The sequence below is a fragment of the Gracilimonas qinghaiensis genome (genome assembly GCF_046602855.1).
In the GTDB taxonomy this organism is placed as follows: Bacteria; Bacteroidota; Rhodothermia; order Balneolales; family Balneolaceae; genus Gracilimonas.
In genome coordinates, this window is sequence record NZ_JBKINJ010000002.1 from 576,717 (window position 1) to 634,387 (window position 57,671).

The 57,671-nt window shown below is 42.9% G+C and carries 49 protein-coding genes and 1 tRNA gene (2 of these 50 cut by a window edge); 28 read left to right on the forward strand and 22 right to left on the reverse strand.

From position 1 onward, the window contains the following. Positions 1–2,500, forward strand: the 3' portion of a protein-coding gene (locus tag ACKGJO_RS12435) for a M14 family metallopeptidase (RefSeq protein ID WP_411323764.1). 83 nt of this gene lie to the left of the window's left edge; only the last 2,500 of its 2,583 coding nucleotides appear in the window; its start codon lies beyond the left edge, outside the window; the stop codon is at positions 2,498–2,500. A 124-nt stretch (positions 2,501–2,624) separates the two neighbouring features. Here the strand turns inward: ACKGJO_RS12435 and ACKGJO_RS12440 are convergent, their stop codons facing one another. The 3 genes from ACKGJO_RS12440 to ACKGJO_RS12450 all read right to left on the reverse strand — a co-directional run bounded on the left by ACKGJO_RS12440 (position 2,625) and on the right by ACKGJO_RS12450 (position 5,624). Next, positions 2,625–2,945, reverse strand: a complete 321-nt coding sequence (locus ACKGJO_RS12440) for a nuclear transport factor 2 family protein (RefSeq protein ID WP_411324089.1) — start codon at positions 2,943–2,945, stop codon at positions 2,625–2,627. 172 nt (positions 2,946–3,117) lie between these two features. Beyond that, on the reverse strand, positions 3,118–4,308 hold the full coding sequence (locus tag ACKGJO_RS12445; protein ID WP_411323765.1) for an amidohydrolase family protein: 1,191 nt from the start codon (positions 4,306–4,308) through the stop codon (positions 3,118–3,120). Then, positions 4,305–5,624, reverse strand: a complete 1,320-nt coding sequence (locus ACKGJO_RS12450) for an amidohydrolase family protein (RefSeq protein ID WP_411323766.1) — start codon at positions 5,622–5,624, stop codon at positions 4,305–4,307. The genes ACKGJO_RS12445 and ACKGJO_RS12450 overlap by 4 nt, the downstream gene beginning before the upstream one ends. Before the next feature lie 143 nt (positions 5,625–5,767). Between ACKGJO_RS12450 and ACKGJO_RS12455 the strand changes: the two genes are divergently transcribed. Beyond that, the gene (locus tag ACKGJO_RS12455; RefSeq protein ID WP_411323767.1) at positions 5,768–6,439 is read left to right on the forward strand and encodes a DUF748 domain-containing protein; all 672 of its coding nucleotides are present in this window, start codon (positions 5,768–5,770) and stop codon (positions 6,437–6,439) included. Positions 6,440–6,474: 35 nt separating this feature from the next. Here the strand turns inward: ACKGJO_RS12455 and ACKGJO_RS12460 are convergent, their stop codons facing one another. The 4 genes from ACKGJO_RS12460 to ruvB form a co-directional block, all read right to left on the reverse strand. Further along, positions 6,475–7,689 carry an amidohydrolase family protein gene (locus tag ACKGJO_RS12460; protein WP_411323768.1) on the reverse strand — a complete coding sequence of 405 codons (1,215 nt, stop codon included), beginning with the start codon at positions 7,687–7,689 and terminating at the stop codon, positions 6,475–6,477. A gap of 173 nt (positions 7,690–7,862) precedes the next feature. Next, a complete protein-coding gene (locus ACKGJO_RS12465) occupies positions 7,863–8,645 on the reverse strand; it encodes a DUF6962 family protein (protein WP_411323769.1) in 783 nt (260 codons plus the stop codon). A 225-nt stretch (positions 8,646–8,870) separates the two neighbouring features. Then, entirely contained in the window at positions 8,871–9,995 is a 1,125-nt protein-coding gene (gene metK, locus ACKGJO_RS12470) for a methionine adenosyltransferase (protein ID WP_411323770.1), read from the reverse strand. 105 nt (positions 9,996–10,100) lie between these two features. After that, positions 10,101–11,117, reverse strand: a complete 1,017-nt coding sequence (gene ruvB / locus ACKGJO_RS12475) for a Holliday junction branch migration DNA helicase RuvB (RefSeq protein ID WP_411323771.1) — start codon at positions 11,115–11,117, stop codon at positions 10,101–10,103. 87 nt (positions 11,118–11,204) lie between these two features. Here ruvB and ppk1 point away from each other — a divergent pair, with 87 nt between their 5' ends. Next, positions 11,205–13,448, forward strand: coding sequence for a polyphosphate kinase 1 (ppk1, locus tag ACKGJO_RS12480; RefSeq protein WP_411323772.1), 2,244 nt, complete (start codon positions 11,205–11,207; stop codon positions 13,446–13,448). 15 nt (positions 13,449–13,463) lie between these two features. On the opposite strand, the gene ACKGJO_RS12485 is transcribed toward ppk1, so the two are convergent. After that, positions 13,464–14,264, reverse strand: a complete 801-nt coding sequence (locus ACKGJO_RS12485; RefSeq protein WP_411323773.1) for a tetratricopeptide repeat protein — start codon at positions 14,262–14,264, stop codon at positions 13,464–13,466. A 90-nt stretch (positions 14,265–14,354) separates the two neighbouring features. Beyond that, entirely contained in the window at positions 14,355–14,900 is a 546-nt protein-coding gene (locus ACKGJO_RS12490) for an RNA polymerase sigma factor (protein WP_411323774.1), read from the reverse strand. 96 nt (positions 14,901–14,996) lie between these two features. Here ACKGJO_RS12490 and ACKGJO_RS12495 point away from each other — a divergent pair, with 96 nt between their 5' ends. Together ACKGJO_RS12495 and ACKGJO_RS12500 are read left to right on the forward strand one after the other, a co-directional pair. Continuing rightward, positions 14,997–15,740 carry a segregation and condensation protein A gene (locus ACKGJO_RS12495; protein ID WP_411323775.1) on the forward strand — a complete coding sequence of 248 codons (744 nt, stop codon included), beginning with the start codon at positions 14,997–14,999 and terminating at the stop codon, positions 15,738–15,740. A 77-nt stretch (positions 15,741–15,817) separates the two neighbouring features. Then, the gene (locus ACKGJO_RS12500) at positions 15,818–17,395 is read left to right on the forward strand and encodes a M28 family peptidase (protein ID WP_411323776.1); all 1,578 of its coding nucleotides are present in this window, start codon (positions 15,818–15,820) and stop codon (positions 17,393–17,395) included. A 53-nt stretch (positions 17,396–17,448) separates the two neighbouring features. Here the strand turns inward: ACKGJO_RS12500 and ACKGJO_RS12505 are convergent, their stop codons facing one another. From ACKGJO_RS12505 to ACKGJO_RS12515, 3 genes are all read right to left on the reverse strand, one after another. After that, complete coding sequence (locus tag ACKGJO_RS12505; protein ID WP_411323777.1) at positions 17,449–20,316, reverse strand: CHAT domain-containing protein; 2,868 nt, start codon at positions 20,314–20,316, stop codon at positions 17,449–17,451. 440 nt (positions 20,317–20,756) lie between these two features. Then, positions 20,757–21,710: a signal recognition particle-docking protein FtsY gene (ftsY, locus tag ACKGJO_RS12510; protein ID WP_411323778.1), complete on the reverse strand. Its 954-nt coding sequence runs from the start codon at positions 21,708–21,710 to the stop codon at positions 20,757–20,759. Between the two features lie 8 nt (positions 21,711–21,718). Continuing rightward, positions 21,719–22,312: a CDP-alcohol phosphatidyltransferase family protein gene (locus tag ACKGJO_RS12515; protein ID WP_411323779.1), complete on the reverse strand. Its 594-nt coding sequence runs from the start codon at positions 22,310–22,312 to the stop codon at positions 21,719–21,721. Positions 22,313–22,374: 62 nt separating this feature from the next. Here ACKGJO_RS12515 and ACKGJO_RS12520 point away from each other — a divergent pair, with 62 nt between their 5' ends. Continuing rightward, a complete protein-coding gene (locus ACKGJO_RS12520) occupies positions 22,375–22,944 on the forward strand; it encodes an NUDIX domain-containing protein (RefSeq protein ID WP_411323780.1) in 570 nt (189 codons plus the stop codon). Here ACKGJO_RS12520 and ACKGJO_RS12525 read toward each other — a convergent pair. From ACKGJO_RS12525 to ACKGJO_RS12565, 9 genes are all read right to left on the reverse strand, one after another. Beyond that, on the reverse strand, positions 22,941–23,402 hold the full coding sequence (locus ACKGJO_RS12525; protein ID WP_411323781.1) for a DUF2231 domain-containing protein: 462 nt from the start codon (positions 23,400–23,402) through the stop codon (positions 22,941–22,943). The two genes, ACKGJO_RS12520 and ACKGJO_RS12525, sit on opposite strands and share 4 nt — an antisense overlap. 16 nt (positions 23,403–23,418) lie before the next feature. After that, positions 23,419–26,508 carry an efflux RND transporter permease subunit gene (locus tag ACKGJO_RS12530; protein ID WP_411323782.1) on the reverse strand — a complete coding sequence of 1,030 codons (3,090 nt, stop codon included), beginning with the start codon at positions 26,506–26,508 and terminating at the stop codon, positions 23,419–23,421. A gap of 18 nt (positions 26,509–26,526) precedes the next feature. Next, the gene (locus ACKGJO_RS12535) at positions 26,527–27,756 is read right to left on the reverse strand and encodes an efflux RND transporter periplasmic adaptor subunit (RefSeq protein WP_411323783.1); all 1,230 of its coding nucleotides are present in this window, start codon (positions 27,754–27,756) and stop codon (positions 26,527–26,529) included. Positions 27,757–27,771: 15 nt separating this feature from the next. Beyond that, positions 27,772–29,016, reverse strand: a complete 1,245-nt coding sequence (locus ACKGJO_RS12540; RefSeq protein WP_411323784.1) for a TolC family protein — start codon at positions 29,014–29,016, stop codon at positions 27,772–27,774. Between the two features lie 206 nt (positions 29,017–29,222). Next, a complete protein-coding gene (locus tag ACKGJO_RS12545) occupies positions 29,223–30,542 on the reverse strand; it encodes a sensor histidine kinase (protein WP_411323785.1) in 1,320 nt (439 codons plus the stop codon). After that, positions 30,532–31,224 (reverse strand): response regulator transcription factor, encoded by a 693-nt coding sequence (locus ACKGJO_RS12550; protein WP_411323786.1) that lies wholly within the window; start codon positions 31,222–31,224, stop codon positions 30,532–30,534. Before ACKGJO_RS12550 ends, ACKGJO_RS12545 begins: the two co-directional genes overlap by 11 nt. A gap of 64 nt (positions 31,225–31,288) precedes the next feature. Continuing rightward, positions 31,289–31,573 carry a hypothetical protein gene (locus ACKGJO_RS12555; protein WP_411323787.1) on the reverse strand — a complete coding sequence of 95 codons (285 nt, stop codon included), beginning with the start codon at positions 31,571–31,573 and terminating at the stop codon, positions 31,289–31,291. Beyond that, a complete protein-coding gene (locus ACKGJO_RS12560; RefSeq protein ID WP_411323788.1) occupies positions 31,560–31,979 on the reverse strand; it encodes a helix-turn-helix domain-containing protein in 420 nt (139 codons plus the stop codon). The genes ACKGJO_RS12555 and ACKGJO_RS12560 overlap by 14 nt, the downstream gene beginning before the upstream one ends. Positions 31,980–32,493: 514 nt before the next feature. Next, positions 32,494–32,706: a hypothetical protein gene (locus ACKGJO_RS12565; protein WP_411323789.1), complete on the reverse strand. Its 213-nt coding sequence runs from the start codon at positions 32,704–32,706 to the stop codon at positions 32,494–32,496. A 141-nt stretch (positions 32,707–32,847) separates the two neighbouring features. Between ACKGJO_RS12565 and ACKGJO_RS12570 the strand changes: the two genes are divergently transcribed. From ACKGJO_RS12570 to ACKGJO_RS12640, 15 genes are all read left to right on the forward strand, one after another. Continuing rightward, positions 32,848–33,306 (forward strand): thioredoxin family protein, encoded by a 459-nt coding sequence (locus ACKGJO_RS12570; protein WP_411323790.1) that lies wholly within the window; start codon positions 32,848–32,850, stop codon positions 33,304–33,306. Positions 33,307–33,328: 22 nt separating this feature from the next. Beyond that, a complete protein-coding gene (locus ACKGJO_RS12575; RefSeq protein ID WP_411323791.1) occupies positions 33,329–34,486 on the forward strand; it encodes a PQQ-dependent sugar dehydrogenase in 1,158 nt (385 codons plus the stop codon). Positions 34,487–34,540: 54 nt separating this feature from the next. Next, the gene (locus ACKGJO_RS12580) at positions 34,541–36,946 is read left to right on the forward strand and encodes a DNA internalization-related competence protein ComEC/Rec2 (RefSeq protein WP_411323792.1); all 2,406 of its coding nucleotides are present in this window, start codon (positions 34,541–34,543) and stop codon (positions 36,944–36,946) included. 91 nt (positions 36,947–37,037) lie between these two features. Beyond that, a complete protein-coding gene (locus ACKGJO_RS12585; RefSeq protein WP_411323793.1) occupies positions 37,038–38,279 on the forward strand; it encodes an amidohydrolase family protein in 1,242 nt (413 codons plus the stop codon). Between the two features lie 129 nt (positions 38,280–38,408). Continuing rightward, on the forward strand, positions 38,409–38,612 hold the full coding sequence (gene xseB, locus ACKGJO_RS12590; protein WP_411323794.1) for an exodeoxyribonuclease VII small subunit: 204 nt from the start codon (positions 38,409–38,411) through the stop codon (positions 38,610–38,612). A 16-nt stretch (positions 38,613–38,628) separates the two neighbouring features. Further along, the gene (gene dxs / locus ACKGJO_RS12595) at positions 38,629–40,557 is read left to right on the forward strand and encodes a 1-deoxy-D-xylulose-5-phosphate synthase (protein ID WP_411323795.1); all 1,929 of its coding nucleotides are present in this window, start codon (positions 38,629–38,631) and stop codon (positions 40,555–40,557) included. Next, positions 40,554–41,213, forward strand: a complete 660-nt coding sequence (locus ACKGJO_RS12600; protein WP_411323796.1) for a hypothetical protein — start codon at positions 40,554–40,556, stop codon at positions 41,211–41,213. Before dxs ends, ACKGJO_RS12600 begins: the two co-directional genes overlap by 4 nt. A 15-nt stretch (positions 41,214–41,228) precedes the next feature. Then, positions 41,229–42,230: a tRNA preQ1(34) S-adenosylmethionine ribosyltransferase-isomerase QueA gene (gene queA, locus ACKGJO_RS12605; protein ID WP_411323797.1), complete on the forward strand. Its 1,002-nt coding sequence runs from the start codon at positions 41,229–41,231 to the stop codon at positions 42,228–42,230. Positions 42,231–42,476: 246 nt separating this feature from the next. After that, positions 42,477–43,838 carry a Na(+)-translocating NADH-quinone reductase subunit A gene (locus tag ACKGJO_RS12610; RefSeq protein WP_411323798.1) on the forward strand — a complete coding sequence of 454 codons (1,362 nt, stop codon included), beginning with the start codon at positions 42,477–42,479 and terminating at the stop codon, positions 43,836–43,838. A gap of 35 nt (positions 43,839–43,873) precedes the next feature. Further along, positions 43,874–45,067 carry an NADH:ubiquinone reductase (Na(+)-transporting) subunit B gene (locus ACKGJO_RS12615; protein WP_411323799.1) on the forward strand — a complete coding sequence of 398 codons (1,194 nt, stop codon included), beginning with the start codon at positions 43,874–43,876 and terminating at the stop codon, positions 45,065–45,067. A gap of 5 nt (positions 45,068–45,072) precedes the next feature. Next, on the forward strand, positions 45,073–45,807 hold the full coding sequence (gene nqrC / locus ACKGJO_RS12620) for an NADH:ubiquinone reductase (Na(+)-transporting) subunit C (protein ID WP_411323800.1): 735 nt from the start codon (positions 45,073–45,075) through the stop codon (positions 45,805–45,807). Positions 45,808–45,855: 48 nt separating this feature from the next. Beyond that, complete coding sequence (locus ACKGJO_RS12625; protein ID WP_411323801.1) at positions 45,856–46,566, forward strand: NADH:ubiquinone reductase (Na(+)-transporting) subunit D; 711 nt, start codon at positions 45,856–45,858, stop codon at positions 46,564–46,566. A 4-nt stretch (positions 46,567–46,570) separates the two neighbouring features. Beyond that, a complete protein-coding gene (gene nqrE, locus ACKGJO_RS12630) occupies positions 46,571–47,188 on the forward strand; it encodes an NADH:ubiquinone reductase (Na(+)-transporting) subunit E (protein WP_411323802.1) in 618 nt (205 codons plus the stop codon). Positions 47,189–47,214: 26 nt separating this feature from the next. Continuing rightward, entirely contained in the window at positions 47,215–48,534 is a 1,320-nt protein-coding gene (gene nqrF / locus ACKGJO_RS12635) for an NADH:ubiquinone reductase (Na(+)-transporting) subunit F (RefSeq protein ID WP_411323803.1), read from the forward strand. Positions 48,535–48,610: 76 nt separating this feature from the next. Next, on the forward strand, positions 48,611–49,618 hold the full coding sequence (locus tag ACKGJO_RS12640; protein WP_411323804.1) for an FAD:protein FMN transferase: 1,008 nt from the start codon (positions 48,611–48,613) through the stop codon (positions 49,616–49,618). Positions 49,619–49,637: 19 nt separating this feature from the next. Here the strand turns inward: ACKGJO_RS12640 and ACKGJO_RS12645 are convergent, their stop codons facing one another. Then, positions 49,638–49,871 carry a membrane or secreted protein gene (locus ACKGJO_RS12645; RefSeq protein ID WP_411323805.1) on the reverse strand — a complete coding sequence of 78 codons (234 nt, stop codon included), beginning with the start codon at positions 49,869–49,871 and terminating at the stop codon, positions 49,638–49,640. Positions 49,872–50,029: 158 nt separating this feature from the next. On the opposite strand from ACKGJO_RS12645, the gene ACKGJO_RS12650 reads away from it, so the two are divergent. The 7 genes from ACKGJO_RS12650 to ACKGJO_RS12680 form a co-directional block, all read left to right on the forward strand. Continuing rightward, positions 50,030–50,103 (forward strand) — tRNA-Arg (locus tag ACKGJO_RS12650). Between the two features lie 152 nt (positions 50,104–50,255). Continuing rightward, the gene (locus tag ACKGJO_RS12655; protein WP_411323806.1) at positions 50,256–50,495 is read left to right on the forward strand and encodes a hypothetical protein; all 240 of its coding nucleotides are present in this window, start codon (positions 50,256–50,258) and stop codon (positions 50,493–50,495) included. A gap of 382 nt (positions 50,496–50,877) precedes the next feature. Next, positions 50,878–52,125: a hypothetical protein gene (locus ACKGJO_RS12660; RefSeq protein WP_411323807.1), complete on the forward strand. Its 1,248-nt coding sequence runs from the start codon at positions 50,878–50,880 to the stop codon at positions 52,123–52,125. Positions 52,126–52,199: 74 nt separating this feature from the next. Next, positions 52,200–53,417: a hypothetical protein gene (locus tag ACKGJO_RS12665; RefSeq protein WP_411323808.1), complete on the forward strand. Its 1,218-nt coding sequence runs from the start codon at positions 52,200–52,202 to the stop codon at positions 53,415–53,417. Between the two features lie 142 nt (positions 53,418–53,559). Then, the gene (locus ACKGJO_RS12670) at positions 53,560–54,660 is read left to right on the forward strand and encodes a hypothetical protein (protein WP_411323809.1); all 1,101 of its coding nucleotides are present in this window, start codon (positions 53,560–53,562) and stop codon (positions 54,658–54,660) included. Beyond that, a complete protein-coding gene (locus ACKGJO_RS12675; protein WP_411323810.1) occupies positions 54,647–56,146 on the forward strand; it encodes an amidohydrolase family protein in 1,500 nt (499 codons plus the stop codon). Before ACKGJO_RS12670 ends, ACKGJO_RS12675 begins: the two co-directional genes overlap by 14 nt. A gap of 72 nt (positions 56,147–56,218) precedes the next feature. Then, positions 56,219–57,671, forward strand: the 5' portion of a protein-coding gene (locus ACKGJO_RS12680; protein WP_411323811.1) for a S9 family peptidase. The gene runs 845 nt beyond the window's last position; only the first 1,453 of its 2,298 coding nucleotides appear in the window; its start codon is at positions 56,219–56,221; its stop codon lies off the right edge, out of view.

Genomic DNA, 57,671 nt, shown 5'->3' on the forward strand with positions numbered 1-57,671 from the left:
GCTCGACTATTATTTACCCGATGATGTTACATATGACCAAAGTATTCCAAAGCCTGCCGAAATATTAGATGCTGAGCTGGGAGAGTGGCACGTTCGTCATGATCAGCTCGTGAATTACATGTATGCAGTGGCGGAAGCTTCTGACCGTGTAAAGATCACAGAGTATGCAAGGACCTACGAAAATCGTCCGCTCCTAATGCTTACCATCACTTCGCCGCAAAATCATCAAAATATTGATCAGATCAAGGAAGACCATCTGAAACTGACCGATGCTTCCGTGTCTGATGATCTGGATCTCTCTCAGATGCCGGCCGTAGTGACCATGAGTTATAGCGTTCATGGTAACGAGCCAAGTGGCTCCAATTCCTCTTTGGCGGTTGTTTATTACCTGGCCGCTGCACAGGGATCTAAGATCAATAACATGCTGGATAATACTATCATCAATGTAGATCCAAGTATTAATCCTGATGGTTTAGATCGTTTTGCTCACTGGGCGAACACTAACAAGAGCAAGAATGTGCTGGTAACCGATCCGCAAAGCCGTGAGTTTGATGAAACCTGGCCGGGGGGGCGTACTAATCACTATTGGTTTGATCTGAATAGAGATTGGATGCCTATGATCCATCCGGAATCACAGGGTAGAGTTGCTAAATTTCATGAGTGGGTGCCACAGATCCTGACCGACCATCACGAAATGGGAACCAACTCCACCTTTTTCTTTCAGCCCGGCATACCTTCCCGAACGCATCCTTTGACACCACAGCGTAATCAAGCACTGACAGGAGCTATTGCTGAATATCATGCTGAAGCTCTCGATGATATCCAATCTTTATATTACTCTGAAGAAAGCTTTGATGATTTCTATTACGGAAAAGGATCAACCTACCCTGATGTAAACGGCTCGATCGGCATTCTGTTTGAGCAGGGTAGTTCACGCGGTCATGCACAGGAAAGCATTCACGGAATTCTGGAGTTTCCATTCACTATCCGAAATCAATTTGTGACCTCACTTTCCACCCTTGAAGCTGCTCAGGGATTAAGAGAAGAATTGCTTGCAAATACGAGAGAATTCTATCAGGAGTCGGCTGAGGAAGCAGAAAATGCACCAATCAAGGCCTATATATTTGGAGAGGAAGCAGACCAGGCACGCAGTATGCACCTGGCAGAGATGCTGGAAAGAAATCAGATCGATGTGTATGAATTGAGTCGCGATTATGGAGATTTTAAAGCAGGAGAGGCTTACATAGCGCCAACAAATCAAAAACAATACAAGTTGATGACGGCGATGTTCGAACGCCGGATCGAGTTCACTGATAGCCTGTTTTATGACGTCTCTACATGGACCATGCCATATGCTTTCAATCTGCCATTTGCTGAATTGGATCGTGATTACGATTCTAATATGCTTGGTACAGATTTTACTTTAGAGGATGTTGAACTGAAAGGAGAGTTGATCGGCAATAAAGCTGAGTATGCTTATGCTTTTGAGTGGGATGAATACTACGCCCCAAGAGCTGTTTACAGATTACTGGCAAACGGTGCCCGGGTTAAGGTAGCTTCAAGACCATTTCAGTCAGTGATCACCAACGGAGCAAAACAATTTGATTATGGAACCATCATGGTTTCCATGGGTATCCAGAATGATCCTGACAAGGTACATGATATCATCAATACCATCGTAGAAGAGGATGGAATAACAGTATATCAATTGCCGACAGGTTTGACCCCATCAGGTATTGATTTGGGTAGCCGAAACTTTGAGATGCTACAGGAGCCAAAGGTAGCAATGATTGGAGGCGAGGGAACCAGTTCCAGTGAAGTGGGCGAAGCCTGGCATCTGCTTGACCAGCGGTATCACATGCCAATGACTATCCTTAAGAACGAGAATCTGAATCGTATGGATCTGAGTCGTTATAATGTGATCATTGCAAGTTCCTACAGTATTTCTGATGGTGCGGCTGAGAATTTGAAAACATGGGTTCGTCAGGGTGGCACTTTACTCGTGTTCAAAAATGCGATTCGCTGGGCTAAATCGCATGGACTGGCTAACGTTGAATACGTTGACCGTGGTGAGGATGAAGATTCAACGGTGACAGTACGTCCATATATCAAATCCGGTCAAGACCGGGGAGCTGATGTAATAGGTGGCAGTATCTTTAATGCAAAACTTGATCTGACACACCCATTGGGTTATGGATTCAATAGTGAAGACCTGACTGTCTTTAAAAATAATACCCTATTTATTCAGAAAGGAGAAAACCCTTATTCCACACCATTGTACTATGCTGAAGAAGATCCGCTTGCAAGTGGATACAGTAACGATGAAAATCTGGATCTGATCAAAGGTTCCGGTGCGGTTGTGGTAAGTGGATTTGGCCGTGGTAACGTCATTGCCATGACAGACAATCCAAACTTCCGTGCATTCTGGTATGGAACCAACAAGTTGTTTGCCAACGCTATTTTCTTTGGAAACAATATTAGCGGAAGTACTACGAACTGATATTTTTAATGAATAGGATAGATAGAAAGCCCCGGTGTTTATATTTACATCGGGGCTTTTTTATGTTTGTAAGGATTAATGGCTCAGCTAGCCGGTGTACATAATATGCAGAGTCGAAGACTCTTTAAGCCTGCCTATCACGATAATTAACCGATCTCAAATTACTTTTATCATCTTTCAAATTGGTCTCAGCGCCTGGAATCATATCTGTGTTATGGGTAGATTCGCAAAGCCATTTGTCGTCTTCTTTTTTGACTACAAAGCTGAAAAAATTATGTCTGAGAGACGGAGCCTCGTTTTCTTTTATAGGGGTTTGATCCTTTAGCCTCATGCGGGTATGAACAACAGCAATTTCATCAGATAGAAATTTTACAGAGGTTTTCAGAAACTTGAGATCTGAATTTTCAAATATATTCTCAAACCCATAAGCATGTGCTTTCCTGATGTCATCTTTGGTATGTCACCATAGTCCGACAACGTTTACAAATTCCGCATACTGTGTAAACAGGGACGCCAGGAACTCAGCATCTTTTTGCATCCGGCTTTAACAAAAAGAGCCGGAATTTCTGCCGGCTCTTTTAGTTGCTTTAAATGATGTATTCATATATGTTTACAGGTCATTTTACTTTTTCGCCGTTGATGATCACACCTGTTATGTTAGTAACGTATTCAAGCGGATCGCCGTTGAACATTACCACGTCCGCATCCTTTCCTTTTTCCAAAGAACCAACGCGTTCATCGATTCCCAAAAGTTTAGCAGCATCAATGGTTAATATATTAAGAGCGTTTTCTTTTCCCAATCCGTTGGCTGCTGCTACTCCAGCTTCATAGTGAACGACCCGGGTTTTGGGTACATATCCTTCATATCCACTTTGGAAGGCGAACGGGATACCGGCATCGTGAAGCTTGGAGGCTGTTTCCATGGATGCATTCTTGGCATCACCACCGGGTCGGATCATAGATGGGTGAATGATGACAGAATAACCGCCGGCCTTGATCTCGTCCATGACCATATAGGCTTCAGCTACTCCATCCAGTATCATCGGAAAGCCAAATTCTTCCTGTAGGCGAATGGCCGACATGATATCATTGGCTTTATGAACTGTGACGAGGGCTGTTTTCTTACCTTCAAGTAAGTCGGCTAAAGCTTCCATACCCAAATCTTTACTGTGTTCTTCCTCACCACTTCTCTTCTCGAGATAAGCCTGAGCTTTGACAAGCTCCTGTCTCAACATGGCAATTCCTTTGGCTCGTGTTCCGGGCTTACTAAAAGCACGGCTCAGATTATTACCCAAAGTAAATGCAAGCATTTTTGATGGCTCAATCAAGTTATCGTTAACCGTTTCGCCGGTGGTTTTGACGATCATGGTTTGGCCACTGATTAGAGCTCCGGGTCCATGTCCTGTGTGAACGGTTGTTACTCCATGATCACGCAAAAATCCAACCAAAGCTTCCTGAGCATTATAGGCATCAATGGCTCGTAATTCAGGTTGAATCGGATTGGATGTTTCAAGCTGATCCTGATCATCGTCTACATTTAAGTGGCCGGCAAGGCCAACCACTGAGTGAGCATCGATGAAGCCCGGAGTGACAACTTTGGCTTCATATACTTCGTAGTTTGAAGGAATATTGATGCCAGAACCTACGCGTTCAATTTTCCCATCTTTGATTAGAACCACGCCATTTAAAATAGGCTGGCCAGCCATGGTATAAACGGTTTCACCTTTAACAGCGATCTGTGCCTCGGTGTTGAAGCTGAATGTAAGTAAAAGTGCCGGCAGCAATATTAATTGTTTAAATAATCTCATTTCAAACCTCCTTCTCCGTGATGTGTATGAATAGTACCGGGATAGATCTGATATCCACCGGTGGCATATTTTTTATCCTCTTCGTTGCTGCGGTCCCAGACTTTTTGTCCCTCGATCCAGGTTTCCTGTATGTGTGTGTAAACACTAAAGGGATCTCCATCAAGAATGATAAAATCAGCATCTTTTCCATTTTCAAGAGTACCTACTCTCTCATCTATGTCCATCATAATAGCATTTGCTACAGTGACAGCCTTTAAAGCTTCATCACGGCTCATGCCTTCACGGATACCGAGGGCAGCATGGCGTAAAAACATTCTGGAGTCAGTAACGCCGTCATCGGTATGAAAACCAACAAGAGCTCCGGCTTCTTCCAGATGCTTACCATTGGAGTTTCTGATCTCAGCTGCCTCTACTTTACCGCCAAATGAATCCAGAGTGATGATGGAGGCACCGATGACGTGATCAGCATCAGCAATCTCATCAGCCACTTTCCATGCTTCACTTACGTGTTGCAATACAAGTCTGTAGCCGAATTCTTCAGCTAGTCTCATAGCCGTTAGAATATCCTGATGCTTATGCGTATGATTGTGTACAATTCTTTTGCCTTCAAGAACTTCAACCAGGGTTTCCATTCCAATGTCGCGCGCGGGCATTTTACTTTCGTCTCCGTCAGCGGCCTCGATCTTGGCTTTGTATTCCTGAGCCTTTACATATAACTCACGAACCATAGCGGCAGCTTTACTTCTAGTGCCGGCTGAAGGTGGGTTACCTCTGGGATTGGTTCCGTTGGCCATTTTAAGTCCGCCATAAATGGTTTTTTCTTCATCCGTGTATAACAGCATGTCTTCGATGACATTAGCTTTGCGCAACTTCAGATATACGGTTTGCCCACTCATTAAGTGCCCTGAACCCGGCATTACGTTCACAGAGGTTATACCTCCTGCTAAGGCTCGTTTAAAAGAAGGACTTCTTGGGTCAATAGAATCCAGAATGCGTACATCAGGGTGTAGCGTGGCTGAACGGTCGCCGCCGTCGCCATCACCAACGTGTGAATGTGTATCAACGAGTCCCGGCATGATTACATGTCCGGAAACATCATGAACATCGGCATCTGTTGGAATTCGGGTATTGGGACCACCAACTGCGGTGATCTTACCGTCCTCAACAACAAGAACGCCATTATTGATAGGCTCGCCTGAAATAGGTATGATCTGAGCGCCCTTAAAAACTTGTGGAGTGGATTGTGAAAATCCTTCTGCTCCAAAGAAAAGCACACAAACCAATGCGAGCAATAAGCTTCGTATCGGTTTTTTCATAAGAATATGATTAGTTAAAATTTAGATGTGCCCAATTTATAAAAAAACAGGTGTCATAAAAGAGTTGCTTCGTAAAAAGTGGAAAATGGAACAATCTTTAGTAGTTTATATAAATATTGTTACAAATCAGATAGACTAAAATCATGAAAAATAAAGGATTAAAAATATTAGCAGGAATTTTAGTGATTATTATAGCCGCGGTACTGGTAATCACGTGGTCACTAGATGGTATGATCAAATCCGGAATTGAAGAGAATGGCTCGGAATTATTACAAACCAGTGTTACGGTTGATAATGTAAGTGTTTCAATATTTGGCGGTAGCGGAACGATCAATGGATTCACTGTTCAAAATCCCGAAGATTTTAGTGAAGAACCGGCGTTTTATATTCAGGAAGCTTCCATGAAAGTTGATATTTTATCACTCTTCTCCGATCAGATCGTAGTGAATGAAATTATTGTAAAAAACCCAGACCTTTTTTTCGAGCAAATTGGTATGGGTGTAAATCTCAAAAAGCTAAATGATAACATGGATTTGGCTTCTGGTGAACCATCTGAAACCTCTTTAGTTATTGATTATTTGCTGATCGAGGATGCAGAGGTAACGGTGAGCAGTAGCTTGGAAAGAGATCGGACTACCGAGGTTACTCTTGCAGAGTTTACACTGAATGATATTGGGCGCAATGGAAATAATACCGTCAAACAAAGTGTACGGCAAATCTTAAAGCCTTTATTTCAACAGGCCATGGAAGAAGCACTGAAAAGCGGCGTAACCGAACAGCTGGAAAATAAAGTTAAGGATCTGTTTGACAATTGATTTCAAAAGAATAGTGTTCTACGAGAGATGATCCATTATTTGGCGTAAAGAGTTTCAATTTTTGCCAACCTTTCATCAATCATTTCTCTAGAGTACCATTTACCCTGCACCATCACACCGAAGTGATCCTGAATGACTGACAGATCTTCTAAGGGATTGCTATTTAATAAAATGAGGTCGGCTCGTTGTCCTTCAGCAATAGTTCCAAAATCGTCCCAGTCTGCAAAATATTCTCCCACGTTTTTGGTTCCGCTTTGCAGTATCTCGAAATTGGTCATGCCGGCCGACTGCATATGAGGAAGTTCTCTGTGAATCGAAATACCGGGTACGCTAAATAATTGCGGAGCATCGGTTCCCATCAGGATATTAACGCCGGCATTATTCATTTCAGAAAGGATCTTTGTACGAAATTCAGCCTGTTCGGTTGGATTTCCAATGGTATATCCTGTCTGAGGATCGTTAGCAAAATTGAAATAGTTCTGCCGTACAGCAGGGGGTATATACTTAAGCTCATTGTATTCTTTCATAGCTTCAAAGTCTGCGGCTCCTATAATGGTTTCCCACAAGGCCATTGTTGGGACGATACAAACGTTGTTTTCTTTGGTTAGCCTGATGACCTCAGCCAACCTTTCTTCTTTCTCATCCCCTACAAATTGGCTCAAATAACTCACATACCCGTCAACGTGGTCGATGGTGATCTGTCCGGATTCGATGGCATGTATCACGCCAACATCTTCCGCAACGTGCCCCCCAAAGGTAATGCCCACTTCATTGGCCGCCTCAACCATAGCATCATATTCTTCAAGGGATAGTCCGGGGTGGATCTTCAGCAGATCCCAACCCTCCTCATGTTGTCTTAGGACTCGCTCTCTTGCTTCTTCAGGCGAGGAAATGGTGTTGCCGTTAAAACTTGGTCCGGCGAGATATAAATTTGGTCCAATATAAGCACCCGAATTCACGCTGTCCTTCAGGGAGAGCTGATCTTCATACCCCAGCATTCCCCGAACGGTTGTGATACCGGCCGAAACGTACAAAAACAGGGTGTTTTTCACATATTCTTCATTGAAATAATCAGGCGCGTTCGGACCGGGATTACTTGGCGGAACATGGCCGTGCATTTCAGCTAATCCGGGCATTAGATACTTATCGGTTCCGTCAATGATTGTGGCATCAGATGAAACTCTAACTTCCATTGAAGGACCAATCTCAACGATGCGATCTCTTTCAATAATAACGGTTTGATCTTCCATGACAACATCACTGTCCATGGGAAGAACAGAGACATTAGTAAATGCAGTTTGTGGTTGATATGAGGTGCAAGACATTATGAAACAGGAACTCAATAACAGACATAAAGCAAGGTTTTTCATTGTAGGATCAATTAAGATTGTTTGTAGGTAAGAATATGAAATTTTAGGTCAATTTAAACTGTCTCTCTTTTAAAGTTCTTTTTCAAACTGTCAATGGCGTCGCGAACAGTTTTACTAAAAGAACCTTTATCTTCTTTGATATCTTCAGGTTTTAACACCTCCAGTTTACGTGCGCCTCGGTAAAAGAAATACATGCTTATGGCCATCACCGTATGTGCCACATCCAGATGATTGAACCATGTGTGTAATCCAATTTCACTGGTGTAAAAGAAGGCTGCAAGTGTGGCGAAGATAACTGTTAGGAAAAAGATACGGCTGCCTTCATTCCTGGTTCGCCAATAGACCAAAAAGTGAAGAGGTAACACTACTAATCCTAAACCATATGCAGAGTGAACTTGTATAAAGAAGAAGTTTAAGGTGCTAAAGGTGATAACAGCAAAAGTAAGTAATTCCACCACATTGGCAACCTCCAGAAACTTGCCAAATTTATCATTGATAACGGGTTGAGCGTGCATAATAGAGGCGCGCTCTATCGCCATTACGGCTAGCATACTGATAAGCCAGCCTGGGAGTTTCCATTCCAGACCTACAGCATATTGAAAAGCGTGCCCTAACACTCCGCCCAAAAAAGTAGCCACCGCCATGATGCCAAAATACCATCGCATGTACTGATGCACTTTTCCCTTTTTATTGAGCTTGATGAGTTTTAGTAGAGCAAATAAGCATACAGCAGTGATCCAAAGGTCGGTAAAGGTAACCATCGGTTCCATAATGGTGATACCAAATACTTCTATAGATGGCTGACCGGAGGCAGATTGTACGACGTCGTTTTCCATGTATGCACGAATTAAGAATTCACGGAAAATAACAGAAAAGAAGAGATTGTCGAAGGGAAAGAATATTATGTAAGGAACCGGAAGTTCAGTCAAGCATACTCAAGCGAGAAGTTGGGTATGAGTCTAATGAAATTTAAGAGTAAAAAAATGCTTCGACATAAAGTGTCGAAGCAAGTCAGTAATAATGCAATATTGAACACTCGTCTGTTCGATGTTCAATATTCTCTAGCCCAGTTTATCTACATAGTCCAGCTTTTCCCAGGGAAATTGTTCGCGACCAAAATGGCCGTAAGCTGCCGTTTCCTGATAAATTGGTGATTTCAGGTTAAATCTATCAATGATACCTTTTGGCGTACAATCAAAAACCTTTGAGATCATTGCAGCCATTTTGGTGTCGCTCATTTTACCTGTTCCATAGGTATTCACGTTTATGGAAACAGGTTCAGCAACACCGATAGCATAAGCCAACTGAACAAGACATTCATCAGCAAGGTCGGCAGCCAGGATATTCTTTGCGATATGACGGGAAGCATAGGCGGCACTTCGGTCAACTTTGGACGGATCTTTTCCTGAAAAGGCACCACCGCCGTGGGCACCAAATCCACCATAAGTATCAACAATTATCTTTCGTCCGGTTAGACCGGTATCTCCATGCGGGCCACCGATCACAAATTTACCGGTTGGGTTCACATGATAGATCGTGTCATCGTCTAAAAGATCTTCAGGTAACACCTTGTGGGTTAAATGCTTTTTGACATCGGCTTTAATTTGTTCCTGCTCTACACCTTCGTCGTGCTGAGTAGATAGAACAATAGTATGAATACGTTTAGGGTTCCCTTCATCATCATATTCGATGGTAACTTGACTCTTGCTATCCGGCGCAAGGTAAGGCATCAGGCGGGTCTCTTTACGGATACGAGCCAATTCACGAAGCAAGTCGTGTGAATATTGCAAAGGCATAGGCATGAATTCCGGAGTTTGCCGGGTGGCATATCCAAACATCATACCTTGATCTCCGGCTCCGTCCTTATCAACGCCCATAGCAATGTCAGGACTCTGAGTGTGAATAGTCGTTAGCACACCGCAGCTTTCAGAATCAAAACGGTAGGATGGTTTGGTGTAGCCGATCTCGCGGATCACTTCGCGAACAATTTCTTGGACATCCACATACGCATCGGTAGTAACTTCTCCGGAAACTACGGCAAGACCGGTGGTTACAAGGGTTTCTACGGCTACGCGGGATTCAGGATCGTCAGTAAGCAAGGCGTCAAGAATGGCATCTGATATTTGATCGGCAACTTTATCCGGATGTCCTTCGGATACGGATTCAGAGGTAAAAAGATTTTTCATGTGTTTAATAAACTTAAAATAAGGTGCTTTCGGTTAGGTATGACTATAGTTTATAGACTCAATAAATTGAGATGCGAAGTTAAAAAAGATTTATGGTTAAAAATATCAGGATTCAAATAAATTCCCATTTGGCTCTGATGTACTGATATTTAAATACCGGTAAGCCTTTTTAGTGCAAATTCGGCCTTTTGGAGTTCGCTGCATAAAACCTTCTTTGATCAGGAATGGCTCATACACCTCCTCAATGGTGCCTTTGTCTTCACCGACAGCTACCCCAAGGGTGCTCAATCCCACAGGACCGCCATCGTAATTTTCGATGATGGCTTTGAGGATCCGGATGTCCATTTCATCTAATCCGTTTTGGTCAACATCCAAGGCATTCAGGGCTTTATCGGCTATCTTTTCATCGATGGTTGTAACATTATCAACCTGGGCAAAATCACGGGTTCGGCGCAAAAGTTTATTTACGATACGTGGCGTTCCGCGACTTCTTCGGGCAATTTCATGGGCCCCCGTCTCGGTAATTTGCAGACCCATAAGGTGGGCTGTTCTAAGTGCGATTCGCTGAAGAAGCTCCACATCATAATAATCCAATCGCATATCGATTCCGAAACGCGCACGGAGAGGTGCGGTCAATAAGCCCTTTCTTGTGGTGGCACCCACCAGCGTAAAATGATTCAGTTCGATCTGTATACTTCTTGCATTGGGGCCTGAGTCGATCACAATATCCAACTTGTAATCTTCCATGGCTGAATACAGATATTCCTCTATCACAGGGTTGAGACGATGGATCTCATCGATAAAAAGCACATCACCTTCTTCGAGATTTGTAAGCATACCGGCCAGGTCTCCCGGTTTTTCTAACACAGGGCCAGTAGTGGGGCGAATCTTAACGCCCATTTCATTAGCTATGATATAGGATAAAGTTGTTTTACCAAGTCCCGGGGGGCCGGAAAGGATCACATGATCCAAGGCATCACCTCGTTGGCGGGCGGCTTTAATGAAAATAGAGAGGTTGGAAATAGCCTTTTTCTGTCCAATAAATTCCTCAAGTGAACCGGGTCGGACGGTCTGTTCAAAGGCTTCTTCCTTTTCCTCGGGATTTAAAAGGGGATTATTCACGTTATAATCGTGTATTTGTTAACGCTAAGTTTATATTATAATACTTAGTTTCAGAGCTAAATGCGCAGCTAATTAATCGAAGCAATCATGAAAAAGACGTCACTATCACCGGATGAAATGAGCCTGGATCCCTCGGTCACGCATAAGGCAAAGATTGCCAAGAAATTAGCAAATCCCAAAAAAAATGAGATCCTGAAACAAAAGGGAATGCATAAAGACCTGCGCTCCAGTAACCTGAAGATCTTTGGAAGTGAGTATTTCTTTAATTACGAATTAAGTTGGTTAAAGTTCAATGAACGTGTATTGGCTGAAGCATGGAATGAGAAAAATAAATTACTTGAACGGGTAAAATTCGTATCCATTGTCTGTTCAAACCTGGATGAGTTTTTTCAGAAAAGAGTGGGTGGGTTGAAAAGACAACAGCTGGCTGAGGTGAAAGAGTTATCAGTTGACGGTATGACGCCTACCGATCAGCTTAAAGCCGTACGCAGTGAGGTTCAGGACATGATCGAATCATACCGGGCCTGTTTCTTTGAAGACCTGGAGCCGAAGCTTGCTGAAAAAGGAATTCAGATCAAGGCCTACCAAGAGTTGACCGACTATCAAAAAAGCGTTAGTGACCGGTACTTTCAAAAACAAATTTACCCTATCGTTACTCCGTTGGCTGTGGATGAATCTCATCCGTTTCCTTTTATTTCTAATAAGAGCCTCTCTTTTGCTATAGAACTGATCAACAGGCGGTCCAATGAAAAAACCTTTGCAAGGCTTAAGATCCCTGCCAACAGAAACCGTTTTATTCAGGTTCACAGAAAAGGCAATAAGGTCATTCTTGTGCCTATTGAGGATATCATCAGAGAAAAAGTGAATCAGTTTTTTCCCGGTATGGAAGTGATCTCTGCCCATATGTTCAGGGTAACGAGAAATGCTTCAGTTGACCGTAATGAGGAAGAGGCGGAGGATCTCTTGGAAACGATCGAGGATGAATTACGGGAACGCAAGTTTGCCGAGATCGTCAGGCTTGAGTTGGATGCTGCAATGCCAAAGCACATTAAAAAATATTTGCTTGAGCACCTTAATATCAGTTGGAGTGATGTATATGAAATGAAAGGAACTATTGGGCTGGCTGATGCCATAGATATCGCAAAACTTGAGGGATTCAATCGGCTCAAAGAGAGAAATTGGACCCCTGTATTACACCCGGCCTTGCGCCATGCTCCTGATGAAGAAATGCCAAATATATTTGAGGTGATCCGAAAGGGTGATTTCATGGTACATCATCCCTACCATAGTTTTGAGCTGACTACCCAGCGTTTTATTGAGGAAGCAGCCAGAGACCCGAAAGTGCTGGCGATCAAGCAAACATTGTACAGAACATCACGAGATTCTCCTTTAATGCACTCACTGATGCATGCCGCAGAAGAAGGAAAACAAGTAGCCGTATTGGTAGAAATTAAAGCTCGGTTCGATGAAGAACGGAATATTAACTGGGCCCAGAAACTAGAGAATTACGGGGTGCATGTTGCTTATGGAATTCCAGGTTTAAAGATCCATTCAAAACTGACCATGGTGGTCCGTGAAGAAGGAGATGAACTTAGAACATACTGTCATATTGGGACCGGAAATTATAACCCGGATACTGCTCAGCTCTACGAAGACCTGGCCCTTTTCACTTGTGAAGAAAGCTTATGCTCTGACGTGACCGATGTATTTAATCTACTGACCGGTTATGCACCGGAACAAAAGTTTGACAGGCTTCTTGTAGCTCCACATCATATGCGCCGGCAAATGACAGAATTGATCGATTATGAGATCAAAGAAGCCAAAAACGGTCGGCCGGCAAGAATAATTTCAAAGATGAACAGCCTTGAAGACCCATTGATCATACAGAAGTTATATGAAGCTTCAGAAGCAGGCGTAAATATCGACCTGATCGTAAGAGGAGTTTGTCGTTTGATACCGGGCAAAGAGGGCTTAAGTGAAAATATAACTGTTCACTCAATAATTGGCAGGTACCTGGAACATTCAAGGTTGTACTATTTCAATCACAGGGGAGAACATAAATATTTCATTGGTTCTGCCGATTGGATGCACCGTAACTTGGACGCACGAGTAGAAGTGATCACTCCAATTGAAAATGAAACCTTGAAGAAGTATCTGCAGTTCGCATTTAACATATACTTCAACGACAACAAGCAGAGGTGGCTGCTTAACAGTGACGGAACTTATACGAGAGCCGAAAAAGAAAAGGGCAGTTCCAAACTAAGTGCTCATGAGTTTTTTATGAATCATATGAAAGAAGCAGGAGAACCCATACCTATGGCTGAAAGATAGCTATTGCATCAGTTCTCAATTGATGTGTTCAGTTTCTTCAAGATCAGAATAGCCCAGCTCTTCATTTAACTTATTAAGTAACCTGAATGCCGGGCTTGTGAATACCCCATCAAGCTGATACGTTTTAGTTACAGCATTTCTTGCATCTTCAAGCTCTCCGATATTTACAAACGCATTCGCAAGGTACCAGTATGCTTTTTCAGTTATCATGCGGCTGTTTTCGACCCGGTCAATGGTTTGTTTAAAAGAACGGATCGCTAATTGGTATTCGTAATTATTATAATGAATAATGCCCTTATTCAAATAAGCTTTAGATATATAGGGTTCTTCATTATGATCGACGATCACTTTTTCATACAAGTTCAAAGCTTTGTCATCATCACCGGATAAGAATGCCTGAAAACCCAAATTTAAAAGTGAGTCAGCTGATGTGATCCTCATATCCTTAGCTCTGACAGCGTTGGAGGTCTCGATCTGAGCTGGCTCAATAGTTTGCACTACCATCTGATCAAGGCTGACTGCATTATCGAGACGGAAAAGCTGTACCAAAGCCACCAAAATGATAGCAGCCGCTGCTGCATACCAAGTCCACTTAGGTAGTTTACGAGTGGATACCTGAGATGATCCTTTTTTATGTGAAGAACCTGATTCCTGCTCGATCAATTCTTTAATATTAACCTCTAGTTCAAGCAGTTCTAACAGTTCAGGGTCTTTGGCAAACTCATTCCAAAGTGCCTGGACTTGGTCTTCGCCCAAGTTGCCCTTTATATAGGCATCTATTTGCCGTCGAATTTCTTTTTCTCTCGAATCTTTCATTGTTATAATCTTTTATCAAAATGCCAGAATGTATTTTTAAATACATTCTGAGCTCCTATAGTTAGAGCGATGAGAAAGCAATTCCTTACACTATTTTTGAAATTTTTTTTCAATACACTCTTTTAAGACATTAATGATCCGGTGCTTCTTGGTCCATGCATTGTTTATGGAAATATCAAAGTGGTCTGCAACTACGGAAGTTTCGTATCCCGGATTCTGAAACCAGTATTCAATATATTTTCTGTAATCAGTCTTTAAAGCCTCCATGCATTGCTTTAAAAGCGACATTTTCTCTTTATCGACTAACCGGTGAAGTTGGTCTGCATTAGTGGAATGATGTTCCGGAAGGTCTTCATAATTTACTTCCCTATCCTTCGAAATAACCTTGAAATATTCATGTTTTGAAGTGGTAAATAGGTAATTTATAAGCGCATCAGGATGAGTTAATTCGTCATTTCGAATTTTTTCTACTGCGATAAGGAGTGTATTTTGTGCGCAATCCTGTGCGTCTTCGAAGGAGGCATTCATACGTACAGTAAGAAATTTAATGAGCACGGCAGTGATAACCTTGACCTGTTTTGTTATCACTGATTCATCATTTTCCAGGACCGCATCAACAAACTTCGAGTAATCCATGATTTTAATACACTTGTTAAATCAAACCCTAAAATAACATTAGCTGTATAAAAGAAAACAAGAAATTAAGTCCTCAACAGTGTAGTTTTATGAGTTATGTATAGAGTCCAGCTAAATAATTTTGAAGGCCCCTTAGACCTGTTGCTTTTCTTTATCAAGAGAGATGAACTGGATATTTACGATATTCCGATCTCATACATCACAAAACAATTTCTGGAGTATGTAAATCTTCTGGAAGAATTAGACCTTGATATAGCCAGTGAATTTATCCTTATGGCAAGTATGCTTATGTCTATTAAGGCGAAGATGATGCTGCCCCGGGAAGATTCTGATGAAGAGGAATTGGATGAAACGGATCCACGGTATGAACTGGTGCAGCGCCTGTTGGAATATAAGCGCTATAAGGAAATGTCTGAGAAGATGGCAGACATGGATGAAGAGACCAGAAAGAAATATATGAGAGGCTATCCGGAAGCTGATACTGTGGAGCAGCAGGCATCAGGAGAAGCGCTCCAGGATGTGACCATGTTCGATCTGATCGCGGCATTTAAAAAAGTGCTTCAGGATATTGAAAGAAAAAATATCGTGCATCATGTTGAAAAGGTCAGCACAACTGTCGAAGAACAAGCTGAATTTGTACTGAACCGGTTGCAGGAAAAAGGAAGGCAAACCTTTATGGAAGTATGCTCAACACTGCAAAATAAGATCTATGTGGTGGTTACCTTTCTTGCAGTTCTTGAAATGATCAAGGAACAGCAGATCAATCTGTTTCTGGAAGATGATCCAACTGAATTTTATATCGATCTCAAACCGGTAGATGAGATCATCGGTGCTAACTAATACTAAATCACATTAAAACAATGATAAAAAATATATTACTCTTAATTTTGCTCGCAGCATTTGTTTCATGCAGCACAATGAATGGATCTAAAAGTGCTCAATATGGTGATATCTATTCTTTTGCAGATGAAATAACTATTGACGGGCTATACAATGATCTGGCGGTGTTAGCTCATGACTCATTAGAAGGTCGCGAAACCGGAACCATTGGTGAGCAAAAAGCGGCAAACTTTCTTTCAAAAAGATATAATGAAATGGGGCTGAAGCCGGTGGGAGATGATAACTCTTATTTTCAGCATTATGAGTTGGTTCAACCTGCCATCGATGAGATCTCATATACTCTTACGAATTCTGAAAACGGTGAAGTCATTGAAAGATCGGTTCACAGCAAAAATGAGTATGCAGAGTTTGTGACCATATTTGGTGGAAATGATCCCTTGGAAGGATCTGTGGTTTTTGTTGGAGCCGGTATCAATGATGAAGAAACAGGGGTAAATCATTTTTCTGCAGACCTCTCCGATAAATGGGTGTTGGTGTTTTATGAAGAGGGTATAACGAATATGAGATACCTGCAATCAGTCCTTTCACGAGAAGGTGCTTTGGGAACAATAATTATTGTGGGAACTGATGTTGAAGACTTTGAACAAGAAGCTAGAAGCAGAATGTCAGGCTTCGGTCAGGGTAGAGGCCTTTCACTAAGATACCTGGACAACAACAACAACTCAGGTAATGCTCCTGCTTTTAATCGTGTACACCCTCTTTTGGGGGCTAAGATGTTAGGCTTGCAAAGCCTTGAGGCACTAGAACAAATGCAGGAAAGGATTTTTTCTCAGCCTGATTCATTTGAAGCTTATGATCTGAATTATGAGTTGGAGCATCGCCCACTGATCGATGAGAATATTGTACAGACCCAAAATGTCGTGGCTTTTCTGGAAGGATCAGATCCAGCTATGAAACATGAGGTGGTAGTTTTGAGCTCACACTATGATCATGTGGGTATCGGAAGTCCGGACTCAACCGGAGATAACATATACAACGGGGCGGATGATGATGGAAGCGGTACAACGGCCTCTCTTCAAACTGCCCAAGCTATGATGAAGGCTAAGAACGCTGGGGTTGGTCCCAAAAGGAGTGTGCTGTTTTTGAACGTGTCAGGAGAGGAAAAAGGCCTGCTCGGTTCTCGCTATTATTCTGATCATCCTATTTATTCCATTCAGAACACGGTGGCCAATATCAATATGGACATGATCGGCCGTGTTGACCCTGAACATGTTGAGGACAGCAGCTATGTATATATTATAGGTGGTGAAATCATCTCTTCCGGTTTGGATAGCCTGACCCGGGTTGCTAACGAAATGGGGCCAAACATATCACTGAGCAAACGATACAATGACCTTGAAGATCCGAACCAATTTTACAGAAGAAGCGACCATTGGAACTTTGGTCGGCTTGGAGTGCCTTTCGTGTTTTTCTTTAATGGGACGCATGAAGACTATCACCGTCCACAAGATCATATTGAAAAGATAACTTTTGGACCACTCCTTCAAAGAACTCATTTGGTTTATAACCTGACGGCTTTGCTGGCGAACAGCCCGGATCGGCCGGTTGTAGATAACCAGGAATTTATTGAGAAAACTCAGGTACAACCAAGATAGTCTTTCAGTAAAATACAGGCTTTTCAGGGATAGATTTAATAGTCTATCCCTTTTTATTTTCCGATCAGTATGAAAGGAGCCCAGTGAACCGGGTGACTGTAATAAGGGTGAGAGATCATAGACAATTTGGCGTCGCGCAAAGCTTTGGTCTTATAATCAAACAAAGGGTGTCGGTAAAAGCCGAACCAATCCAGTGTACGGTTCATGATCCCATAATCAGCAGCTTCATGAAGTATTAGCTTACTGTAAAATTCAGACATGAAATCAGCCGTGCTGCGGTCGTAGATATTCCATAAACTGACCATAACTGCAGATGAACCGGCCGACAGAAAAGAACGCTGAAGGCCGATCAGACCTTCACCCGATACGATCTTACCCATACCGGTATTGCAGGCACTTAGGGTGACGAGATCAGCATTAAGATTTAATCCGGAGATCTCTGTACTGTTTAAATATCCATCCTCTCCAAACAATGATTCAATAGCGGTTTTTTTTGAAAGTATTAACCCGCTTTGAGAGGGGTTCAACTCATCTATATTACCATGAGTGGCAAAATGTAAGAATCTGAATTGACCGAGGTTGTGTGATTTGAGTCCTGCTTCGGTTACATCATCATTCTTGAGGATCTTGGCCTTGTCAAAGTTCTTTGCGATAGATTCAACTTCTATCAGTGTTGACGGTAGAGAAGCAAAATTATCTTGTGAGCTTACCTCAGTACTTAAAGTGCCTTCCACAAACCCGGACCCAGCAACAGCAAGTATATCGAAACTGGTTGACCTATGTGGGGACTGAATAAATGGATAGATGGAGGCAGATGGAAGGTATTTGACGTTAATGTCCTCGATCAGATAATTTGTGCCATTATGAAGAGCTTCAAAAGGCAAAAAAGTCAAATTTCCTTCGGGAACAATGATCAGATTGCTGATCAGATCGTTTGAAATGGAAAGGGGGTGCTCTACCAATAACTCAAAGAGAGGGAGGGAAAGCTTATTTAGTTCGTTAACCGGCGCCTCCTCAATGATCCTGTTTCTGTATGAACTGATGAGGTTTGTAAGGTGCTCCATTGGATTTTTCCCGGCAATGCTATCTACAAGAACGGTCTTAAGATCATTTTCGGTAACAAGGAATACCATGAGCTCTTGTTTTGCATAAGCAAACTCAAGAATTGCAGTTTCTTCAGGAATCAAAGCCATTACCTGTTTAGCTGTCAAGGCTTCCGGGTACTCAAAATTTTTCCATTCGGGAATATCCTGGCGGATCTCATTTACAAAACTTTGATACTTGAATTCCAGGTCTTTAAGTTGATTCCTAGACGCACGAATATCGTTTTCATCCTGAGTCTGTTGAATTTTGTTATATAGCTGATCGATCTGCTTACCCATCTGTTGTTTTTTGATGAGCGTGGACTCGTCAAGTTGCTGAAAGAATTTGTTTTCAGCTTCTGCCAACTCATCCATCAAGACCCGTGCTTTGGCTGATTCAACCAGGTCATATGCCTTTTCAGATTCATTATCGGCGATATACCACGAAGCTACTTCATTGTAGAAACCGGCATATTGACTAAAAAAGCCGGAGCGAAAGGCTAACCCTGCCACATTTGTTCTTATAGAATCGATCAGCGAAAAAGCTTCACCGGCATAATAGTAGGAACTGTCTGAAGATATCTTTTGATATGCTCTAGCAAGGTCGATCGCCGGGAATATCCTGTTAGAGGTAGATCTTTCTTTTGACAGCATATAAGCTTTTGTGAATTCCCGGAGGCTTTCATTAAGATCACCTTGCTTGCTATAAAGTTCGCCTAGAAGTGAGTGCCCCCTGATCTGTTGATCCATATAAGCTTTTTCACCTGAAAGGTTAAAAACTTCCTTGATATAATTCTCAGCTTTATTGTAGTTTTGTTTTTTAATTTCAAGCTGTGCAAAATCCAGATAGAGATCAGCAAGGGTTTGAGGTGAGTCTGCTCGCTCCATCCAGTTTAATGCTTCGATATAGAAAGTCTCGGCATTTTCGAGGTCGTTAGTTAGAATGGCAACACCAGCAAGTTGCATGAGATTTTTAGCGATCGATACGGGGCGGTCTGTTTTGTAGTTAGTTTCCAGGGCCTCGTTGTAGTAAGCCAGTGCATTATCGTGATCACCGGAGCGCAAGTAAAGGTTTCCAATATTTATGAGTGTCTGCGTGATATCATAGGGGTTTTTCAGCATTCGGGAGAGTTCCAGTGATTTACTGTAATAAATAATGGAACTATCAGGCTGGCCCATATCATTATAACTGGCGGCCATATTATGGTAAGCAATATCCATCAGGTTTGGATTCCCCACTTTCTCACGGATAGCCAGACTCTGGCGTATATATTTATTTGCCTGGTTATGTAATCCCAATTCCCGAAGAGTTGCGAACATCCCGTTCAGCACAAATGAAAGCCGATACTCTTCTCCGGTTGCTTCATAGATTTCTTTGGCTTTTTTCTGATGAGTAAATGCTCTTTCATAATCTCCGGTATAGAGATATGCATAAGAGATATTATTGTTAAGCCTGCCGATAAGTACTGAGTCTTCTGATGAATTAGCAAAATCAATAGCCCGCAGATAGTATTCTTTTGAATTATCATATTGTTCAAGCTGACGATAAGCCCAGCCAATGTAATTTTTAATGAGTGCCTTTAGATCATCAGGGGTTTGCTCAGGCTTTAATTCATCAATAGTAAGAAGGGAATTCAAACCCTCCTGGACCTTACCCGAACTCATCAATGCATCACCATACCTATACATCGATCTTACCCAGTTTACAGAATCCTCTAGTTGCAGATAGAGTTGTCCTGATTCTTCAAAATTGTTTGCAGCTTGATCGTATTGAGCACTCTCATAAAAATCCTGCCCACTAGAGAATAGAGAATCCGGATCCTGAGCAAAGGCACTCACTGAAAAAATTATGCTACTGAATACAATTATTATATTCGTTGAAAACACCCTCATGTCATACCTTTCAGCCTATTGCATGTGAAAATAATATATTGTTTTTTGCTTCTGACCATTAATAAATAAAATATCAAATGAAGGATACGGTTAAGTATAATATTAATTATAAATCACCTGACGAAGATAATGAAACCGGTGGCGGTGATGACGATGATGGTGGCAAAGTTGATGGAAATACAGGATAAATACATAAATGTAAATGCATTTTATAAATAATAGTTGTGCCTGTATGTGATCCAATAATCTATTATTAGGAATCTGTTCATCAGGAAGCATGCCAATTTATATACTAATTATTATGGTGCCTGCTATATCAGGTTGTAGTAAATAAGAGACGCCACGGGCAAAAACGTTACATTACAAGCCGATTAATTCCGGATTTATTATTCACCAAATAATGCGTTGACAAAGTCAGCACGATCAAAAACCTGAAGGTCTTCGATCTGCTCTCCCAGGCCAATGTATTTTACTGGTACATTCAATTCATTTGAAACGCCTATCACGATGCCACCTTTAGCTGTGCCATCCAGTTTTGTGAGAGCCAGACCGGTGATGTCTACCGTTTCGGTGAATGCTTTAGCTTGTTGCATAGCGTTTTGTCCTGTTGAGGCATCCAGTACCAGGATGACTTCATGTGGGGCGCCATCAACTACTTTACCCATCACACGCTTTATTTTGGCAAGTTCTTCCATGAGAGCTTTTTTGTTATGCAGGCGACCGGCAGTATCGATGAGGGCAACATCGGCGCTTCGAGCTTTAGCTGCAGCAACGGTATCATAGGCAACAGAAGCGGGGTCAGCATTTTGACCCTGTTGTATGATCGGAACATCTGCCCGTTCACTCCAGATCTTTAATTGATTTACAGCGGCAGCACGGAAAGTATCAGCAGCACCTAATATCACATTTTTCCCTGCTTTTTTGTAGAGATGCGCCAGTTTACCGATAGTGGTTGTTTTACCTACCCCGTTAACACCAACCACCAGGATTACGTGTGGTTTGACCGGGAATTCGGCATCAAACTCTGCCGGCTTATCAGGGGCGTTGTCCTCTAGAAGGTCAACGATCTCCTGCCGTAACATGGTTTGTAATTCATCCTGTGTAACGAATTTGTCTCTTGCTACACGGTCTTCAATTTTCTTGATGATCTCTATGGTCGTATTTACACCGACATCAGAAGTGATCAGTATTTCTTCCAGATCGTCCAAAATAGCATCATCGACCTTGTCTTTGCCGACAAAGGCTTTTCCGATCTTATTAAGCAGGCCATCCCGGCTTTTTTGAACGCCTTCATCCAGCTTTTCTTTTTTCTTAAGTCCTAATTTTTCTAGAAATCCCATGTATCAAACTAATTGAATTTTGCTCCGCGCATAATGAGGCGGTAGCGGTTAAAATAATCTATCCACGATATAACCATTAGGGTTACCGAACAAGCCAGTAAAAACATGTGAACGTTCGTGGCTTCCTGGAAAAAGAACACAGAGATCCAGTACAGTGCCAATACATTCACTGATATCTTGCCCGACATAATAGCCATCGCCACTTTATCATATTTACTTTTAATGAAATATGAACCTAGCATGATGGATATATCGCGGAACATAGCAAGCAACAAGAACCATAACGGTATCCATCCGATCCACACAGTATAGATAAACAATACCAATGCACATAATTTGTCGGCAATAGGATCTATCATCTTCCCGATTTCCGAAATAGTGTTGGTTTTTCGTGCGATATAACCATCCAGATAATCTGAGATCACGCCGTAAAAGATCAGAATGCCAATGGTGGCATTAACCTGATAATCGTTAATGTAGTGTAAATATACGATAGGAAAGGCCACCAGAATTCTGGAAAAGGAGATCATATTCGACCAGGTCATAACTCGACCGGTCACCTTCACTTTTTTCCCGTCTATATTTTTGATTTTTGTAGCCAAACCTTGTTTTTATTTGCGATATTGCCCACCAAATTTACAGTCATTAATACTCTAAAACCAATATGAAGGACCATAAATTACTGGTAGAGAATAAGCTAAATTCTAAAGAGATATTTAAGGGAAAGCTTTTACACGTTTTTTACGATGATGTGGAACTTCCTGATGGCACAGTCTCTTCACGGGAATGGATAAAACATCCGGGAGCCTGTGCAGTAGTACCTGTTTATGAGAACGGAGAGATCATGATGATAAGGCAATTCCGCTACCCAATGGATCAGATATTCTGGGAAGTGCCGGCCGGTAAAATTGATGCCGGAGAATCTCAGGATAAAACAGCTGTGAGGGAATTAGAGGAAGAGGCCGGTGTTACAACTGAGAACCTTGCCTATGTGGGGCATTTCTGTCCTGCCATTGGTTATTCTGATGAGATCATTCACATTTATGTGGCATGGAACCTGGGTGCAGTACCCCAAAAAGTAGATGACGACGAATTTGTGACACGTCACAGAATGCCTTTCAAAGAAGCCGTTGAAATGGTTCATAACGGTGAGATCAACGACGGAAAGACAGTCATCTGCCTATTGAGAGCCTGGCACTGGTGGATGAAAAACTCACCTTTTAAGCTTGATTAATTGTTTGACTGAACTTGCTCAGTGTAGGCTTCAGTGTGCATGATCTCTCCGCCTTCGTAAGCCACATACATAAGTATACCGGCGGTTATCAGTGCCGTTACCAGTATCACGATATGTAAACCGGTTTCAAACCTGAGGTTCAGCTTTTTGGCAGCTAAAGCTGCAATGCTGAGCAAACCCATCACAATTGCGAACCACAAAGATAATTCTGCGGCTTCTTCATGATCATGAATGGCATCGTGAGAGACAGTAGCAACTTCTTCCACGATATCTTCAGCAGACTCGCCGGTTTCTATGGCTACATAGCTGCCGATGGCTCCGAAAATGAACAATACAAAAGCAATATTGCGAATAGACGAACTACTTTTATACATGCCCCAGATCAGGATGAAGATTCCGATCACAGTTGTAAAGATGGGAATGTGATTAACGATAAGATGTAAATGTGCGGGATTCATGACGTATTCCGTTTGATTAGAATTCCTGAGTTTTGTCCACTAATTTTTTCCCTTTTTCCATCCAGTGGTAGATGGTGGGCAGTACTAATAATGTGAGTAGAGTTGAAGTGACAAGTCCGCCGATAACAACGGAGGCGAGTGGGCGCTGTACTTCAGACCCGGGACCCACGTTGAAAGCCATAGGCAAGAAGCCAAGGCTGGCAACTAAGGCAGTCATCAATACAGGTCGCAAACGATCAGCCGAGCCTTGAATAACGGCCTCTTTTAATCCTTTTCCATTTATTCGAAGATCGTTGAGGTGAGATATCAGTACAATACCGTTCAAAACCGCAACCCCGAATAAGGCAACAAAACCGATACTCGCGGAAACCGAAAGATACAGTCCGCGCATCCAGAGTATGAAAATACCACCTGAGAGTGCAATAGGGAGGTTAAGGAAGATGAGCATGGTAAACCGGAATTTGCCGAACATCATATACAACAGACCGATAATAATAAGAAGTGAGATTGGGACAACAACATAAAGGTGATTCATGGCCCTTTGCTGATCCTCAAATGCTCCCCCATACTGCAGAAAGTAACCGGCAGGAACATCGATATTACTTTCAATGGCTTCCTGAAGATTTGCTACATAAGTTCCTGTGTCAATGTCACGAATATTAATACCGAGTATGGTTCGTCTCCAGCCATTCTCACGGGCTATTTCGCGCGGTCCTTCTTCAGCATAGATATGGGCCACTTGTTTTAATGGAATATAACCGCCGTTTGGAAGCTGTAATGGAACCTCCATGATATCCTGAAATGTATTACGAAGGTTTTCCGGTAAACGGACTACGATGTCAAATCGACGCTGGCCTTCAAAGATCTCTCCGGCTACACTGCCGCCAATACCGGTCTCAATCACACGTTGAACATCATTAACGTTCAGCCCGAATGAAGCGACAGCTTCGCGGTCTATTTCGATATTGAAATACGGTTGACCACTGCTTTGTTCCAGATAGTGGTTATCGGTTCCTTCAACATCATTCAGAATGGATGAAATATACCGCCCAACCTTATCCAATACCTCAAGTTCTTCACCAAATATCTTAACAGCGATGTCTGACTTAACTCCACTTGTCAGCTCATCTACCCGCATGGCAATGGGTTGTGTAAAGTTGTAGGATAGACCGGGTTCAGTCTCAAGATAGGGTCGGATGAGGTCAATGATATCTTCTTTGGAAAGTCCGTCACGCCATTCTTCACGGGGTTTTAATACTACCCAGATATCTGTTTGATGTACACCCATCCAATCGTTAGCGAGATCGGAGCGGCCTGTTTTTGGAACCACCGTTCTGATTTCAGGGATATTTTGACTGAGCTTTCCGGCTAGCCAATCGGCATTTTGGACTGATTCTTCCAGCGTAACAGAAGGCATTCGAACCTGTTCAATCAGGATGGAACCCTCATCCAATTCAGGTAAAAACTCGGTTCCAAGAAATGGAAGTAAGGTCAGGGAAGAGAGGAATACGACAACAGCAGAACCGATAGTAATGGTTTTTTTATTGAGACTTAGCTCAAGGAATTTTTTGTAGCGTGGGCGCAACCAGTTGATCACGTAGTTCTTTCGAAGCTTCACGCCATTCTTAAACACAATGGCAGACATAGCCGGTATATATACAAGGGCCAGGATCAAGGAACCGAAAACAGCCGTTGCCACGGTAATGGCCATTGGCCTGAATAGAATTCCTTCCATACCAGAAAAAGTCATAACGGGTACATATACCATTAAAATAATAAGGACACCGAAGAATATAGGGCGGGCCACTTCGTGAGCGGCTTCTCGGATCACAACGAGTTTCGGTTTGTCAGATTTATCTTTGTTGAGCCTGTGAACAACATTTTCAACCATGACCACAGATCCATCCACCACCATACCAAAGTCAATGGCACCAAGACTCATAAGGTTTGCTGCAAGTCCGAGTTGGTCCATCCCGATAAAGGCAAAAAGCATGGATAGTGGGATAACGGAAGCCACTATGATAGCCCCTGTTATCTCACCCAAAAGCAGTAAAAGGACAGCGATCACAAAAAAGCCACCTTCCACCAGGTTGGTGATGATAGTGCTTGTGGTACGATCAACCAGATCGGACTGATCGTAGAATTTTTCAATGGTCACGCCCTCAGGCAGACTTTTGTTGACCTCATCGATCTTGACATTTATATCATCGATCACCTCGCGACCGTTACCGCCACGAAGCATCATAACGATACCGGTTACTATTTCTCCTTTTCCATCCTGAGTTACCGCTCCCTGCCGAAGCTGACGCCCAAGAGTTACCTCAGCAATATCTTTTATATAGATAGGACGGTTATCCAGGTCTTTGACAATGATATCCTCAATATCTTTCGGATCACTGATCTGCCCAAAACCACGGATAATATATTGTTCCCGGTTATGTTCAAGGAAATTACCGCCCGATACACTGTTATTGTTTGCAATGGCATCAGTCAGGTCTTTTAGGCCGATCCCAAAATTTCGCAGCCTGTCAGGATCCACCTGAACTTCATACTGTTTTACAAATCCGCCAAAAGAGTTGATCTCAGTAACTCCCTGAACCGTCTTAAGTTGAGGTGCGATCAGCCAGTCCTGAATGGTACGAAGTTCAGTGAGAGTATGATTTTGCCCTCTTACTACATATTGAACGATCTCACCTAAAGCGGTGGAAATTGGACCCAATTGAGGAGATGATACGCCTTCAGGTAATTCACCGGAGATACTCTGTACTCTTTGACTCACCAATTGCCGCGCAAAATAGATATCGGTGCCTTCATCAAATTCAATGGTGACGGCTGAAAGCCCAAACTGTGAGATAGAACGAACTTCTTTGATATCCGGCAGGCCATTCATTGAGGTTTCGATCGGATAGCTAACGAGACGTTCAACATCGTAGGGAGAATAACGACCGGCTTTGGTAATAACGAGTACCTGAACGGGCGTAACATCCGGTTGTGAGTTAATTGGGATATCCTGCAGTGAAAAGATACCACCCACGGCCATCAGAACAACCAGCGAGAGGGCAACGAATTTTTGACGAAGACTGAAATCAATAATATTGTTTAGCATGGTATCGCTGATAAAATGTTAGTCTGCAAATTGCTCAAATCGTTCAAGGGCCTTCAGGCTGAATACCTGAGTGACAGCCACTTTTTCGCCCGGCTCAAGCCCGCTGCTAAGAATAGCATGCTCATCTGTGATGCGTGTGATCTTGACGGTTCTTTTCTCATATTCGAGCTCAGAAAGCTGCACAAAAACGGTAGCGTCTGATTGGTCGTATTGAACAGCCGTAATGGGTATGCTGATGGAGCTTTCTTCAGGTTTAGCCATATAGGTAAGCCGTACGCTTTGTCCGACCAAAGGCCAGTTATCCTCTGTAGTTACAATCGAGTTTAGTACAACCGATCTGTTATTTTGATCCAGAGCCGGGTTGATGGTAGTTACGGTTGCATTGAGAGAATGGGCAGAAACACCTTCCCGGCTAGCACGCTCATTTATGGTAAGTGAGGTACCGGGTTGTATGAAATAAGCATCCTCCGGTGCAATGAATCCGCGAACCAGTACCTCAGTGTTATCGATTATATCCAGCAGTTTCTGATAGGCTGTAACTGATTCCCCCATCTCTATAAGGTGCTCATTAAGAACGCCATCAATAGAGGCATAGATCGTTAACTTGGCGTTAGGATCTGATGCGAACGGATCCCATCGCCTGGTTTGACTTTCGGTGATCCCGACAGCCTTCAATCGGGCCAGGGCAGCACTTTGCCGGGTTTGGGCAAGTCTCAGATCGGCTTGTGCACGTTCCAAGTTTCTTAATGGACTGATCTTGTCTTCCGTTAAGACCTTAAGGCGATCCACTTGTTGTTGTTGATATGTGATCTCAGCAGTTGCTTCCAGATAAGCGGCAACAAGGTTTGCAAATTCCAGACTTTCAAGTTCCAGCAGAGGATCTCCTTTAGAAACGCGCTCACCCTCGTGTTCATAAATATTTGAAATACGCCCATCGATCGGGGCACTTACAACAGATATCCGCTCAGGTGCGGGAAAAACTTCACCCGGTGCCTCAATGGAAAATGAGACAGGTTCAGCAGTAGCCGTGTAGACTTGGATGTTTAAATTGTCAGCCTGTTCCTGAGTCAGTTTAACACTTTGAACCGTTTGTTCAGACCGTAATGAAGGAGGGGTTCCTGTTTCTTCGGTAGCGGGCGAGTCCGCGCTCTCCGAGCACCCGCTAAATGCCAACAATACGGATACGAAAAGTATGGCTGCAGCTTTTATTGGAATAGGGTTTTTGGAATTTAAAGGTTGTGCTTTCATAGCAGTAGTCTTGTCCTAGTTAAAAATAATGTCAGTTTGCAGGTAACGCTCCAGGTCTATCACCGTCAAATAATAATCCCTCAGAGTTTGATAGTAGGTTTCCTGTGTTCTCAGGTAAGTTCGTTGAGCTTCCAGTAAAGTGAGCAGATCAAGCTCACCAAGGCTGTATCCCTTTTGTGTCATTTGAACGAGCTCTAAGGATTTGCTTTGTATATTCTCCCTGAAACGTTCGATGTTATTCTTTGCCGATTCGTAACTATGCCAGGTCTGTTCAGCCTGTTTTTTTATGAGCAACCGGCTATCCTCATATTTCCATTCTGTGGCATTTTGAAGGGCATTAGCCTGCTTAACCTTAGGTGATTGGCGGGATGCAAACCAAAGTGGAACAGTTACCCCGATCTCGAAGCCGTAAAAATCATAGTTTTTGCCAAAGTCTTGCCGATAGTAACTCAGGTTCAGGTTTGGCAAGTAGGTACTTTTAGCAAGTTTTTTGCCATATTCCGAGGCATCTACTTCACGTTCAATTTGTTTTAATTTGGGATGATCCTGAAGCCGTTCCATTACATCGTCCTGATCGATATCAACAATCACATAACTAAGAGTATCGGTGAAGCCGATGTCATAGGTTTGTTCTTCAGGATCGAGCCCAATGGTTTGAAACAGATCATACCGTGCATTCATGATCTCTTTGAAAGTAGTCTCCTGATTGTTACGGGCTTCCTGAAGCTGAAGGTCGGCCTGCATGGCGTCAATTTCCGAGGATTCCCCCATATCAGCCCGGGCCTGAGCTGCTTCTCTCAAATTCTCAAAAAGCTGTACCCTTTCACCTGCAAGGTTTCCGGATTGAAGGGCGAATGCCAATTGTGTGTATACCGTTTTAACATCAGATTTGATCTGATTTTTCAGATCCTGAAGTTTCAGTTCAAGGGATTTGGTGGCAGATCGTTCCTGTTTAATTCGGTAAATACCTGTCAGTGGAAATTCTATACTTTGTGAAACAGACCATCTCTGTTCAGTAAATTCACTTCCCTCAATACCTTCTCTCATATAGGTAAGTTCAGGATCGGAAATGCCAAAGCTCAACACTTCTTGTTGTTTCTGAGCTCTGATCTGATACTGAAGACGGTTGATCTGAGGATTCTGTCGATAGGCGATCTCAAGTGCTTGTTGTACACTTAGGGACGAAAGATCTGTTGTATCAGTGGAGACGGGCGCGGTTTGAAAAAGCATCAAAACCACAAGTAATACAGATTGAAACATGACGACCTACTTTGAGCATTGTTGAATTTCACCTCAAGCTAATCATCAAATCTGTAGAGAAAATGAATTTAGAATCTGAGTCTAAATAAAGGGTTCAAGGAGTTGTCACCTTTGTAAGTGTCAGGTAATATGTTGACAGTTTAGTAATTGGAACGGACCTGAAGGGGCCACTATAAATCCCGGAGAACCATTAATCGAACTCAGGATTAGAAAAGCAGGCTGAAAGTCACACCCAACTCCGGGTTGTTCTCGGCTTTATACTCACAACCGTGGAGCTCACAGATACTTTTTACGATAGACAGACCGAGTCCGGGGCTGGAGCTGCTGTGCCCTGACCGTTTATCGCCCTTTTTGAAACGATCGAATACCTGACCGATCATTTTCTCAGGTATTCCCGGTCCTTCATCACTAACAGAAAAAACCGTTCTATCTGATTCATTTTTAGTAACAGAGATATAGATCTTACCTCCTTTAGGTGAGAATTTAATGGCATTTTGAATAATATTATAAATGGCAGAATGGATAAGCTCTTTGTTGCCATTAAACTCAAATGTTTGAGTCAGGTTTTTAACAATTTTCAATTCTTTTATCTCAATAAAATCCCACAGCTCTTTTAGGACTTTTTCTGTTACTTCTGTGACTTCTATCTCATCATCCATCTCAAACTGTCTATTTTCAACGCGACTTATAAGTAATAAAGCATTACTGAGCCGGGTGAGCCTGACGGCAGTTTGTTGTATCTCATGGAGCCTTTCAATGCTGTTGTGATTAAGATCTTCAGAATCAGAGATCATTTTTTCCGCTTTCTGACGAATGATGGAAAGTGGAGTTAATAATTCGTGAGAGGCATTCTGAATAAACTTTCTTTGATCATCGAAAGAAGACTTTATTTGCGTAAGCATAGTGTTCAAAGCATTATTCAGCACGCGGATCTCGTAGGTCTCCGGTTCCGGAAAAGGTTTTCCTACCTGAGTGGGGGAGGAAATTTGTTCGAGCTTATCCACTGTATCGTAGAAGGGTGCGAGGATCCTGCCAAAAACATATTGGTTTACTACATAAAGCAGAATTACCCAAATAAACAGCGCCGCAAGTATACTCAACATGACGGTCATGCTGATCTTATCCCACGCAGCTACTTCTTCATAGATCTCTAGTAAATAATGATCTCCCTCAACTGAGAGGGTAGTGGTTAGTTTTCGGTATGACTCAGCTAAATCAGAAACTTCTGAATATCGGACGCTGTCTATGGTGGAAAAGTGATTTGAATTGAGTGAAATGCTTTCGTCATAATCATGGATCTCAACCCACTCGTAGGAGCCGAGTCCTCCAAGTCGCCTGATCTCATCCAGACTGCCCGGGTCTTGTTGCAGTTGCTGCTGAATATCAAATTTATGTTGAAGCAGGTGAAAATCGAGTTCATCAAATATGGTTGTGTTAACCACGTAATAAGTTCCGAAACCGGTTACCACCAGCATGAATAGAGAAAGCAACGAGTTGCTGATCAGTATCTTGTTGTTAAGTTTCATGGTCCTTCACTTTGTATCCAACGCCATAGATCGTTTCGATCAGATCAGGGGCACCAGGGCCTGCCAGTTTTCTGCGGATATTCTTCATGTGGGAATTAATAAAATCCAGGGAAAAACGGTCATCGATCTTGTTGCCCCAAATATGTTCAGCCAGGGCGATCCGTGTTACTGTCCTGTTTTTATTGAGGAACAGGTAGCGCAGCATTTTGTATTCGGTATCAGTCAGATCAAGGATGGAAGTATTGTAGCTGACTTTCATTTGGTCAAGCTGAACTGAAATGCCATCAATGGTTATCTCATTATCATTGATTTTGAATTTTCGGCGCAATACGGCATGGATTCGGGCCCTAAGTTCAGGCATGGCAAACGGTTTGGAAAGGTAGTCATCGCTGCCAAGTTCGAGTCCCTGAACCCTGTCTTCAATCTCACCGCGTGCCGTTAGGATGATGACGGCAGTATCATCAGAGGTTTTTCGTTGTTTTTTGATCATCTTAAGGAGATCAAGGCCATCACCGCCGGGCAGGCTCAGGTCAAGTAAAACCAGGTCGAATTGCTCGCCCAGAAGGAGATCTTCGGCCTGTTGAAAATCGAGTGCGGTGTCCACGACAAACTGTTCTTCAAGGAGCTGTTCCTCCAGTTCCTCGTTCAGTAGTATTTCATCTTCAACCACCAGGGCTCGCATATTTCTCGAATAAATTAATGCTCAACAAACTGAAAATAGGGCGGAAAAGTGTACAAAATATGAATCAGATAATTCCCTCATCTTTCGCCAGTTCAAACATACTTTCGTGAAGATCATCGTTATCCAGCTCTCCCCGCATGCAAAGTTCGGCAACCTCCAGTCCGTTGAGCATGAGGATGCAGCCCATTTCATTGAGAACTGAATCAAACTTCATGGGGTTGGCTTTACTCAATTTTTCTACATCGATCCCTTCGGGACTGATATTCTTATTTACCAGTATATAGAATTTATCGTCAGAGTCATCACCAAAAGAAAATTCTTCCAGTCCTGTATCTTTAAGCTTTAGCATATTGGTCTAAAAAATCTCGTGCTTTTATGATTTTTGTTATTTCGTTGGTGTCACGGTCAACCACTTGTACTTGAAACAGGCTGATTATAGCTTGTTCCTTGAGCGTTGTGATCACATCTTCGATGGTGTCGCATTCTTCCGTTTCACTCACAAGGTCGTTGATACCTTGTACAATATAACGACGTGCTTCTTTACTTTTCTTTTTTGGTGTTGAACCGGACTCAGACTGAGGCTCATCAAAATATTCGCGGATGGCCTGCTCTGTGACGTACCAGCTCACCCCCAATTTACGTCCGCGAAGTCGTCCTTCCCGAAGGTATGTTCGAAGTGTCATTTTAGAGATTCCGAGGATATCATGCAGATCATCAACGGAATAAAGGGTAAGGTCGCCGATCTTTTTTGGCATAGTGTAATAATATTGACAGCGTTTAATTAATTATAATAGGGTGTTAAAATAGAAATAATATACTATTACTTGCTATTAGTTATACAAAAGAAATTTGATTTGGTTGAGGGCGCATCTCTGCCGTATACTGGAAGCAGTTATTCAAAAAACAAAGCGGCGGGTCTAAAAAAGACCGGCTTTTTTTATACCCTCCAGTTACGATTAAGTTATCTGACTCTTTTCTTTTCATTAATCGATATAAATATCCCAATGCTTACTGTACCGTCATACTCGTAAAGACGGGCATCCAAATACCACTAAGGAATGTTCCAATACTTTGAATACTACCATACTAAAGGATTTGGAGATCTATCTGTAGAAAAACGACTATGGACCTGAGATAGAAGCCTTCGAACGTCCTTTGGTTCCCGCAGTGTTGGGTATTGAGTTGATAATGAGATTCTAAACCGCTTGCAGGATCTTGCGGACGCTACGAAATTGTACAGTTTATATAATTAAAGCACCTATATGTCGACTAATTTTCATCCTCTTTTTTACCCGCACTTTTATAAGCCTGAGTGATTCGTTGATTCATCAGCCTCCTGTAATTTGTGAATTCGTATTCGCTTACTATGAATTCTGAGCGATACTCACCATCAAAGCACTCCACGTTTAATTTATTGGGTCGATCCGTTTCGGTGATCGTAACCTGAACTTTGCCCAATTTATAGGAGTCTCTTTCTTTCATAAACTGTAAATTTTTTATTTTTGAATGAAGGTAAAGAAATATGATTTCAGCGTTTTTAATAAAACTGTAAATAAATGCGTTTAGTGCCAATCTGAAGTCATTATTTTGTATTATTACACTCATTAAGAAATTGTTCTATATATGCAGAAGAAATCGATCATTATTTTTGCGGTCAGTTTATTTTTGGGCATCTTTGTCTATATATCCCTGACCAATGTTCAATCTCCGGTAAATGATAATTCTCCGGACTGGGTCCCTATACACGAAGCACAGGAAATAGCACAGGATTCTGACAAGCTTATTTTTGTGGATGTATATGAGATAGGTTGCCGCTACTGCCGGGCAATGGACAGAGAGGTATTTCCAGACTCTACCGTTCGTCAGGTTCTGGATGCCAACTATATTCCCGTCAGGATCGACGGAAATTCCACGGAAATGATCACTTTCAATAATGAACAGGTTCCCTCTAAGGAATTTGCCCAAAGTAAAGGCGCCTATGTATTTCCGACGTCACTCATTCTTGATTCACAAGGAAACGTTGTGAAGAAAAAAACAGGTTATATGGGCGTGGATGAGTTTCGACAATTTTTATATCAATAATTCTAATTAACCGAGGTCAAACATGAATTTCAAAAAGTTCAGCACGTCAACTCTGGTAGTCCTTTCACTTATGCTTACCGGCATGGGTTGCAACGGACAACCGGAAGAAATAGAACAATTACCGGTGGATGTAAGTGTAGAAGCTGAAAAAGTAGTTTCCATTGATGGTATAGGATGGGGCATTGCCTTTTTACCTGAAGGTGATATGCTTGTCACTGAAAAAAGTGGAAAAATTTATCGTGTAAACGGTGGTGAAGTTGTGGCTGAGATCACCGATGGAATTCCATCAGACCTTCAGGTAAATGGTCAGGGTGGGTTAATGGATATCACTCTTCATCCCGACTATGAGGATAATGGCTGGATCTACCTTTCCTATGCTTCAAGTACCGGAGAAGGTGAAGGCAGCAATACAGCTATCATGAGAGCCAAGTTGGAAAATGATGCTTTGATAGACTCAGAAGTCCTATATAAAGCAGAGCCTAACTCAACCCGGGGTCAGCATTACGGAAGCCGAATTGTATTTGATAGAGACGGCTATATGTACTTTTCAATTGGTGATCGTGGTAACAGAGACGTTCTGCCACAGGATATCACTAAGGACGGTGGAAAAGTTTATCGTCTGAATGATGATGGATCGGTTCCCTCTGATAACCCATTTGTAGGAAAAGAAGGTATTGATGCGGTATATTCGTACGGGCACAGAAACCCACAGGGAATGGATATGAATCCAAATACCGGAGAGATCTGGGCAAATGAGCACGGACCAAAAGGCGGAGATGAAGTGAATATCATAGAAGCCGGCAATAATTATGGCTGGCCTGTGATCAGTTATGGTATCAACTATGACGGCACTGAATTTGCGGAAGACACCGCCCGTGCGGGTATGGAGCAGCCCATTCTATACTGGGATCCTTCTATTGCACCCGCCGGTATGACCTTTGTAAACAGTGACAAGTATCCCGGATGGGAAGGCGACCTGCTAGTTGCTTCACTTAAATTTGCATATATAGCACACCTTGATGTGGAAGGAAATGACATAGGGGATGAAACCAAGCTGGTTGAAGGTGTAGGTAGAATCCGTGACATCGTTCAGGGTCCTGACGGTTACATCTATTTCACGGCAGAAGGTGATGGAGTGTATCGTTTAGAGCCAACCGTTACCGAGACTAGTGAAGGCTAAAAAGATGTACTAAAATATTTTGTAAGGAATTGATCTCAAGTCGCTCTAACTGTTATGGAGCGGCGGGACACATATCGATTTCCATATAGCAGATATCCTGCAGTAAGAATAGCACTATTCTATATTGCAGGTATTCTGCTTTTTTATTTTTACGAACCGGCAAGTGGTGCTGTAATAGGCATTTTTGCCGGACTATTCCTGTTGTATGCATTATCAGAATGGATGAGTCAAAGATCCGTTCTGACGCGTTGGTCAAAATTTGCCTCCGTTCTGTTTTTAATTCTAATTGTGCTATATGGGCAGCTTAGGATGGCGGTAGAACAATACAGTGAACGGTCAGTGGCTGTGGAATTACTGGAAAAACTAGATTGGGAAAAGGTTGAAACTTCAGGGCAGCTCGTATCCATATCATACACGTCAACTGGAAAGATGAGATGGGATGTTGAGACAGATACCACTTATTATAATGGAGTTGTCATTCCTCACCCATATAAAGCGAGGATATTGGCAGACGAAGTGGAAGGCGATGTAACTTTGGGTGATAAAGTATTTATCAGTGCCATAGTTATCCCGATCTCAGAAAAACGGAATCCACTTGATTTCAACTATAAAGCCTACCTTAGATCCCAGGATATATCGGTGCAGCTAAAAGCGGACAGCTTGTTTCATGTGACACCCAATAATAAGATCGGAGAGTGGATATGGTGGCGGGAAAAAGCGCTGGAGCTGGTCGATAAAAACTTTTCAGAACAAACGGCTCCCATAGCCAAAGCCCTTTTGATCGGATTCAAACAAGATCTGGATACACATTCAAAATCTGCTTTTGCAAGGGCCGGTTTGTCTCATATCATGGCTGTGTCCGGTTTGCATGTCGGGTTCATCATTGCCCCTTTCTGGGTGATCATTCCGTACTTTTGGACCTGGAAGCACGGTAAGGTTATGGGACTTCTGCTATTGGTATTGATACTGATCAGTTATGCAGGTATAACGGGATTCTCTCCTTCAGTGAGCCGGGCTTCTGTCATGGCCTTTTTTCTGACCTATGGCAAACTGTATCATAAGATCAACGATTCTATAAACCTGACAGCGGCAGCGGCCATCACGTTATTGATCTATGAGCCCACACAGTTGTTTGAGATCGGATTTCAGCTTTCATTTTCTGCCGTTTTGATAATCCTGCTTATACTGCCCGTCATACAAAACCTGTTACCAAACTGGGTGCGTATTCACTGGTACGGCAAACCACTGATGGTTGTGATCGTTTCCCTGGTGGTTCAATTTGGGCTTTATCCTTTGCAGGTATATTATTTTGGTGAGATCTCATTGGTGAGTCCGCTGGCAAATGCACTCTTTGTTCCTTTATTGGGGATCGTGGTTCCATTGTCATTGTTAGCTTTGGGGATCACAGCTGTGATTCCGGCCCTGGGTTTTTGGATCAACATTCCATCCTTTTACTTTCTGGAAGGAATGAGGGAATTTGTGATGATGGCGGCATCATGGAACTGGGCGTGGACCACAGCCTCACTCAATAACTCATTTTTCTTCATTTTCTGGCTCATCCTGATCTTTACGATCGCTGCATGGCATATTGCTTCCATGCGATGGAAAATGCTGAATACTGTGTTGGCAGCTGCCTGTATTCTGGTGGCCTGGAACCTGAGTCAAGAATTCCGAACAGCTAAATTTACCGTCATCTACTTCGATGTGGGTCAGGGTGATGCAGCGTTACTCCAAACGCCCACAGGTAAGAACATTTTGATCGATGCGGGGGTATGGTCGCCGGGTTATAATTCAGGAAAAGGGGTGATACTTCCACATTTACAGGCAAGTGGCATTAAAAAGCTGGATGCAATAGTACTGAGTCACCCACACTCTGATCACATTGGCGGTATTGTAGATCTGATCAACGAAATTGAAATAGGTATGATATATAACTCAGGGTATCGGTATGATTCAGAGTTATATAAGACTTATCTGGAAACGGCTGCTCAAAAAGGTGTTCCTGTTGAGTCGATTCAAGAAGGAGATACTTTGAATATTGATCCCGCTATGCTATTCCTTGTTATGGGGCCGGATGGCCAAACCCATAACTCAGATCCCAATGAACACTCAGTGATAATGAATGTGATATACGGTGAATCGGAGTTTCTCTTTACGGGTGATGCAGGTATCCATCAGGAGCAGCGTGTTTTAAGCAGATACGATAACCTATTGGATACAGATGTGCTCAAAGTGGGCCACCACGGAAGCCGTACCAGCTCCGGTTTGGCGTTCCTGAATAGAGTGACACCAGATTATTCCATCATTTCTCTGTCTGAACCAAACAGATATCGTCATCCTCATAAAGAGGCTATTCAACGACTCTCGACCACAGGTTCTGAAATGTTATTTACCAGTTTGGAGAAGGCAGTTATTTTGGAGACTGATGGAAAAAGCATCGGGCGCGTACATTGGGATTAGTTGTTAAAGAAAGTTTCTGCGATCGGCTATAAATGGAATCCTGTTTTTCTTTTACTATAATAAGCGAAATTCAAATTTAAACTTATTTGGTATGATCAGGTTCACTCTTCTATTAACCGTGCTCACGCTTTTCTTTTCCGGTTTTATGCAGGCGCAATCAAAATTGACCCATAATTCCTATGCTTTGACCAATGGTCACATCATAGATCATGAGGCTGAGCAAATATTTGATAACTCTACTATTCTGGTCTCGGATGGAAAGATCGAACGAATTTTACAGGGTGGAAGTACCATTCCATCTGGATATGAGGTTATAGATCTTGAAGGGAAGTATGTAATGTCAGGCTACATTGATGCCCACACGCATTTGAATTCATTGTCATCGGCAGACAGGGCATTGAGATCCGGCGTGACAACGGTTCGAAGTTCAAGCGTTCCGTTCTTCCAGGATGTGGCCATCAAGAATTTAGTCGACCAAAATTATCTGCCCGGACCTGACATGATCCCGGCCGGAGTATTTGTAACACCTGATCTGGGTGAAAGTATTCTGGCTGATCCGGAACTTGCCGTGCTTTTTGAAGGAGTGACCACAGAAGAAGCTCTCAGAAAGCTGGTTCAGATCAATGTTGAAAGAGGAGCCGAATTCATTAAAACGCGAGGTACGGAAAGAGCCGGTGTACCTGATACTGACCCGCGTAAGCAAACCTATACCGAAGATCAGTTGCGAATAGTAGTAGAAGAGGCGGCCAAATATGATGTGCCTATTCAGATCCACGGTCACGGTGATGAAGGCTCCTATGCTGCTGTGAGTGCCGGGGCGAGAAGCATTGAACACGGAACGTATCTCAGTGATAAAACCCTGGATCTCATGGTTCAAAAAGGAACCTATTTTGTGCCCACCTACAGCACCGTGTATGACCTAACCCAGCCCGGTGGTGATTACGACAACCCGGTTCTCAGAAACAGAGGCCGCCATATGCTGCCGGAACTTGGTAATACCGTGCAGCGTGCTCACGAAATAGGCGTCAATATCGTGACCGGAGCCGATACAGGATACGGACCTAACAGCTTGACCCGCATCAGTCATGAAATGACCTTTTTCGTGGAGCTGGGTTTCTCTCCATATGAGGCCATTCGAAGTGCAACGTCTGTTGCCGCTGAATTGCTTCGCATAGATGATAGAACCGGTCAGCTGGCACCCGGATATGAAGCAGATCTGGTAGTTCTGAACAGCAACCCCATCGAGGATATGAAAGCAACACAAGACGTGATCCTCGTTATGAGTAACGGGCACATGGTCTTCAATCGATTGCCTTTTCAGATAACTGACTAATGAACGGATAAAAAAAATTAACGTTAGTGCACTGAGCCCGACTTCGGGGTTTAGTGCATGTCTTTTTGGGAAATAACCGGTATTATTGAGGGAGAAAATAAAATACCCTAACGCATCTAAAAAATCTTAATGCCCGATCAGGAACGACCGAGCTTTGAAGAAGCTTTAAAGAAACTGGAAACCATAGTAGAAGAACTTGAAAAAGAAGACATCACCCTTGAAGACTCAGTAAAGCTGTACGAAGAAGGAGTAAAGATGTCGCGATTCTGCACAGAAATACTTGAAAATGCAGAACTTCGAATAGAACAAGTAAACGAGGCTGACACCCAATAAGATCAGATGAGTAATTATGGAGAGCATGAAGCCGAAGCCGGGAACACTGCTAGCGAGCATTGATTCTCCTTCCGATCTAAAAAAATTAAACCACGAGCAGTTACAGGATGTCTGCGACGAGCTTCGGCAATATATCATCGATCAGGTATCTGTGATCGGTGGCCACTTTGGTGCCAGTCTTGGCGTTGTGGAATTGACAACAGCTCTTCACTATGTTTACGATACTCCCAACGACCTGCTTGTTTGGGATGTGGGTCATCAGGCTTATGGTCATAAAATTCTAACCGGGCGAAGAGATCAATTTCACACCAATCGTCAGTATGGTGGGTTATCAGGCTTTCCCAATCGGTCAGAAAGTAAATATGATACTTTTGGTGTTGGTCACTCAAGCACTTCTATTTCTGCCGCACTTGGAATGGCCGTGGCAAGAGACCTTAATAAGTCAGATAAAAAGGTGGTTGCGGTAATTGGCGATGGAGCCATGACGGCCGGACTAGCCTTTGAGGCCATGAACAATGCCGGCGCCATGAACAGCGATATTCTGGTGATCCTGAATGACAATAATATGTCTATAGATCCCAATGTAGGAGCGTTGAAAGAATATCTTGCCGACATAACCACCAGTAAGACCTTCAATAAGATGAGGGATGAGATCTATGATATGCTCGGTCATTTTAAATCGGCCGGTGAGAAAATGCGAAAAGTTGCCTCAAGGCTGGAGAATGCAGTAACCGCAGCACTGACCCCCGGTGCACTTTTCAGGGCACTTGGGTTTAAATATTACGGTCCCACGGATGGCCACGATGTGGAAGGATTAAGAAATATCCTGGAAGATCTGAAAGAAGTAAAAGGCCCAAAACTGTTGCATATAGTTACAGTGAAAGGGAAGGGATTTGCCCCGGCAGAACGGGAGCAAACGAAATGGCACGCTTCCAGCAGTCCTTTTGATAAGATCACCGGTAAATCTCTGGCTAAACCTGTAACTCAGAAAATAAAACCGGCTCCCAAGTACCAGGATGTATTTGGAGAGGCATTAGTGGAGCTGGCAGCTCAGGATGAACAGATCGTAAGTATGACGCCTGCCATGCCCAGCGGTTCAAGTTTGCTGCCGATGATGAATACATTTCCCGACAGGGCTTTTGACGTGGGTATTGCAGAACAGCATGCAGTCACATTTGCGGCAGGTTTGGCGGCAGAAGGTAAAAAGCCATTCTGTGCCATCTACTCCTCATTTCTGCAGCGGGGTTATGATCAGCTGGTGCACGATGTTGCTATCCAAAAACTGCCGGTCGTGTTTTGTATTGACAGGGCAGGATTAGTGGGGGCAGACGGGGCTACGCATCACGGATTATATGATGTGGCCTTTATGAGAACTATCCCAAATATGGTGATATCATCGCCACTAAATGAGCAGGATCTCAGAGATATGATGTATACCGCCTCAAAATATGAGGTTGGATCCTGGGCCATTCGATATCCGAGAGGGCGTGCTACCGGAACGGCAATTGAAGGATTTAAAGACTTACAGATCGGTAAAGGCGCGGTACTGCAGGAAGGCGAAGATGTTGCTGTACTCAGTTTTGGTCCCATTGGTAAATATGTGACCGAAGCCTCCGACAAACTTGAGAGTGACGGGATACATATTGGTCATTATGATATGCGATTTGCGAAACCCCTGGATACAGACCTTATCGACAAGATCTGTAAATCCTATGACCATATCATAACGCTTGAGGATGGAGCGAAAATGGGGGGCTTTGGAAGTGCGGTGGCCGAATATATATCGGAGAAAGAAAACCGACCAACGCTCAAAATAATGGGCGTCCCTGATCGTATAGTAGAACACGGAACCCAGGAAGAACTACACGATGAGGTTGGTATCGGAGTAGCGGGTATCGTTGAAACAGTTTTAAACTACTTCGAAAAGAAAGAGATCAAGATTTGAGTAACAAAACACTTCTTATATCGATAATTGTGGCAGCTTTTATGATGACAAGCTGTCTGAATGACTCTCAACCACCTTTTTACAGTTTAGTTCAAGGCGTGGTGACAGTCGGAAACGGACCGGTTCAGGGGGCCGGGATCCATGTTGAAAATTTTTATACACCGGATGATGTCTTCTCCCCTCAAAACGTAGATGAGGGATTCGAGATCAGCTTCATTTCCAGTTCTTCCGGTGAATACAACGCAAACCTATACAGATTCCGGTCTGATTCCCTCCTGGCTAATTTTTATACGGCTGAACTCGATTCCGGTGAGCATGTGATCACAATACCTGCAGAGCTGTTAAGTGACGGGATCTACGTATATGAGGTCGTAACTCCAAGCAATGACAGCTTCACAAGATTGTTATTTGCCGAAAAGTCGGATTCACTTCTCTACCGGTCTGAGCCATTTACCACTACCAATGCAGACGGGGAGTTCTTGATCAACCCCAACATGCTAGCCTTTGGCGCTGACTTCCTTACGGCAGATAACAGTGAATTCGTTGTGATTGACAGCATTGAATTTAAAATTGTAGTAGACAGCGTACTTGTCGAAACAAGAAAAGTAGAAGTCAGGCCAAATCAGGATAGTTTCTTTGAATTTGATCTCGACTAAATTCTTCACGAGTTAATGAAATACACCCTATCTGATTTTGATTACGATTTGCCGGAAAAACTGATCGCTCAATCGCCCGCCAATCCCAGAGACCATGCCCGCTTGCTGGTTTACGACCGTAAAACCGGCAAGATCACAGATGATCATTTCTATAACATTGGGGATTATCTTCCGGATCACACCAGTTTGATAGTGAATAACAGTAAGGTTGAAAAATGCAGGTTGCTGTTTGATGAAGGGAAAAAAGAGATATTTGTAACCTCGGCCCGCAATAACAGAACTGTGGAAGCAATGGTAAGACCGGGAAAGAAATTCAAGCTCGATAAAACGGTAAAACTTACAGATGCTGTTTCAGCAAAGGTAACGCACGTAGCTGATGATGGTCTTCGCACTCTTGAGTTTACCTGCGATCTCGATGACCCACAGATCGAGCCATATAGGCATACCCCATTTCCACCCTATATAGAGCAGGACGAGTCACTTTCGGATGAATATCAGACCGTGTATGCCAAGGATATGGGAAGCAAGGCTGCACCTACAGCCGGACTTCATTTTACCGAAAAGCTCCTCAATAAGCTTGAACAGCAGGGAGTAAAGAAAACTGAAGTCACCCTCCATGTTGGGTTGGGGACCTTTGCACCGGTCAAAACGGAAGATATTTCCGACCATAAGATGCATAGCGAATGGTTCCAGCTTGAAGAACAGAGGTGCCGGGATTTAAACGAGGCAAAGCATATCACCGCGGTAGGGACCACCAGTGTTCGGGTACTTGAAACGGCTGCCGGCGAAAACCGAACGTTTGAACCGCGCTCTATGGATACGGATATCTTTATCACACCGGGTTATAAATTCAAGGCAGTAGATGCACTAATTACCAATTTTCACCTTCCCAAAAGCACGTTGCTTATGTTGGTAGCCGCGTTTATGGGCTTTGATGAGATGAAGAAAGTATATGATCATGCCATCGAAAATGAGTACAGATTTTATTCATTTGGTGATGCTATGCTCATTTTATAGTCTTAACTTTTTCTTCATTTAAAGCGTGTAGATTGGGGCGTTTGTTTAGAATGAGTGCCCGCAATAAGTTAGACGCCCAAAATATCTGCAAAGTTCTTCTTTTTTTTACTCGAAATGAGTCGAAAAATTAAGTACCTTTCTGCCCTTGTTTCATTAAGCAAGTAATGTTTGTTAGAGACTAATTCATGAAGGGAGATAGAACATATCTCAATCCCATTTTCAATTAATCGATTATTTGAATCATAAATGTCTGATGTAAAGAAGATTAAGCGAGGAGTTGATATCAAGCTTGTTGGTGAAGCTGATAAAGAATTTGCTCCTGATAAGACTGTAAAAACGATCGCTGTTAAACCTGTAGATTTCCATGGAGTAAGGTTAAAGCCCACCGTTAAAGAAGGTGATGAAGTTAAAGCCGGAACACCATTATTCTACAATAAAGATAATGAAGCTGTTAAGTTTTGCTCAACGGTAAGCGGTGAAGTTGCACAGGTTGTAAGAGGAGCAAAGCGCCGACTGCTGGAAATTCGTGTGCTGGCCGATAAGGAAGCTGAATATGTAGATTTTGGCGCAGCAGACCCCAATACACTTGAAAGAGAGGTGATCATTGAAAAGATGGCTGCATCAGGTTGCTGGCCATTTCTTAAGCAGCGCCCGTATAATGTGGTAGCTGATACTGAAAAAACTCCGAAAGCTATTTTTATTTCAGGCTTTGATTCTGCTCCTCTTGCTCCGGATATGTCACTGTTGCTGGAAGGGCAGGAAAAAGAATTTCAGGCCGGTATCAATGCACTTAAAAAGCTCACTGACGGAAAGATCCATGTGGGCCTGAATGCAAAAGAAAAATCAAGCCCGGTATTGACCAACGCTGAAGGTGTGACCATTACTAAATATGAAGGTCCGCATCCTGCAGGCGCCGTTGGAGTTCAGATCGCACGGGTCGATCCGATCTATCGTGGTGATATCGTTTGGACCATCAACCCAGAGCACGTAGTTATCATTGGTCGTTTGTTCCTGGAAGGTAAATTCGATGCACGGATCAGGATCGCGGTAACAGGGTCAGAGGTCAAGGATAGAAAATATCATAACACTATTATTGGTGCGCCGGTCCGTAATTTCACTGAAGGAAATACCACTGAAGGTAACAACCGTATCATCACCGGGAATGTATTGACAGGTACCAAGATAGACGATGAAGGATATCTGAGTATATACGAGCGACAGGTAACGGTAATTCCTGAAGGTGATGAGCCTGAGTTTTTTGGCTGGCTGTTACCAAAAACGGATAAATTCAGTATCTCAAGAACCCTGCCTTCATGGATACAGAGAAAATTTGGCGATAAGAAATATGAATTAGATACCAATACTCACGGTGAGCGCAGAGCATTTGTGGTTTCCGGCGAGTACGAACAGGTATTTCCATTTGATATTTATCCGGTTCAGCTGTTAAAAGCTGTTATTGTACAGGATATTGAACGAATGGAAAATCTTGGGATCTATGAAGTTGTAGAAGAAGATATGGCTCTTTGTGAAGTTGTTTGTACTTCCAAGATGCCGGTTCAAAGCATACTTCGGGATGGTCTCGAGTTGATGCGTGAAGAATTAGGTTAGTGATTTTAAAAAGTGAAGTCATACAGAAGTAACGGATGAAAGCATTACACAATTATTTAGAAAATAACATCAGGCCCAAGTTTGAAGAGGGCGGAAAGTTTGAAAAACTTTGGCCGGTATATGATGGTTTCGCAACATTTCTATTTGTTCCGGGGCATACCGCTGAAAGTGGCGGTGCGCATATCAGGGACGGGATAGATCTGAAACGTACCATGAATACGGTGATCATAGCCCTTATCCCGGCATTGCTGTTTGGGATGTGGAACATAGGCTATCAGCACTACCTGGCTTTAGGTATGGATACATCCTTCATGGATGAGTTCATATTTGGAGCGATCAAGGTATTGCCAATGGTCGTTGTATCATATGGAGTTGGACTCGGTGTCGAGTTTTTGTTCTGTGTGGTAAAAGGGCATCAGATCAACGAGGGATATCTGGTAACCGGTATGTTGATCCCCCTTATCATGCCGGTAGATCTGCCGCTTTGGATGCTGGGACTGTCTGCTGCCTTTGCCGTTGTGATCGGTAAAGAGGTGTTTGGCGGAACCGGAATGAATATCTTTAACCCGGCGCTTATAGCCCGTGCCTTTGCCTTCTTTGCCTATCCGGCATATATGTCTGGTGACAGCGTTTGGATCAATACTTCCGTACAGGAAGGTCAGGCTGTTGTAGACGGATTTTCAGGCGCAACTATCTTAGGTCAGCTTGCAACCACGGGAACCACTTCTTATTCAGCTTTGGATGCTTTTATAGGAACCATACCCGGCTCTGTTGGTGAGACCTCTATTATTATGATATTGATCGGGGCCGCAGTATTGATCTATACCGGTATCGGTAGCTGGAGAATTATTTTAAGTGCACTGGCCGGCGGTGTTGCAATGGGGCTTATTTTCAATGCCGTTGCACCCTATGCGATTTCAGAGGCACAGCAGCAATTTATGGCTGTACCATTTTGGCAGCAATTGATAGTAGGAGGATTTGCCTTCGGCATCGTCTTTATGGCAACGGATCCGGTATCGGGCGCCAGAACAGATACAGGTAAATGGATCTATGGATTCCTGATCGGTTTCCTTGCTATCATGATACGTGTATTTAATCCTGCGTATCCTGAAGGCGTGATGCTGGCTATTTTATTCATGAATACCATGGCGCCACTTGTTGACCATTACGTGCTGAAGGCCAACATGAAGAGACGCGAAAAACGAAATTTAAAAACAGCTGAGGCTTAAGACTCATGGATGTAAATAAGAACAGTTACACATTTATGTTTGCGGCTGCAATGGTTGTTGTGGTAGCAGCCATTTTATCCTTTGCGGCTACAAATCTGAAGCCACTTCAGAAGCAAAATGTGGAGATGGAAAAGATGCAGAGCATTCTGAGATCCATCGAGGTTGAAGGGACGCGTGAAGAATCCGCGGAAGCATATCCGGAATATGTTACCAGTGAACTGGTGATCCAAAACAATGAATTGATCGAAGGCGTAGATGCTTTCAACATCGATCTGGCCAAACAGATACGAAAACCTATATCTGAAAGACAGGCCCCTTTATATATAGCCGAGAAGAATGGTGAAACATTTTATGTCATCCCACTGCGTGGGACAGGATTATGGGGACCGATCTGGGGTTATATTTCGCTTCAGAATAATTTATCAACCATATATGGTGCTGTATTTGATCACCAGGCTGAAACACCCGGCCTTGGAGCAGAGATTAACACAGAGTCTTTTCAGGATCAGTTCAAAGGAAAGGAGATCCTGAATGATGATGGCACACTGGTGGGTATCGATGTTGTAAAAGGTGAAGCCAGTGGTGAAAGTGAAGTGGATGGTATCAGTGGCGGAACTATTACATCTGATGGTGTGGAAGCTATGATAGCTAACAACTTACAGGCTTACATACCCTTTTTGAAAGAATACACAGGTTATAGCGGCTCAACAGCGACAGCGGTTCAGCCCGATAACAATTAATCATTTTAAGTTTACTAACTAAGGCGCAACTTAACTATTTAGAGCGTTATGGCAGAAGCAGCAGAAACAATTGAAGAAGGAGTAGAGGATCAGGCGGAGGTCATTGAAGCCCCCAAAGAACCTTTATTCTCAAAAAAGAACAGAAAATTAATAACGGACCCATTAGACGATGATAACCCGATCACCGTGCAGGTGTTGGGTATTTGTTCAGCGTTGGCGATCACCGTAAAGATGTATCCGGCTCTGGTAATGGCTATTTCCGTTATCTTTGTAATGGTATCGGCGAATGTTATCGTATCAGCGATGCGAAATCTGATTCCGAATCGGATCCGTATCATTGTACAATTAACCATTATCGCATCATTAGTAGTGCTTGTAGATCAGGTGCTCAGAGCCTACGCATTTGATGTATCAAAAGAGCTGTCGGTATTCATTGGTCTGATCATTACGAACTGTATCATTATGGGCCGGCTTGAAGCCTTTGCACTCGGTAACAACGTCTGGAAGTCCTTTTTAGATGGTTTAGGAAATGCTTTCGGATATGGAGCGATTTTGATCGCAGTTGCGTTCTTCAGAGAGTTACTGGGTTCAGGCACGCTATTCGGTTACCAAATAATACCGGATGCCTGGTATGCAGCTAATGGTGGATATTATGTGAACAACGGTTTCATGTTGTTACCTCCAATGGCACTTATAGTAGTAGGTATCATTATCTGGGTTCAGCGTGCAAGAAATACCAAATTGATAGAGGAGGCATAAATCAATGCAAGAATTAATTAACATATTTGTAAAAGCGGTTTTTGTTGAGAATATGATCTTTGCCTATTTCTTAGGCATGTGTTCATACCTGGCAGTATCCAAAAAAGTAACAACCGGTGTCGGACTTGGTTTTGCTGTGATCTTTGTATTGGGTATCACGGTACCGGCCAACTATTTACTTGAAAATTATGTGCTGTCTGAAGGTGCTTTGTCATGGGTAAGCCCTGCGTTTGCTGAAGTTGACCTGAGTTTCCTCTCATTCATCCTTTTCATTGCCATCATTGCATCTATGGTACAGCTGGTAGAGATGACCGTAGAGAAATTTTCACCGTCATTGTATAACTCACTTGGTATCTTCCTGCCCCTTATCGCTGTAAACTGTGCGATCTTGGGTGGTTCACTGTTCATGCAGGAGCGAAATTATGCCAATATCGGTGAGGCGTCTGTATTTGGACTTGGCAGTGGCGTGGGTTGGTTTTTAGCGATCGTAGCTATAGCAGCCATTCGTGAGAAAATACAATATTCAAACGTTCCCGGTCCTCTTAGAGGTCTTGGAATTACCTTTATCGTAACTGGCCTGATGGGCATCGCGTTCATGTCATTCATGGGTATCAAGTTATAATCACTATATAAGAAGAGCTTTTTAAAATGATATTAGCATTAGCATCTACAACTTTTATCGTATCTACCAGTATCATCGTATTCTTTGTGGTGGTCTTTGTACTGGTTTCTATTCTTTTAACAGCAAAATCATATTTGATACCATCCGGACCTGTTCATATTAAGATCAATGATGAAATGGATCTTAAAGTTGACTCCGGAAGTACTTTACTGAGTACACTGAGTGAAAATAAGATCTTTCTGCCCTCAGCATGCGGTGGAGGTGGAACATGTTTACAATGTGTGTGTCAGGTTCATGAGGGAGGCGGTGAGATCTTGCCAACTGAAGAGCCTCATTTTACCAGAAAAGAGATCAAGGAAGATTGGCGCTTGAGCTGTCAGGTGAAGGTAAAAGAAGATATGAAGATCGAAGTACCTGAAGAGGTATTTGGGATCAAGAAGTGGGAGGCAGAGGTTGTTTCCAATTATAACGTGGCTTCATTTATCAAGGAATTTATTATTGAGGTCCCTGAAGATATGGACTACAAAGCCGGTGGATATATTCAGATCGAGATCCCGCCATGCGAGGTCGATTTTAAGGATATTGACATTACGGCTCATCCTGAAGAGCATCCCGGTGAACCTGATAAATTCCAAAAAGAATGGGATGAGTATGGTCTTTGGGATCTCAAGATGAAAAACACTGAATTTGTGGAACGGGCATATTCTATGGCCAGCTATCCTGCAGAGGGACGCAGGATCATGCTTAATGTTCGTATCGCGACTCCGCCATGGGACAGAGATAAGAATACATGGCAAGACGTTAACCCGGGTATTGCCTCCTCGTTCATTTTTTCCAGAAAGCCGGGTGATAAGGTAACCATATCCGGTCCTTATGGTGAGTTCTTCATCAAGAAGGAAAGTGAAAAAGAGATGCTTTACATTGGCGGTGGTGCCGGTATGGCTCCGATGCGCTCTCACCTGTTTGAGTTGTTCAAAACACTTGAAACAGGCCGTAAAGTCACTTACTGGTATGGTGGTCGTTCTAAGCGCGAGTTGTTCTATCTTGATCATTTCCGTAAACTTGATGAGCAATTCGATAATTTCGATTTCTACGTCGTTCTATCCGAACCGCTTGAAGAAGATAACTGGGTTGAGAAAAAAGACATACATGACGAAGAAGGCGACGGTTTCGTGGGATTTGTTCACCAGGCAGTGATAGATCACTACCTGGAACAGCATCCTGAACCGGAAGAGATCGAATTCTATTTCTGTGGTCCACCGCTGATGAATCAGGCTGTACTGCAAATGTGCGACGAATGGGGCGTTCCTGATGAGAATGTCGCATTTGATGACTTCGGTGGCTAAGACCAATTAATCAATTAGAAAAAACCCCGTATACACTACGGGGTTTTTTTATTTAGGCTTTATATAACATTTCACTATGCAAAGAATACTGACGCTCCTTTTAATAATTTTTTTCGCCATATCCTGCTCACAAATACAAGAATCCAAATATATAGAAAATAGCGGGAGAGCCCAGGGCTCGACCTATCAGATCAAATATGAATCACCCGAAGGAAAAGACTTTGGGGATGATATTGAAGCCATCTTCAAACGCATCGATCTATCCATGAGCACCTATGTGCCCACATCTCTGGTATCAACCGTAAATAAAGGGGATACCCTTGTTCAGGTAGATACTCTTTTCATGGAGGTCTTGAATCGCTCACTCGAAATAGCCGAAGAAACAAACGGTGACTTTGATCCAACCATAGGTCCTTTGGTAAGTCTGTGGGGTTTTGGATTTGAGGAACTCAGGCAGGATGTAAGTCCGCAGATGGTTGAGCAAACATTGGAAAAGACAGGGTACCAGCATATTCAGGTAAAAGAAGACAGTGTGAAGGTCCCGGAAGGCTTTCAGATCGATTTTAATGCCATAGCTCAGGGGTATACAGTAGATTATATAGCGGAGTATCTTGAAAGCTACGAGGCAGTAAATTATATGGTAGAAGTAGGAGGAGAAGTTCGGGCAAGAGGAGTAAACCAGACGGATGAGATCTGGAGGATCGGCGTTGACAAACCGTCAGAAGAGATAGATGCTGAAGGCAGATTTCAGTTTATCCTGGAATTGAAAGATAAAGCACTGGCAACATCCGGTAATTACAGAAAGTTTTGGGTGGATGAAGAAACAGGAGCCCGTTATTCACATACCATAGATCCACAAACAGGCTATCCCGCTAAGAACAGTTTATTGAGTGCATCCATAATAAGTGACTCAGCCATGGATGCTGATGCCTATGCTACTGTTTGCATGGTCAAAGGATTAGAGGAATGCAGGGAATTTCTGAACGCCAAAGATGAGCTGGAAGGATATCTCATATATGATGATGGCTCAAGTAACTGGGGAACATATGTTACCGAAGGGTTTGAAGAATTTGTTGTGAATTAGGTCAGCGGCTGCCGATCAATTACCCTACAAACGGGGTAAATTCCTCGTCATTCTTTTTATCGGTATTGGGATTTTTGCATTTTTGTTGAGGTGAGGCACCACAAAAACCGCAAGCTTCTCCCTCTTTGTTCAAAAATGGACTTTGGCTGGCACAGGTTCCGGCAAATTCACCGCCATCTTTGGCCAGTATCTTTATTGCAATACCGGCAAAGCCGATTCCAATTAAGCCTATTGCTACAACAAATTCTAACATAGTATCCTCTTGTTTTAATGGACCCAAAGTTCGGGATTTATATACCAAACAGCAATAAAGACCAAAGAATTTCGAGTGTTTCTGAGCCCAACTCTTCTTATATTCGAAGCCCTTTAGAAATACGAACATTATAACAGCAGAATGTTCAATGTTCATCTGCGCCCGTAGCTCAATTGGATAGAGCGTCTGACTTCGGATCAGAAGGCTGAGGGTTCGAATCCTTCCGGGCGTACATTGACGTACTAAAGCCAAGCCATAAGATATTTACTTACAATGTCTTATGGCTTTTGTGTTTTTAAGAGCGGCAAACATACGGCAAACATTTTCACTTAAATGCTTCGTCTTTCTTAGTTGAAGCTTTTCTTTTTAATAGCGATAACCCAAATGAAATTATATAAGAGACTTGGACTCCCAACACCTAAGTTTAAGCGTCACGATTACACCACCGACCACAAAGGGCAGTCCTTTAAAATCCGATTTCTTGAATGGGATTTTGACAGAGAAGAGTTTTATTACTTTTCGATGCCAGATACTTATGCCGGAAAAATATATGAAGGAGACTCAGAGCTCAAGTATGGATGTTTAGAACTGTTGTTTGGGGGAGGAAGAAGGGTTGATTCTTGATAAGAAGAATGGCAATTCGCTGACACAGTGAACTATTACTGTGTTTTTAGATGTTTAAAGCGGTTTTTTTGAAGCGATCGAGCTATATGTAAAATTATTTTAATATTTAATTTATATGTTTATAATAGACGGTTAAAAAAATTTAACACTGAAAATAATATCACTTTTTAGTGTATTCGGGATACAAAATTAAATGAGGGTCGTATGTTTACAAGTATTGCAGGATTCATTTCTATTCTTTTAATAGGAGGTTTTCGGGGATTAGCTCAGTCTGCCCAACTTATATCTTATCCTGGTTTTGATATTACTCCGGCCACATCTATTTCTCGCGTCTGCTATCGGTTACTTATCAAAAATTATTCAGCCATATAAATTTACTCCTATGAGATCACTACTTATGAGCCTCGTATTTTGCGTGGGCTTAATTTCTGCCCTTACGGCCCAGCCGGTCAAAACTTCTAATGACCTCGGTTCTAAAGCCGATCCCTATATTGTTGACCTAACCGCTGCAGACTACGCCTTTGCCATGCCCTCCGAGATCAAATCGGGCTGGGTGACTTTCAAAATGAAGAATATCGGAAAAGAGGAACATTTCGCAGCTATTGATCGGATTAACGATGATATTCCCTTTGACTCCCTTAACAGCTGGGTCATTGAAGGTTTCAACAAGAGAGAAAGCAGTTCACTCCAGAAATTCTGGAATTTGAACAGAACAAAAGTGAGTGGACCTGGTTTTTTAAGTTCAGGACATACCGGAGAGACAACCGTTTACCTTCGGCCCGGTCAATACGTTATGATCTGTGGGATTCGCACGGAAAATAATGAATTTCATTTCACTAAGGGGATGGTCAAGGCTTTTGCTGTGACCGATACAGAATCTGGAGCACCAAATCCTAAATTTACGGCTCAAATAAAACTAAGCAGCCTGGCCATATCTACAGATCGGGCTATTGGTTCTGGTAATCACACATTCAAAGTACAAACGATGAACAGTCAGGATGTGCATTTGGTGCGACTGAACGATGGACAGGAATTTGAAGAACTGACGAAATGGATGGGTGACTTTAGAGCGCCTTCCCCCTTTAGTTTTCTGGGCGGAGTGGAAGAAGGTACTCCGGACCAGCCGACTTACTTTACCGCTGAGTTGAGTCCCGGTCGCTATGCATTTATATCCCATGGGTCTCCGGGGGCGATGGGAGAGCATTTTACTATACCTGAATCGGGTAAGGCACCGGCTATCACCAACCAACCGGTGAATCCTCCGGTTCAAATAAATGATAGCACTCAAAAACTGGAGGTACCAACCGGTCGCACACTGATCACGGTGACGAATACCAAGGAAAAGACTGCAAGGGTTGAAGGATTTCAGCTTCGTCCCGGATTTTCGGTACGGGATTTTGTGGTATGGTGGGAAAAGGTACGAATCTATCAGACGGCAGGTTTTCTGGATAATCCATTTCCCTATACAACTACCGAACGAAAAACACTGGCTGTGGGTGAAAGTATGACCTTTAACCTGGATGTACAGGCTGAAGATTATCTGTTTATTTGGCGTGAAGATTTTAATAATCCTGAATTAACCACGGAAGAGCGCATGGAAAAAGTAAGCATAATGACCGGGAAAAATTAAGGCAGTATTAAAGCCAGAACCATAAGGTTTGATAGGACAAGAATTATCAATTGAATAACATTAGTATAAACATTATGTCTCATATCCTAAAATTATCACTAACTGTCTGCTTACTGATATTAATCAATCAGCCCTTGGCGGCTCAGTCAAATGACCCGGCAGGTGATGACCGGTATATTGTGGATCTAACTGCGATGGAGTTTTCCTTTGAGCTACCCTCCAAGATAAAATCAGGGTGGGTGACGTTCAGATTTAAAAACGAAGGGAGCTTAACTCACGTCGCACAAATTCTGAAATTGGAACATGACCTTTCATCTGCTGAGGTGGACTCAATCTTACAAGCAGGCGATTATCCTGCTACCACAAAAGTGATGGGTGGACCGGGATTACATTCGGGCGGTGAGTCCAGTGAAATTACCATTCAACTGGAACCGGGGGTTTATATGATGGTATGTGGAACCCGCATGAAAAATGATATTCCACACTTCGACCTGGGGATGATATCACACCTGGAAGTAACCGAGGAAATTGGTGCTAAAGAGCCACCGACATCAGATGTGAAACTGACGCTGGATAATTATGATATAAAGATGGACGGAGTCTTATCAACTGGCCGACAGACGATAGAAATTGATGGTAACGAGGCTGCATATGACGTACATCTTATAGCCCTAGAGGAGGAATCTACCGAGGCGGCCGCTTTTGAGTACTTTAATGATCTTCAAGACCCAACTCCGGTTCGGTTATACGGAGGTGTAGAGGAAGGTCATATCTCTTACTATACAGTCAATATAAAACCGGGTGATTATCTTCTCAGCTCCCATGAATATGGTATCTGGGGAATGCATGAAAAATTCAGCTTATCTAATCAAGGTGATTTCACTTTAAAGGATAAAGGAACAAAACAGCAGGTAGAGATAAAGACAGCCGATTATGGTATAAGTGTTCCTGAAGAGATATCCAGCGCAAGAACCCTGGTGACGATTCATAACACAGGAAATCAGGATCATCAGCTTGAGATTTGGAAACTGCAGGACGGAATGGGGTCTGATGATTGGATACATTGGATGACTTCCGATAAAAAGGATCACGAGGAAGGTCATCATAATCACACAGCAGAATTTCCTGGCAAAGGATATGGAATAACCTTTGAGTCTTTACGCCCGGGAAAAGAACATGCCTTGACGCTAGAGCTTTCACCGGGAAGGTATGTCGCCGTATGCTATGCAGAAAATGATGAAGGTAACTATCACATTGAGGAAGGGGAGATTGTAGAGTTTATAGTCGAATAATATCTGTTACCTCTACATAATAAATATTCAAATATTTAGATCATGAAAAATATAATACTGATTATTTGCCTTCTCCATCTCCTGTAAGCAAAACAGCAGAACTGATAAAAATACGAAGGTTGTCCAGCGAGATTCTACTTACGTGGTAGATTTAAAAGCACTGGATTATGCCTTTGCCATGCCGCCTGAGATTCCTTCTGGGTGGATCACCTTTCGGATGGAAAATATGGGAGAGGACAATCACATTGCCACGATTTTGCGATCTGAATCAGATCTGAGCGTTGAGGAAATCCAATACAAAATATCTACTGGAAACTATGATTTTCCCACCAGTTCTATAGGAGGTCCTGGTTTACATAGTTCTGGGCAAAAGAGTGATGTTACCTTGCACCTGGAGCCTGGAAATTATGTCATGATTTGCTGGGTAATGATAGAAGGCGGGAAATTTCATGCCGACTTAGGAATGCAAATGGTTTTTCAGGTTACCGAAGCGTCTTCCGGCGCGACAAAACCCAAAGCGGATGTTAATATAATTCTGGACAAGTATGATCTTCAGAGAACCAAAACTTTTGCTACAGGGGAGCAAACCGTTGAAATTGTGAATAGAGGATTTCCCTATGGCCTTCATTTGTTTCGAGTGCAGGACTCTCTGAGCATTGAAAAAGCCGAATTAAAAATGGATGGCATAATAGGCGGTGAACAGGTAGAATGGATCAGCGGCGCTGAACCTCCTGATTCTGTAAGAAGTACTTTTGTAACGTATAGTTTTTCTCCGGGAGAATACATGTGGACTTCTCACGCTTATGTGTGGGGAGTGATGGACAGGTTTATAATTGAAAAAGGGGAACGAACAAATAAGCTGATAGAGCAAGAGAAAAAGAGCAAAGCAAATAAAGTGGGCGTAAAAGTAGAAGATAGAGAGATTCGAATAGACAATGACATTAAAACCGGAAGGAATACTTTTTACTATGCCTATAAAGGAAATGATAAGCATTTATTTCGCTTAACTAGAATAAAAAAAGAAGAAAGCAAAAAGAGCTTTTTAAACTTTTATGAATTAGCTCCGGAAGATCGATATTTCGGTTCTGTTCCATATCTAGGTTGGCCTGTCGATTTAAGTGAAGAAGATCCAATTACAGTTGATATACAGCCGGGAAAGTATCTGATAGATTGTCATGCAAGATCCGAAAATGGCGAAAAACACCGTGATCAAGGCGAGATAGCAGAGTTTGTGGTGGAATAAATACATCAGTTTCGGGATCGATCAAAATATTCACCCAATAAAAAATCAACCTATGAAAACATCATATTTACTTTTTTCAATTCTTTTAATGTCTCTGATGTCCATTGGCAGCAGCATAGCTCAAACCTCAGAGAGCACTAAAACTGTAGTGGTTTTTACCAATGCGACGGTAATTGACGGCACAGGCGCGACTCCAATGGAGAATGCGACAATCTTGATCGAGGACGAACGAATAGCCTGCGTGGGCGAGTGCGAAATCCCCGATGGCGCCAAGGTGATCGATACCGGGGGCAAGTATATAATCCCCGGACTGGTTGATGCTCACGTACATTATGATGGGTCGGGATGGTTTGACACACGTCCCGGTTTTATGGGCTTCAATGTTAATGACCGTTTTCCTATTGCGGAGGTCGGTGCTGAGCAACGGGAATACCCAGAGCGGTTCCATCGCAGCTATCTTTGCTCAGGAGTAACTGCAGTATTTGACATCGGAGGACAACCATGGACGCTGGATGTGCGTGATGATGCAAAAGGTTCCAAGGCCGCACCTCATATTGCTTCTGCGGGCCCGATGTTGACCACGATGCCGTACCTGGAACCTGACGCGCGCGCTTTGAATATTAACATGGTCGATGAAGAGTCGGTGCGTTTTGGGGTGCGCGTGCTTTCGTGGCTGGGCAGTGATGCGGTTAAGATTGTTCTGGAGAGCGGGCCAAAGGACCGTGAGGCTGTGCGTAGTCTCCTGCGTGTGGTGGCGGAGGAGGCAAATCGAGCGGGACTACCCGTGATTGCCCATGCCTCAGGTTTAGAGAATGCTAAGGATGCGCTCTGGGAAGGTAACGCCTCTATGCTTGCCCACTCCGTACTTCCTGAACGGGTCGATGATGAGTTCCTGGAACTGGCACGTCGCAATGACGCCGTTTACGTTACCCATAATGGCAGACAAAAAACCATTTTGGCCGCATTGTCGATGGTAAACCCCAACCGTGCGATATTTCGGTTTCCAGAACAGGAGATTCCCCTTGATTGTGTTGATCCCGTTACTCGCAGCAAGCTGCGACTCACCGAATCCTTGCCGACCCCAGAGACGAATGTTGAGGTTGTTGACTCTTACCGTGCTGAGCTTGAATCTGAATATTCAAGAATCTTAGAGAACCTTAAACGCGTCCATGAGGCGGGAATCACGGTGGCAATAGGCTCTGATGCGGGAAATCCTTTAACCGTGCATGGCCCTGCTATTTTTATGGAGATGGAAGGCTTGGCTAAGGCGGGCCTGACTCCAATGGAAGTTCTTGTGGCTTCCACCCGCAACGGTGCAAAAGCAATGGGACGCCTGGATGAATTCGGCACGCTGGAAGAAGGAAAGATCGCCGACCTGGTTGTGCTGGAAAAGAATCCGCTCGAGGATATTTCCAATGTCCGCAGTATAGAGCTGGTGGTGCGTAGTGGGAAGGTGTGGACGAGAGAAGAGTTTAAGTATGAGTGATTATGCTTCAGGCGAACTTATATACCTGTGAACGACAAATATGATAAATAAAAGAGCAAAGAATTAACACCTATGAAGTTAAAAACATTAAATAAAAATATTTTGAGACTCCAAATTACCTGTCTCTTTGTGCTATCGGTTTTAGTAGCTAATAATGGCTATGCGCAAAAAGCCAATTTTGAACAGGCGGAGCTTTTTACTGCCCAAATGATGGAAAAGATGGTTGGAAGTACCTCAGTAGATCCAAACTGGATTGAAGGTAAAGATCAGTTTTGGTATGTCTATGAGAATAGTGATGGAAAGCGATGGATGTTTGTAGACGCCAATAGAAAATCAAAGGAAGAGCTCTTTGACCGGGAAGAGATGGCGGCCAATCTGACTGAAATATTTAATAAGCCCTTTAAAAGCGAGGATTTGCCGATCAATAATTTACAATACAATACCGGCAAAGGCTTTTTTGAATTTAGTGTTGAAGATACTCGCTTTACTTATCGAATGTCCGATAAAAAGTTAATGAAAGACGAGGATCATACTAGAGCCCCCGGCTGGGCACTTTACTCACCAGACCGCACCTGGATCGCTTTTGCAAGAGATCATAACCTGTATTTAATGAAAGCCGGCGATCCCGATAGTACCGAATATCAACTGACCGATGACGGGGAACGGTGGTACAGTTTTCAGGCCAATGATGCAGATACCAGCAGCAATAAGCGACTGGCTCCTAATGCTAATTGGTTTAATGATTCTAAAAAGTTGTATACCAAAAGAACGGACTCTCGGAAGATAAAAGATATGTGGATTGTAAATACGCTGAAACAGCGCCCCGAACTGATGACTTACAAGCAACCAATGCCGGGGGATAAGGATATTTATCAAGATGAGGCCTGGGTGTTTGATGTAAATTCTAAAAAGGCCGTTAAACTGGATACAGATACGGATGAATGGGATGATCAGGCGTTGGGAATTCTTCTTACTGGCGGAGGTTTTTATAAAAGTGATGATTCCGATTACTTATATATTCTGCGTCATAACCGGGAATGGAACAAACTGGAAATACTGAAAGCAGATACGGAAACCGGAGAGACAGAAATTTTATTTTCAGAAGTTAGCAAACCTTTTTTCAACATATTTTTTACAAAATTTTTTCCAATAAATAACAACTCAGAATTCATCTGGTATTCAGACCGCACTGGGTGGGGCCAGCTTTATCTGCTTAATGAAGATGGGAAAGTAAAAAACCGTATAACCAATGGCTTTTATACGGTGGGTGATATTCTCAAAGTTGATGCTGATAACCGCACGATATTTTTCGAAGCTTTTGGAAAGGAAGAGAATGTAAATCCTTATTATAAAATGGTATATAGCGTGAATTTTGATGGTAGTAATATGAAACGCTTAACCCCAGAAGATGCACATCATAATATCAGCTTTTCGGAAAACGGCACTTATTTTGTTGATAATTACTCAACGGTCAATCAGCCTACGGTATCGGTTTTGCGTGATGGGGCGGGCAACGTAATACAGG

Bases quoted from the DNA above. Each gene is read 5' to 3' on its own strand.
- nqrC (WP_411323800.1), top strand. From the start codon at position 45,073: ATGGATGTAAATAAGAACAGTTACACATTTATGTTTGCGGCTGCAATG.
- ACKGJO_RS12455 (WP_411323767.1), top strand. From the start codon at position 5,768: ATGAAAAATAAAGGATTAAAAATATTAGCAGGAATTTTAGTGATTATT.
- ACKGJO_RS12445 (WP_411323765.1), bottom strand. From the start codon at position 4,308: ATGAGATTATTTAAACAATTAATATTGCTGCCGGCACTTTTACTTACA.
- ACKGJO_RS12575 (WP_411323791.1), top strand. From the start codon at position 33,329: ATGAATTTCAAAAAGTTCAGCACGTCAACTCTGGTAGTCCTTTCACTT.
- ACKGJO_RS12640 (WP_411323804.1), top strand. From the start codon at position 48,611: ATGCAAAGAATACTGACGCTCCTTTTAATAATTTTTTTCGCCATATCC.
- ACKGJO_RS12465 (WP_411323769.1), bottom strand. From the start codon at position 8,645: ATGGAAAACGACGTCGTACAATCTGCCTCCGGTCAGCCATCTATAGAA.
- ACKGJO_RS12565 (WP_411323789.1), bottom strand. From the start codon at position 32,706: ATGAAAGAAAGAGACTCCTATAAATTGGGCAAAGTTCAGGTTACGATC.
- xseB (WP_411323794.1), top strand. From the start codon at position 38,409: ATGCCCGATCAGGAACGACCGAGCTTTGAAGAAGCTTTAAAGAAACTG.
- ACKGJO_RS12665 (WP_411323808.1), top strand. From the start codon at position 52,200: ATGTCTCATATCCTAAAATTATCACTAACTGTCTGCTTACTGATATTA.
- ACKGJO_RS12580 (WP_411323792.1), top strand. From the start codon at position 34,541: ATGGAGCGGCGGGACACATATCGATTTCCATATAGCAGATATCCTGCA.
- ACKGJO_RS12535 (WP_411323783.1), bottom strand. From the start codon at position 27,756: ATGAAAGCACAACCTTTAAATTCCAAAAACCCTATTCCAATAAAAGCT.
- ACKGJO_RS12555 (WP_411323787.1), bottom strand. From the start codon at position 31,573: ATGCTAAAGCTTAAAGATACAGGACTGGAAGAATTTTCTTTTGGTGAT.
- ACKGJO_RS12450 (WP_411323766.1), bottom strand. From the start codon at position 5,624: ATGAAAAAACCGATACGAAGCTTATTGCTCGCATTGGTTTGTGTGCTT.
- ACKGJO_RS12570 (WP_411323790.1), top strand. From the start codon at position 32,848: ATGCAGAAGAAATCGATCATTATTTTTGCGGTCAGTTTATTTTTGGGC.
- metK (WP_411323770.1), bottom strand. From the start codon at position 9,995: ATGAAAAATCTTTTTACCTCTGAATCCGTATCCGAAGGACATCCGGAT.
- ACKGJO_RS12550 (WP_411323786.1), bottom strand. From the start codon at position 31,224: ATGCGAGCCCTGGTGGTTGAAGATGAAATACTACTGAACGAGGAACTG.
- ACKGJO_RS12625 (WP_411323801.1), top strand. From the start codon at position 45,856: ATGGCAGAAGCAGCAGAAACAATTGAAGAAGGAGTAGAGGATCAGGCG.
- nqrF (WP_411323803.1), top strand. From the start codon at position 47,215: ATGATATTAGCATTAGCATCTACAACTTTTATCGTATCTACCAGTATC.
- ACKGJO_RS12615 (WP_411323799.1), top strand. From the start codon at position 43,874: ATGAAAGCATTACACAATTATTTAGAAAATAACATCAGGCCCAAGTTT.
- ACKGJO_RS12585 (WP_411323793.1), top strand. From the start codon at position 37,038: ATGATCAGGTTCACTCTTCTATTAACCGTGCTCACGCTTTTCTTTTCC.
- ftsY (WP_411323778.1), bottom strand. From the start codon at position 21,710: ATGGGATTTCTAGAAAAATTAGGACTTAAGAAAAAAGAAAAGCTGGAT.
- ACKGJO_RS12645 (WP_411323805.1), bottom strand. From the start codon at position 49,871: ATGTTAGAATTTGTTGTAGCAATAGGCTTAATTGGAATCGGCTTTGCC.
- ACKGJO_RS12490 (WP_411323774.1), bottom strand. From the start codon at position 14,900: ATGGATTACTCGAAGTTTGTTGATGCGGTCCTGGAAAATGATGAATCA.
- ACKGJO_RS12660 (WP_411323807.1), top strand. From the start codon at position 50,878: ATGAGATCACTACTTATGAGCCTCGTATTTTGCGTGGGCTTAATTTCT.
- ACKGJO_RS12500 (WP_411323776.1), top strand. From the start codon at position 15,818: ATGAATGGATCTAAAAGTGCTCAATATGGTGATATCTATTCTTTTGCA.
- ACKGJO_RS12610 (WP_411323798.1), top strand. From the start codon at position 42,477: ATGTCTGATGTAAAGAAGATTAAGCGAGGAGTTGATATCAAGCTTGTT.
- dxs (WP_411323795.1), top strand. From the start codon at position 38,629: ATGGAGAGCATGAAGCCGAAGCCGGGAACACTGCTAGCGAGCATTGAT.
- ACKGJO_RS12545 (WP_411323785.1), bottom strand. From the start codon at position 30,542: ATGAAACTTAACAACAAGATACTGATCAGCAACTCGTTGCTTTCTCTA.
- ACKGJO_RS12655 (WP_411323806.1), top strand. From the start codon at position 50,256: ATGAAATTATATAAGAGACTTGGACTCCCAACACCTAAGTTTAAGCGT.
- ACKGJO_RS12460 (WP_411323768.1), bottom strand. From the start codon at position 7,689: ATGGAAGATCAAACCGTTATTATTGAAAGAGATCGCATCGTTGAGATT.
- ACKGJO_RS12495 (WP_411323775.1), top strand. From the start codon at position 14,997: ATGTATAGAGTCCAGCTAAATAATTTTGAAGGCCCCTTAGACCTGTTG.
- ACKGJO_RS12530 (WP_411323782.1), bottom strand. From the start codon at position 26,508: ATGCTAAACAATATTATTGATTTCAGTCTTCGTCAAAAATTCGTTGCC.
- ppk1 (WP_411323772.1), top strand. From the start codon at position 11,205: ATGAAAAAGACGTCACTATCACCGGATGAAATGAGCCTGGATCCCTCG.
- ACKGJO_RS12520 (WP_411323780.1), top strand. From the start codon at position 22,375: ATGAAGGACCATAAATTACTGGTAGAGAATAAGCTAAATTCTAAAGAG.
- ACKGJO_RS12560 (WP_411323788.1), bottom strand. From the start codon at position 31,979: ATGCCAAAAAAGATCGGCGACCTTACCCTTTATTCCGTTGATGATCTG.
- ACKGJO_RS12525 (WP_411323781.1), bottom strand. From the start codon at position 23,402: ATGAATCCCGCACATTTACATCTTATCGTTAATCACATTCCCATCTTT.
- ACKGJO_RS12485 (WP_411323773.1), bottom strand. From the start codon at position 14,264: ATGAAAGATTCGAGAGAAAAAGAAATTCGACGGCAAATAGATGCCTAT.
- ACKGJO_RS12540 (WP_411323784.1), bottom strand. From the start codon at position 29,016: ATGTTTCAATCTGTATTACTTGTGGTTTTGATGCTTTTTCAAACCGCG.
- nqrE (WP_411323802.1), top strand. From the start codon at position 46,571: ATGCAAGAATTAATTAACATATTTGTAAAAGCGGTTTTTGTTGAGAAT.
- queA (WP_411323797.1), top strand. From the start codon at position 41,229: ATGAAATACACCCTATCTGATTTTGATTACGATTTGCCGGAAAAACTG.